The organism is Streptomyces sp. NPDC054783 (genome assembly GCF_053611725.1).
The window spans coordinates 19833-77503 of sequence record NZ_JBSHAY010000018.1; the positions used below are offsets into that span (position 1 = coordinate 19833).

Below are 57671 nucleotides of genomic sequence, written 5' to 3' on the forward strand. Positions count from 1 at the left end.
GCGTGGGGCGATACTTACCCACCCCCGCCCTCGCCCCGCCGGGCCCGGCCCCGCCGGCACGCACCCCATGTCGCGCGGGCCGCCGGGGGTGTTGGGGGGGGGGGCGCCCGACTCGTGGAGCAGGGGTCATGGGGTCATGGGGTCATGGGGTCATGGGATCACCAGAACGTCACGACGAAGCCCTCGCACTTGGCGCACTGCCGCATCGTCTTGTTGCCGGTCTCCTGGTCCTGCTTGGACCAGGCGTAGGCCTTGGGGCAGTGCTTCTTGATGGCATCGCTGTAGGCGGAGGTGGCATCCCGGCTCGGGTTCACGCACAGCACGGTCTTCCCGGCGGAGTTGTGCTGCCGGTCGGCCTTCGGGCAGTAACGCAGCAGGTTCTTCCGGCAGCCCTGCTGCGAGCACGAGCCGTTCTTGGTGACCTTCTCGGCTCCCTTGGGCGCGATGGTGATGGGGAGTGAGAAGGCGTTGACGTAGCTGACGTCGTACCAGGGCGCCTTCGTGTCCTTCTTGTCGAAGTTGAACTCGGCGAGGCTGACCGGCTGTTCGCCCGTCTTGCAGCGCTGGGCGAATACTCCGCAGTCGCCGATGGCGCAGTGGAACGTGCTTCCCGACTTGCCCGAACATCCCTGGCGGGCGAAGAACTTGCCGCGCCAGTGGTGGGGGGCCTTGTCCTCCGGGATGGTCACGGTCGCCGACTGCCCGGGCTTGAGCACGGGCAGCGACTTCAGGTTCTTCGAATCTCCGTCGGGCTCGTCCTTGTTGACGGTGCTGCCGATCCACAGCTTCTTCCCGGACCGGTTGACGAACGTCACCGTGTGGGCGCCGGCGGCCGCACTCGCCTCGGGTGCGGCGACGGTGGTAGCGGCGGGCACGGTGCGGGATTCGTCGGCCACGGCGGCATGCGCGGCTCCGGCGGACGCGACGGCCGGCATGAGACACAGCACGGCCGCGAGAAGCAACTCACGTAATCTCTTCACCTGGTACTCCCTCGGTGGTCGCTTGCTGCACGCAAGAGCGGGTGTCTCAGAACGGGGTCAGCGTCAGGTGCATGTGCTGGGGGCTGGGGTCCTCGATGTAGGAGGCCCAGTCTGCGACGTCGTCGAAGGCGAAGCCGTAGGCCTTGCCGTTGCTGGTCGCGGCGTGGATGGCCTTGGCGTAGTGGTTGGTGACGGCGGTGTCGTAGAAGGTGGCCGCGCGGGTGGTGGGCTGCTTGCTGTGGCTCAGCAGCGTCGAGCGGTTGAACGCGGCGCCCAGGGCGGCGGCGACGGGGCCGGTGATCCCGTCGTTGGGGGCGGCGAGCGCCCCGTCGCAGAAGAGCACGTCACGGGTGGAGGGCTTGGCGAAGGAGACCTGCGCGGGGCCGCTGAAGGTGAGCTGCTGGTTCCTGACCCGGCCGGTGAATGTGCCCGCGTTCGTCCTGACGACGAGGTTCTTGTTCTGGTAGGTGTGCCAGACCTTGTCGATGTAGTCGTCGAAGTAGCGCTGGGGGAACCGGCCGGCGTCGAGGCCGTGGCTCGGGGCGATGACGCGCCGGTCGGCTATGACGAGGTGCTTGAAGTCCGGGTGGTTCCTCAGGGCGTTGAAGACCTTCACGCGGCCGCCGGCGGGCAGCCGGCCGGTGCTGTGGTTCTTCGCTCCGTTCAGCCCGATCATCATCGGAACGCTGAACATGTCCACCATGGTGGTGTTGCAGTGCATGCCGGACGCGTCGTGGGTGAACTCCACGAAGTCGTGCAGCACGGAGAAGTTGGGGTCGGACTCCACCCAGCCGGCCGGCTGCTGAAGACCGATCTTGCCGTCGGCGCCCCTGACGGCCTTGAACTTCAGCTTGTGGCCGAGGGCCACGTAGATGCGTCCGGACATCTGCGGCAGTCGCAGCTCGGTCGCGCCGTGGGCGGTCAGCGGGATGGAGTAGTCGGCGAAGCCGCCCGCGTGGTTGTCGGAGAGCTTGACGGGGGCCAGGGTGCCCCGCCGGGTGAGCCGTACCTGCCGGTCTCCCTTGCTGCCCACGACGTACAGGTGGACCTTGCCGTTGGCGAACTTGCCGCTGCTGTTGACGACCGTGAGCGGCAGCCCCCCTCGCGCGGCCTCGGCGGCCGGGTCGGCGCCGTCGGAGTCGGCGAAGGCGCGCGGGGCGGCGGAGACGATCGCCGATCCGGCTAGGGCACCCGCCATCGAGGCGAGCGCTCTGCGGCGGGTGGGCGGGTGGGCGTCGGACGAGAACATGCGGAAATTCCTCTCTCCAGTGCTGTGTGTGACGGAACACGCTGGGGAAACGGGCGCGCGCGGACGCCCGCCCACGCGGTGCCCTGGCCGCGGCGGGCGGCCAGGGCACCCATGGGAAGCCCTGCTACGGGTGTCCGGCGCTCCAGCAGCCGTCGCCGTGGCAGTTCTTCAGCCCGGTCAGCGCGTCGTGCAGCTTCGCCAGGCGGGCCTGGCTCAGCTGTCCGGCGGTGTTGTGCAGCTCGTCGGGGTCGGTGCTCAGGTCGTAGTACTCCTTCGCGCCGCTGTCGTACTCGACGTAGGTGTAGGAGTTGGTGCGCATGGCGTGGTAGTTCGGCGGGCTGACGCTCTCGGTGCCGTCGTTGTCCGGGTCGTCATGAGCCGGCTTGGCGTGGCGGTGCTCGATCAGGTTGGCCGTGCGCCAGCCCGCGTCCGAGCCGCCGTCCAGGAGGGGGAGCATGCTGTGCCCGTCCACCTTGGACGACACCGCGGCGCCGCCGATCTTCTCGAAGGTGGGCGCGAAGTCGATGTTCGACACCTGGGCGTGGCTCGTCCGTCCGGCCGCGACACCGGGTCCTGCGATCACCAGCGGCACGCGGACGTCGGTGTCGAAGGCCGTCTGCTTGCCCGCCTTGAGCCGGTACTCACCGAGGTGGAAGCCGTTGTCGGAGCTGAAGACGACGTAGGTGTTGTCGGCGACGTGGGCGCTGGTCAGGCTCTGGCGCAGCTTGCCGAGCATCTTGTCGACCGCCTGGAGCGACTGTGCGCGCTTGCGGAACTTCTTGTCGATCGCGGTCTTCTCGCTCTGGGTCAACGGGTTCTGCCGGGCCAGCCACGGCGGCGCGTTGGTCGGGAGCTTGTCGAAGGCGGGGCCCTGCGGCGCCTTCAGGCCAGGGAAGTCCTTCTTGTCCCGGCGGGCCGGCGTGGACGGACCGTGCGGTGTGAAGAGGGCGACCTCCAGCATGAACGGCTTGTTCGCCGCCGCGGACTTCTTGATGAACGACTGGCCCTTCTCGCTCAGGACGTCGGTCAGATAGTCCTTGTTCTTGTCGCCGTGGGGTTCCATCTTGTGGTTGTGGGCGAGCTTGTAGTTGTACTCCGGGTAGCCGTTGCCGACGACGTCCCACTGGCTCCACCCCTGCGGCACGTACGGCTGCTGGCCGTCGACCGTGGACTTGGGGTCGTAACCGTTGAGGTACTTGCCCATCATCGCGGTGCGGTAGCCCTTGGCCTTCAGGGCGGCGGCGAAGGTGTCCTTCTCCAGGCCGTTGTCGTGGAAGGCCTTGAAGCCGCCGTTGGACCCTGCCGTGTTGCTGAGGACGTCGGTGTTGTGCGGGTACTCACCGGTGAAGATGGACGAACGGGACGGGCAGCACAGCGAGTTGCTGACCACGAAGTCGCTGAACGACGTGCCCTGTGACTGGAGCTTCTGCACCTCGGGCATGTACTGGAGCAGGTTTGTGGACATGTCGTCGGTGAGTACGAAGACGATGTTCGGTTTGGCCGCTGCCGTGGCCGCGGCCGGCTTCACGGTGGGGGCGGTGGCGTGGGCTGTCGCCGCGCTCATTCCGCTCTGAGCGGCGAACACCATCGCCGCCAAGCCGGCTGTAAGTGTCAGCAATTGACGAGTGCGAATCATGCTGGGAGCGTGGCAGCAGGAATCCGCCCCGGTCAATATCAGATTGCCTCCCGCCGAATTATTCCGTGCTCAGGCCAATTAATCCGGACCAGTCGCCTTGCGGCAGCCTCTGATTCCCCTGCACTCTATACACGGCACCTGCATCGAGAGCCGTGGAACCGGACGAGAGGAAACCGGGCGTTGAAGGTAACCAGCGGGGTGGGGAGCAAAGCATGGAACTCCCTGCACGTGTGGAAGCAAACGTTCAAGAAGGGCGTCCACACGTTCCATCTGCCGTCGTCTTCAGGAATCAAACTGAATGCCCATCTGAGCGGGCTTCTGAAAATTCGCGAAGGTCACGGCACACGGACAGGGAAAGAGGCGTTCCCACTTCCCGACGACGTGTGCATCATTCCCCCGGGGCTGAGCCGGACGCTGGTCGTGGCACCGACCGGTGACGAGCCCGTGACGATCGCCACCCTCACCCTCCCGGTCGACACGCTGCGCCGGTTCATCACCGAGGAGGACCTGCGGTCACGCGTCCCGTATCTGTGGGATCCGCACCCGGTGACGCGGTTCGACCCGCTCCTCGCGGCCATGGTGAAGGCGGTGGCGGCCGCGAGCGAGGTCGGCGCTGACGACCTGTACGCGCAGTCGGCGGCGCAGTTCATCGCCGCCCACCTGCTCGCGCCGCACTCGTCCGGTTCGGGCAGGACAGCCGGCCTGCTGAGCTCAGGGCAGCTCGAGACGATTCTGTCCTATATGCGGGCCAACCTCGAACAACCGGTCTCGGTCGGCGACCTGGCGTCCCTGGTCTCCTTCAGCCGTTTCCACTTCGTACGCTGTTTCAAGGCCACCACCGGATTCACCCCGTACCGCTATCTCACCGAACTCCGGATCGACCTGGCCCGCAAGTATCTCGAGACCGGCGACGACACCATCGCCCGCATAGGACGGCGCTGCGGATTCTCCGGTTCCGAGCACTTCTCGCGGAGCTTCCGCCGCATCATGGGATGCACGCCGTCGCAGTACCGGACGAGGCGCTCCTGCGGTCTCGGGCAGAGCCTGCCCGTACTTTGATCGGTATCCTCCGGGCAAGCTCGTTCGACGCGGTGAAACCGAGGTGTGCATGGCAGGCAAGGCCGGGCGGGTGCTGGTGGTCGACGACGACGCGGCGATACGGCGGTCACTGGCACGGGGGCTGAGGCTGAGCGGATTCACGGTGACGGTCGCGGACGGCGGTCACACCGGTCTGGCGGAGGCCCGCGTCGGCCGCCCCGACATCGTCGTCCTGGACGTCAGCATGCCCGTTCTCAGCGGCATCGACGTGTGCCGGGCCCTGCGCGACGACGGCGACGACGTACCCGTGCTGATGCTCTCCGCGCTGGACGAGACGGCCGACCGGGTGGCGGGCCTACAGGCGGGCGGGGACGACTACCTGGTCAAGCCGTTCGCACTCCAGGAGTTGGTCCTGCGGCTGCACGCCCTGCTGCGCCGCCGCCCGCCGGCCGCCACCGGCCCCCTCCGCGTCGGCGGCCTCGTCCTCGACCCGGCCGCCCACCAGGCCGTTCTGGACGACCGGCCACTGCAACTGACCCGGCGCGAGTTCGCGCTGCTGGAGATCCTGGCCCGCAACGCGGGCATCGTGCTCACCCGCGAGCAACTGCTGGACTGGGTCTGGGGATACGACTTCCAGGTCCGCAGTGACGCCGTCGACACCTTCGTCAGCTATCTGCGGCGCAAGCTGGAGGCAGGCGGCCGGCCCCGGATGGTGCACACCGTGCGCGGGGTCGGTTTCGTCCTGCGCGCGGACCGCCAGACCCCGCACATCGAGGGCACGCCGTGAAACTGTCCACCCGTATCGCGCTCGCGGTCGGCGTGAGCGTGCCCGTGCTGGTCCTCGCTTCCGGCTGGCTGCTGCTGCACCTGGTCAGCAGCGACCTGCGCACGCACCAGAACGACCAACTACGCGCCCGCGCGACGGTCGTCGCCCGGAACGCCAAGGCGTATCTGGACGTGGCCGGGACCGACCACCCGCTCCTGAAGCAGGTCCGCCGACGCCGGCTGATCAACTCCGCCCGGGATGTGGGCGTCCGGCTGAAGGGGCCGCAGGACACGATCTCGGCCGGCCCGCAGCCCGAGCCGAACCCCACGCTGCCCCGCAACGCCCCGACGCCCGTCACCGTGACCTCCGGCGGCAAGGACTGGCTCGTCCTGTCACTGCGCGTCGGTGCCGCGGCGCGAGAGAGCAACACCCCGAATCTGTGGCTGCTGTCACCGGACACGGCCGAGGACGAACTGGCGCTGGTGCGCCAACGGGTACTGACCGGTGCGCTGGTGGCCGCCGCACTGGCCGGTGCCACCGCCTGGGCCATCGCCGCCCGGGCGGTTCTTCCGCTACGGCGGCTTCAGCGGCGTACCAGTGGACTGGACCCCAGGACCAGCACCGTACGCCTGGAGCACACGCCGACCCGGGTCACCGAGGTGGACGACCTGGCGTACACGGTGCAGACCGTGCTCGCCCGCTACGACGAGCAGGCCGCGCGCACCGGGGAAGCACTGGCCACCGCCCGCGCGTTCGCCGCGACCGCCTCCCACGAGCTGCGCACCCCGCTGATGAGCATGCGCACCAACCTCGACATCCTCACCGACCACCCCGGCCTCGACCCCGAGGACCGGGCGGAGGTGCTCGGGGACCTCGGGCGCGAACACACCCGGCTGCTCGGTCTGCTGGTGATGCTGAAGGCGCTCGCACAGGGCGACCTGATCGAGGCGGACGCGTTCTCGCCACTGGACCTCGGGGAGCTCGTGGAGGCGTCGGTCTGCGACCTGCGGCGCACCCGCCCCGACGCCGAAGTGTCCGTACGCACCACCGCGGGGGTGCGTGTCGACGGCTGGGAGCAGGGTCTGCGCTCGGCGGTGGACAACCTGCTGACCAACGCCTGGACCCACGGCCGCGCCGAAGACGGCGTCGCCCGCATCGAGGTGACCCTGCGCCCGCCGCTCGGTGGGCGTGCGGCGACCGCGGTGCTCGTGGTGGACGACCACGGCCGCGGCATCCCTCCCGAAAGCCGCGAGGAGATCTTCCAGCGTTTCCACCGCGGCCCCGACAGCCCCGGCTCCGGCCTGGGCCTCACCCTGGTCGCCCAGCAAGCCGCCCTCCACGGCGGCCACATCACCGTGTCGGACCGCCCTGACGGCCGGCCCGGCACACGCTTCGAGCTCCACCTGCCGGCCACGGGCGTCCAGGACACGGAGTACACCCTGCCGCTGCTGCACCGCGACTGGCTGACCCGAACCCCCGAACAGGCCCCGCCGGGCCTGTTCACCAAGCACACCTAGGTTTACGTTCCGCTAGGGTCGATATCCGCTTTCCTCCCTGTCGAATTATTCCCCGCCAGTGCCAATTAATCCGGCGGCGGTCGCCTTGCGGCTGTCGCCGGTACGCCCGCATTCTGACCTGGCGTCCCGGTGTCCTTCCGAACTCTGCAGCGGTCTCGCATGCAATTAACTCTCAGCGATGCGGATGCAAAGGATCTGGCATGAGTACTGAATTGCGAGAAACTCCCGCGGCCGCCTGCGACGAGGAGTTGATGGAGCGGGCCCGCACCGCGGCACGGACGTTGGCGGCGAACGCCGCACGGCCGGAGCATGATCTGCGTCCGGCCGCGGATTCCCTGGCGGTGGTACGGCGGGCCGGACTGTTCGCGATGGGCGTCCCGCGCGATGCCGGCGGGGCCGGAGCCGGTCTGCGGACCCAGGTGCGGGTGATCGCCGAACTGGGGCAGGGGTGTCCGTCGACGGCGTGGATCACCGCACTGTCCACAGCCTTGAAGACCGTGGGCTCGTCGGTGTTCCCCGAGGCCACCCGCGAGGTTCTGTTCGCCGACCCCGACGCGATCATGTGCGGTTCCACCACACCGCTGAGCGCCCTGGGCGAGCGGACCAGTTACGGTTTCAGCGTCTCGGGGCGGTGGCAGGCCGTCGCCGGCTGCGAGGACTCGGCGTGGGCGGTCCTCGCGGTACCCGTGCACGCGGAGGGCCAACCCAACCTGTATTGCCCGGCATTGATCTCGACCAGGGACCTCTCCGTCGAACGCGACCGGCCCGTCACCGGCATGGCCGGAACGGGCAGTCACACGCTCGTGGCCCAGGACGTGGCGGTACCCCCGGCCTACGTGGTGTTCCCCACCGCCGAAGCGGACCGGGCCCCCGGCTTCCCCGCCGCTTCGACGGCACTGCTCGGCATCGCCGTCGTCATGCTCGCCCCGCTGCTCGGAGCCGCACGCGGCGCCCAGCACGCGATGGAGAAGGTGTCGGCGGGCGTCGACGCCCTCACGTCGGCCGTCCATCACCCACCGTCCCGGCCGTGGCTCACCACCGCCTGCCGGCTCCTCGACTCGGCGACAAGCCGCGTTCTGCGCGTAGCGGATGCCCTCGACGACCGGCTCCATCAGCTCCATGCTCCCGCGAACTCCGTGTTCCGCCCCGCGCGGGAACACCCGTGCATGCGGGCGGAGATGGCGTCCGCCGCGCAGGAATGCCGGGAGGCCGTGGACTGGCTGCTGGACCCGCACAGCCTGGGCGGCTTCGCCCCGGGCGCCTCGCTGCGGCGCATCTGGCGCGACCTGGCGGTCATCATGCGCCACCCGCAGTTCGGCTCCCACACCGTCGCGGAGGACTACGGCCGGGTTCTGTTCGGTCCGGGGACAGCGGCCGTACCGATGCCCTGACGGTTTCGGCCGCGCGGCTTCACGACGGGCCACCGCGGCCGGCACGGCATGACACACCCGTTGACGCCCACCCTACTTAATTTCTACTGTGTAGCAACCAAGGGGGTGCCGATGGGCCGCACGCTGGAACTGCTGGAGTCGCACGTCAGCGACCGGACGCAGTGGCAATTCGTGGTTCTCAAGGACGTCGGTCGCCTCGCGCTCGGCGAGTGCTCCGACTCCGGACAGCCTGCGAAACTGGTGGCCGAACTGGAGTTTCTGGCCGGGCAGCTGCGTGGCCGGGATCTGTCGGCCGACCGGGCCGGCATCGTCGACGCGCTCGCGCGGCGGGTCGGCGAGCAGACGCGGCCGGACGCGTTCGTCACGGCGACGCTCATGGGCGGTCTGGAGCAGTTGCTCACCGATCACGCGGCACAAGCGGCGGGCGAGCCGGTCTGGAAATGGCTCGGCGGTTCAGCTCCCGCACCGGTGCGTCTGTACGCGAACATCAATCGGGTGCCCGGAGGGCGTGCGCCGGGCGATGTGGCGGCGGCGGCGACGAAGGCGGTGGCGGCCGGCTTCTCCGCGGTGAAGTGCGCGCCGTTCGACGTCGCGGACGGAGACCGACCGCTTGCCGCCACCGGTCTGCGCCGACTTCGTGCGATCCGCGAGGCCGTCGGCGACGACATCGAGTTGAGGGTGGACTGCCACGAGCGGCTTCCGGCCGAGGAGATCCACCGCCTTCTGCCGGCCCTCGAAGACCTCGGCATCGGCTGGCTGGAGGACGCGGTCGCCATGGAGCAGACAGAGAGCCTTCGCGCGTTGCGGGCCGCCACGACGATCCCGCTGGCGGGCGGCGAGTTCATGTTCCATGCCGCGGAGGCCGACACGGCGGTGTCCGAGGGCCTGCTCGACGTCCTGATGCCCGATGTGAAACACGCGGGCGGCATTCAGCGTGTGCTGTCCATCGCGCGAGGCGCACCGGAGACAGCCGTCTCGCCGCACAACCCGTCGGGTCCGGTGGCCACTGCGGCCGCCGCCCACCTGTTCGCCGTCTGTCCCAACGCCACGGAACTGGAGTACCAGTTCGGCGAAGCACCCTGGCGGTCCGACCTCGTCGGAGGTCTGGAACGCACAACGGAGGGTCGCCTTCACCTCGATGACCGTCCAGGTCTCGGCCTGACCCTCGACACACGGCATCCGAGTCTTCGAGTCCTGTGGTCCACCACCCTTTAAAGGGGAGCGCCATGTCCATACCCCAGCACCCTTTCCAGCGCGTTCTCACGCGACGCGGCGCGCTCATCGTGACGGCAGGCGTGACCTGTCTGGCCCTCGCCGCCTCGGGGTGCAAGTCGGCCGTCGACGATGAGGGCTCGTCCGGGCGCAAGCAGGGCGGCACCCTGAACATCGTCCAGAGCGCCGACATCGCACCGAACACCTTCCTGTCCCAGAACAACCCGAACTTCTCGGTCATCAGGACCGTGTTCAACACCCTGACCGAGTACGACCGCACCACCCTGAAACCCCAGCCGCAGCTCGCGACGAGCTGGAAGATGTCCCCGGACCACAAGTCGATCACGTTGCGGTTGCGGGACGGCGTGACCTTCCACTCCGGGCGTCCCTTCACCGCCGACGACGTCATCTTCTCCATCAAGGCGATCACACGGCAGGACGTGCCCTCGCAGTTCAAGCATGTGGCACAGGCGATCACCGGCATGAAGGCCGACGGCGACCACGCGCTCACTCTGCGCATGGACAAGCCGTTGTCGAACCTGTTCGACCTGTTCGAGGTCATGCCCATCGTGGACAAGGCCACCTTCGACGACCTCCTGGCGGGCAAGAAGTTCGTCGGAACGGGGCCGTTCAAGGTCGTCAAGTACACCCCTGGTTCCGGACTCCAGCTGAAGAGGTACGGCCACTACTGGAAATCGGGGCACCCGTACCTGGACCGGGTCAACATCGACGTCCAGAGCCAGTCGCAGTCGATGAAGTCCTCCCTCAGGTCCGGCCAGAGCCAGCTGGCCCTCGATCTCGCACCCCTCGACACGGTGTCCCTCAAGGGCGACCCGAACTTCAAGGTCATCGCCTCCGGTGCCGCCGACGCCGCGTACTACATCGGGTCCAACGTGACGGTCCCGCCGCTGAACAAGCCGCAGTTCCGGCAGGCCATCGCCTGGGCCGTCGACCGCGACCGCATCCTCAAGCAGGTGCTCGCCGGCATCGGGCAGACCAGCTCACTGCCCTGGTCGCCCTCTTCGTCGGCGTTCGACAAGGCCAAGGCCAACACGTACCACCGCGACATCGGCAAGGCCAAACAGCTGATCGCCAAGGCCGGCGCCACCGGCGCGGCGGTGAACATCGTCTTCAACTCCGGTCTGCCCACGAACCAGGCCATCGCCGAGATCGTGCAGTTCGACCTCAAGCAGGCCGGGTTGAAAGCGAAGCTCGTGCCCCTTCAGGCGGCCGACTTCTTCGGCAAGCTCTCCGGCGGCGGCCTGCCCGGCCTGTTCGTCAACGTCCACGGGTTCGGCCAGCTGAACCCGGCGACCCTGGTCAAGGGCGCGTTCCCGTTCAACGCCGACAAGAACGCCTCCAACTTCGACTCCGGCACCTACCGCACCCTCGCCCAGCAGCTGTGGACGACCACCGGCGGCCAGAAGGCCGATGCCGCCTACGCCAGGATGAACGACTTCCTGCTGAAGCAGCAGTTCGTCGACGACCTCGTCGTCAGCTCCCACACGTTCACGATCTCCACCAAGCTCAAGGACCTGAAGTACAACATGTACGACTACCTCGATCTCGACGACGCGTACCTGACGAAGTGAGTACGCGGCCATGTTGCGATACGCCCTCAAGCGACTGCCCTCGGCAGCTCTCGTGCTCGCTGTGGCCTCGGTGCTGGTCTTCTGCGTTCCCCGGCTCGCGGAGGGCGACGCGGCGAACGTCCTGGCCGGCCCGGACGCCACCCCGGCCACGGTCGCGGCGGTACGTCACGAACTCGGCCTGGACCAGAACGTCGTCGCCCAGTACCTGGAGTGGATCCGCGGGATCCTCACGGGTGACCTCGGCACCTCCTACGTCCGCCGGCAGTCCGCGAGCGCGGCCATCGGTGACGCGCTCGGCCAGACCGTCTCCCTGACGCTCGCCGCCCTCTTCGTCGCGGTCCTCCTCGGCGGCATCGCCGGCGTGGTCCTCGGCGTCAGCCGGAGCCGGGTGCTGACCAAGGTGACCGGAGCACTGGTCTCGCTCGCCTTCGCGATCCCGCCGTACGTCAGCGGCGTACTCCTGGTCCTGCTCTTCGCCGTGACGGTCAGGCTGCTGCCCTCGGGCGGCTACATCCCCCTCTCCCAGGACCCGGAGATCGCCGTCCAGTACCTGCTGATGCCGGCCGTGTGCCTCGGACTGCCCACCGCCGCGATCCTCGCGCGGTTCCTGTCCGCGTCGATCCGCCAGGTGCAGGACGAGGAGTTCGTCCGCACCGGCCTGGCGAAGGGGCTGCGCACCCGCCGCCTGGTCCAGGCCCACATCATTCCCAACGCGCTCCCCCCGGTCCTGACGGTGCTGGGCATCCAGGTCGGCCAGCTCCTCGGTGGCGCCATCGTGGTCGAGGCGATCTTCGGCTGGCACGGCATCGGGGACCTGCTGGTGGCCTCCGTCCTCAACCGCGACTACGTCCTCGTCCAGGACCTGCTGCTGTTCACCGTCGCCGTGTTCGTCGTCGTCCAGACCCTGACCGATCTCGCCGATGCCGCCGTCGACCCGCGCGTGCGCCTGGAGGCGTGATGACCGCCGTAACCGCACCCTCGACCGTCACCGTCCCGATGAAAGCGCAGCGCTCCCGCTGGACCCGGGCCCTGCGCCGTCCCGAGACGGTCGCCGGCATCACCATCGTCGCGGTGCTCTTCCTCCTCGGCGTCCTCGCCCCCTGGACAGCGCCGTACGGCGTCGACGCCCAGGGCAGTGACAGCTTCGCCGGGATCAGCTCGGCGCACCTGCTGGGCACCGACGAGTTCGGACGCGACGTCTTCAGCCGTGTGCTCTACGGCATCCGCCAGGACGTCCTGGTCGCCGGCGTCGCGGTGCCCCTCGGCGCCGTCGTGGGCACCATGCTCGGCCTGGCGTGCGGGCTGCACCGCGTCGTGGACGCCGTCATCCAGCGGATCTTCGACGTCATGCTGGCCTTCACCGCCCTGGTCCTGGGAGTCGCCGTGGCCGCGACCGCCGTCGGCCCCGGCATCACGGCGATCATGGTCACGGTGATCCTCGTCAACGTCCCGCTGTTCGGACGGCTGACCCGCTCGGCGCTGCAGTCCCAGCGCAGCCGCGACTACGTTGTTGCCGCCGAGGTCATCGGCGCCGGCCGGGCACGCGTGATCGTGCGGCACATCCTGCCCAACGCCCTCGACGCGCTGATCGTGCAGGCAGCTCTCAGCCTGTCCATGGCGGTGTTCATCGAAGGTGCCATGAGCTTCGTCGGCATCGGCATCCGCCCACCGGCACCCTCGCTCGGCGCGCTGCTGCGCACCAGCGTCAACTTCCTCAACCAGAACCAGTGGTACGCGCTGGGCCCGATCGTCGTGGTCACCGCACTGGTGCTGGGCTTCAACCTGATCGCCGACGGCCTGAACCGGGGACTGCTGCGCCGATGAACGCCCATACGAACCCGCCGAGCACCGCGGCCACGACGGCCGGCCCGACCGCCATCAGCCCCGCCGGTGCCCTGCTTGGCGAGAGTCCGCTCTGGGACGAGGCGAACGGAGTCCTGCTCTGGGTGGACCTGTGGGGTGGCCGGCTCCACGCGACGGATCCCAGGGCCGAAGCCACCTCGACCGTCGAACTGGCACCGCCCCTCTCGGCCGTCGCCCTGACGGAGCACGGGGCACTCGTCCTGACGTCGGCCTTGTGCGTCTACGAGAGGACCGAGGACGGCACACGCCACCTCGCCGACGTACCGGACAGCCGCTGCCTGCGCATCAACGACACCGCGGTCGACCCGGCCGGCCGCCTCTGGCTCGGCACGATGCCGCTGCCCCACCGGCCCGGCCTGGCCGGAGCGTTGTGGCGCCTGGACCCGGGCAAGGACACCCCCGTCCGCATGCTCGAGGACGTGGCCCTGGCGAACGGAATCGCCTGGTCCCCCGCCGCGGACAGGATGTACTTCGTCGACTCGCTCCGGCAGACCATCACCACGTTCGCGTACGACGTCGGCGACGGCTCTCTCGGCCCGGGTGAAGCCTTCGTGCAGGTCCCCTCCGAGGAGGGCATGCCCGACGGGATCACCGTAGATGCCGACGGCGCCGTGTGGGTCGCGCTCGCCGACGGTGGCGCCGTGGCCCGCTACTCCGCCGCCGGCGAACTGCAGGAACGCATCACGCTCCCGGTCCGGTACCCCACCAGCTGCGCCTTCGGCGGAGACGGCCTGGGCGACCTGTTCGTAACCTCCGGCTGCCGCCCCGTGGACCCCGACCGGCGCACCGCGGAGATCGCCCGGGGAGGCGGCTCGCTGTTCCGGCTCGCCACCGCCACCCGCGGTCTGCCCACCAACAGGATGGTGATCTGACCATGGCCACGCTGGACGGCATCACCAGCATCGTCACCGGCGCCGCGCGCGGAATCGGCCGTGCCGTCGCCACCCGCCTCCATGAGCTCGGCAGCCAGGTCGTCGCCGTCGACATCGACGACACGGTCACCACCGACGCGCCGTGGCACTCGGTCGTCGGCAACATCACCGACGCCAAGACCCACGACGAGTGCCTGAACGTCGCTTCAACTCTGCCCGGTGCACTCGGAGTTCTGGTCAACTGCGCGTTCGCCGAGGAACGCGCGGCTCTGCTCGACAGCACCGACGAGGGCTGGAATCACACGCTGGCCGTCTCCCTTCGCGCACCGGTCGCGCTCAGCCGCCGCTTCGTCGCCGCCCTGGACTCCCGCCCCGGCTCCATCGTCAACGTCACGTCCGTCCACGCGCACGGGGGCCTGACCGGATTCGGCGCGTACGCCACGGCCAAGGCGGGACTCACGGCATTCACCCGCAACGCGGCCGTCGAGTGGGGCCCCCTGGGAGTACGGGTCAACGCCGTCGCCCCGGGTTTCGTCGCGGTGGAACGCAACGCCCGCGTCTGGCGCGACCCCCAGCAGCTGGACGACGTGGTGGCGCGCTACCCGCTGCGCCGCGCCGGCCGACCGGCGGAGGTCGCGCGCTGCGTCGCCTTCCTCGCCGGCCCCGATGCCTCGTTCGTCACCGGAGCGGTCCTGCCCGTGGACGGCGGACTGCTCGCCCGGCTTCCGGAGGAGGAGCGCTCATGACCGATCCGGTCCTGCAAGTACGAGACCTCACCACCCACTTCACCACCGAGCGCGGTGTCGTCAGGGCGGTAGGTGGCGTGAGCTTCGACGTTCAGGCCGGTGAGACGCTCGCTCTGGTCGGCGAGTCCGGCTCGGGCAAGTCCGTGACCGCCATGTCCCTGATGCGCATCGTCAGGTCACCGGGACGCATCGTGTCCGGCGAGGTGATCTACCACGGGCGCAATCTGCTCAAGCTCTCCGACAGTGACATGCGTGAGGTGCGCGGCGCCGGCATCAGCATGATCTTCCAGGATCCGATGTCCTCGCTGAATCCGGTGATGCGGGTGCGCGACCAGCTCGTCGAGGCGATGCTCGCGCACGGCAAGTTCACCGGCGCGCAGGCCCGCTCCCGCGCCCTGGACCTCATGGAACGGGTGGGCATCCCCGATCCCGATACGCGGCTGGCGGACTACCCCCACGCCCTCTCCGGCGGCATGCGCCAGCGTGTGATGATCGCGATGGCGCTGGCCAACGAGCCGGACGTCATCATCGCCGACGAGCCGACGACGGCGCTGGACGTCACCATTCAGGCGCAGATCCTCGAACTGCTCGCCGAGCTCAACCGCGACCTGGGCACGGCCATCGTGCTCATCACCCACAACCTCGGTGTGGTGGCGCGCTCCTGCCAGCGGGTGGCGGTGATGTACGGCGGGCGGATCGTCGAACAGGCCCCGGTGGACGAGCTGTTCGCCCGGCCCGGCCATCCCTACACCAGGGCTCTGCTCGCCGCGACACCGCACCTCGCCACATCGAGGCAGCTGCCGCTGACGCCCATCGAAGGCCGGCCGCCGAACCTCATCGCTCCCATTCCGGGCTGCGCGTACGCACCGCGCTGTGACGCCGCGGTGGAACGCTGCCACAGTGAGCAGCCCCCCTTCTTCACGCAGGAGGACGGCCGCCGGGAGTGGGCCTGCTGGGTCTCCGGTGCGGACCGCGTGCTGCCGCCGGCGCCCCCGGCGGCACCGGCCGAGGACCCCGTCGCCGAACACGAAGGCCAGGAGCCGCTGTTGAGCGTGCGGAGTCTGGTGAAGACGTTCCCGGTGAAGAGGCGGACCGGATCACTGCGGCGCAGGACCGTCCAGGTCAGCGCGGTCGACGGCATTGACTTCTCGATCGCGCCCGGCGAGACGCTCGGCCTGGTGGGCGAGTCGGGGTGCGGGAAGTCGACACTCGCCAAAGCTCTGTTGGGCATCCATCCGGCCACGTCGGGGACCATCCGCTTCGACGGCCGGGATGTCGGTCTGCTGCGCGGCGGCGATCTGCGGTGGTACCGCGGCCAGACGCAGTTGGTCTTCCAGGACCCGATGTCGTCGCTCAACCCGCGTCTGACCGTCGCGGACGCCGTGGGCGAACCTCTGCTGGTGCATGGGCTCGCCCGGGGCAGCGAGGTCAGGCGCCGCGTGGCGGAACTTCTGGAACTGGTGGGCCTGGACCCGCAGGTGGCGTCGCGTTACCCCCATGAGTTCTCCGGCGGGCAGCGGCAGCGCATCGTCATCGCCCGCGCTCTCGCGGTCGGCCCGCGGCTGCTGGTGTGCGACGAGGCCGTGGCAGCCCTCGACGTGTCGCTGCAGGCGCAGATCGTGAACCTGCTCCAGGACCTGCAGCGGCGGCTGGGGCTCGCCTATCTCTTCATCGGCCACGACCTCGCCACCGTCCGGCACATCTCGCACCGGATCATGGTGATGTACCTCGGCCACATCGTTGAGTCGGGGCCCTCCGAGGAGATCACGTCCAGGCCCCAACACCCCTACACCGCAAGCCTGTTGTCCGCGGTGCCCGAGCCCGACCCGGTGCGCGAGCGGGCCCGCGAGCGCATCGTGCTGACCGGCGACGTACCGAGTCCGATCAGCCCGCCGCCCGCCTGCCGCTTCCACACCCGCTGCCCCATCGGCCCCAAGGCCAACCCGGAACGGACCATCTGTGCCACCGAGGGCCCGCCGCTCACCGAGGTCGCCCCGGGGCGGTACGCCGCCTGTCACTTCCCCGGCGAGCTGAGCGGCAGCGGCCTCGGTCCGACGCAGACGTCCGTGCTCGCTCCATCGGGAGAGACGTCATGAAGGCGGCCACTCCCGAGCAGGCGATCCGGAACACCCGCCTCGTGGCGATCCTGCGGGGCTCCAGCTCCGACCACCTGGTGGCCGCGGCGCAGGTACTCGTCGAGGAAGGCGTCCAGGTGCTGGAGTTCCCCCTGACCAGCCCCGGCGCACTGGACGCCCTGCGGCAGGCGGTCGAAGTCCTCGACGGGCGTGCGACGGTCGGCGCGGGCACCGTGCGCACGGTCGACGACGCGCGGCGGGCCCTGGAGGCGGGCGGGCGCTTTCTGGTGTCCCCCAGCCTGTCGGTGCCGGTGATCGAGTACGCGCGTGCCCATGACGCCGCGGTGCTGCCGGGAACGTTCACTCCGACCGAGATCGCCATGGCGCTGGAGGCGGGTGCCGAACTCGTGAAGCTGTTTCCGGCGGCCTCGCACCGACCGGAGTTCCTGCGCCAGCTGCGCGTACCCCTGCCCGCGGCCGGTGTCGTGCCCACGGGCGGTGTCGGACTCTCCGACGCGGCCGCCTGGCTGGCCGCAGGCGCGGTCGCCCTGGGAGTCGGCTCGCCGCTGACCGGCGATACCCTGGAGACCGGGGATCTCACCCAGTTGCGGGTGCGGGCCCGCGCGTGGAAGGCCGCGGTCGCATGACCGTCGACGTGATCACATACGGCGAGACGATGGGGCTCTTCGACAGCGAGCGGATCGGGCCGTTGCGGATGGGGGGTCCGATGCGTCTGTCCATGGCAGGTGCCGAGACCACCGTCGCCATCGGGGTCAGCAGGCTGGGCGGCAGCGCCGCCTGGGTGGGCGTCGTCGGCGACGACGAGATCGGCCGGCTCATCCTCAGAACCCTCCATGCCGAGCAGGTGCATACCGAAGGCGTCGTCATCGACCCCGAGACCCCCACTGGTCTGCTGCTCAAGGAGCGGCGCAGCGCCGACGTCTCCCGTGTGTCCTACTACCGCCGCCACAGCGCCGGCGCACGGCTCGCTCCGGAGCACGTCCTGCCCGAGCATGTGGCTCAGGCACGGATCCTGCATCTGTCGGGCATCACACCGGCCCTGTCCGCAACCGCCCGTGCAGCGGTGTTCCGTGCACTGGAGTTGGCGGCACAGGCCGGACGAACCACATGTGTCGACCTCAACTACCGCTCGGCGCTTTGGACTGCCATGGAGGCCCGACCGATACTCATGGAAGTGATCAAGCAGGCCGACATCGTGCTCGCCACCCGGAAAGAGGCCACCATCCTGACGAAGCACCCGATGGCCGACCCTTTCGAGGCGGCCGCAGCACTCGGTCGCATGGGACCCAGGCTTGCCGTCGTCAAGTGCGGCGCCGAGGGAGCCGTGGCCTGGCACGACGGACGTCTGCACGAGGTCCCGGCACGTCCCGTGCAGTCCTTCGACCCGGTGGGCGCGGGCGATTCCTTCGCCGCGGGCCTGCTGGCCGACCTGGCTCACGGCCGTACCCCCCAAGAGGCGCTCGAGACCGCCGCGACGGTCGCCGCCGTCAACGTCGCCTGCCCCGGCGACTGGGAAGGGCTGCCGTCCCGTGCCGAGGTGGACATACTGCGGGGTGACGATGTACTCCGCTGACACCGACGACCACGAGGCCGCGCCGCGCCGCTACGGCGGCCCCCTGCCCAGCACGGCACAGCCGCACGGCAGCGGTCTGGAGAGCCTGCGGCGCCGCAACACGGCGCTCGTCGCCAGGACCCTTCTGCACCGCGGGCCGTCGGCACGCTCCGAGATCGTCCAGGCCACCGGGCTCAGTGCAACGAGCATGACCAAGATCACCGCGCAGATGGCGCGTGCCCGCATGTTGGTCGAACTCACCGCGGTGGCCGGGGGCAACATGGGGCGCCCGCGCGTGCCCGTGGCCCTGGACACCTCGTACTACCGGTTCGCCGGCATCCACATCGGACTGCGCCGAACCACCGGAGGACTGCTCGACCTGGCCGGGGACGTCGTGACGGAACACGCGCTCACGCACCGTGGCCGAACGCAGAAGGCGATCCTCAACGAGGCCCGGGAGCTGCGCGACCAGCTCGTCACGCAGGCCGGAGGGCCCGAGCGGGTACTGGGTACCGGCGTGGCCACCGGTGGCCGGGTCGATCCCCATACGGGTGTCGTCGTCGACCACCCCTTGCTCGGCTGGCGGAACGTGCGTCTCGCAGAGGAACTGGACACGGGTGAGGGTCCTGTCTTCATCGACAGCAGCGTCCGCGCGATGGCACTGGCCGAGACCTACCTCGGTGCTGCGCGGCACGCCGACTCCTCGATCTTCCTGTTCATCGGCAACATCGTCGGCGCCGGCCTGATGGTCGACGGACGCCTCCGGCTCGGTCACGACTCCGCGGCAGGAACGCTCGACCATCTTCCGCTCGGACATGCCACTCAGGGCACGCCGTGCCGCTGCGGACGCACGGACTGTCTGGCGGCGCTTGCCAGCGACGTCGCCGTGCTGGAGCGCGCCCGCCAGGCCGGCGTCGTACCGTCCCACGCTTCCTTCGAGTCACTCGTCACCAAATCCCGCTCCGGCAGCACACAGGCCGCGGCACTGCTCAAGGAACGGGCCGAGTACGTCGGCACGGCCGCCGGCATCCTGCTGGACCTCATGGACCCCGACCTGCTCGTCCTCGGCGGCGGCCTGCTGCAGACCCCGGAGCATCTCGACGCACTGCGCGCCACGGCCGCCGCCCGGCTCAGCCGCCCCACGGCAGCCGAACGCATCGTGCCCACCGGCCTGGGAGAAGGATCCCTCGTCCGAGGATCGGGCAGCATGCCCCTGCACGCCTTCTTCTCCGATCCTGTGCCGATGCTACGGACGCCTATCGAGGGTTGACCCGTGTAGTTGACCTGAGTGGAGGGAGGTCAGCGGCTTCTCTTAACGGCACATCACCCGGTCGTGCAGCGCCACTACTTCCCGTATCGCCTGCTCGGTGGTGCAGCCGCGTTCGTGCTGGAACATGCTGCCGAAGTTGTGCCGAATGCGGTGCGCACGGTGGCAAGACCGTTTGCCCGCGAAGCAGCTCCGCGCTTGGATGAGCCGACCGCCCTTGCCGAAGTACCGGGACCGAGCCGGGTGCGGCCGAGCAGAGACCGCCGCCGGGCGCCAGGGACGGAACGGACACCGGAATCACGAATTCTTCCTGTCTGCTCACTCGTCCCTGCCCGTCGTTCTACGTGCGCGGTCGGGACGCCGTGCGGCAGCTCGTCCCCTTGCAGTTCCGTAGCGCGGTGAGCGTGCGCTGCAGTGACGCGCGTTGTGCGTCGGAGAGTGACGCTGCCCGGTTGTTCAACTCGTCGGGGTCCGAGGCCGTCGAGTAGAACTCGCGCTCTCCGTCGGCGTATTCGACATAGAGGGCGTCCGTGGTCCGAAGCGCCTCGTAGTCCGGTGGGTCGCCGCTGTTGTCGGGTGCCGCGTCGGGATCTCCGTTCTTGGACGCCGCCTGATGGTGCTCGATGAGCAGGGCCTGGCGCCAGTCGTCCTCGGTGTGGCCGTGCATGAGGCTGGCAAGACTGCGCCCGTCGACGGTCGAAGGGGGCTTGACGCCCGCGAGTTCCTGGAAGGTCGGGTTCATGTCGATGTTCTCGGCAAGCCGCGAGACGCGCTGACCGGCCGGCACACCCGGTCCTGTGACCATCATCGGCACCTTGATGTCGGTGTCGTACGCGGTCTGCTTCCCCGGCCTGAGCCGGTGTTCACCCATGTGGAAGCCGTTGTCCGACCCGAAGACGAAGTAGGTGCTGTCCGCCAGGCCCTGCTCCTCGAGCGTGCTCTGCAAGCTGCCGATCATCGCGTCGACGGCCTGCACGGACCGCACCCGCTTGGCGAACTTCTCGTTGATGTCCTGATGTTCCTTCGCCGTCAGAGGTGCCAGGCTGTGCTGCCACTTCGGAGCATGGAGCGTCGCCTTGTCGTAGGAGTTCGTGCGCGGGGCGGTGAGCCCGGGGTATGTGTTCGCGTCACGTGGAGCGGGTGTGGAGGGGCCGTGCGGTGCGAATGTCGCCACCTCCAGCATGAACGGCTTGCCCGCCTTCGCCGAGGACCCCACGAAGGACGTCGCCTTCTTCGACAGCACGTCCGTCAGATAGTCCTTGGGCTTATGCCCGTAGGACACGACCGCACCGTTCTCGTTCAAGTCGTAGCCGTATTCGGGATATCCGTCACCGGCGACGTCCCACTCGTCCCAGCCGGGCGGAACGTAGGGCTTGGACGTACCATTGCGATCGGCCGGCTGATATCCGTTCAGGTACTTCCCCATGAAGCCGGTTCGGTAGCCGGCGCGTTGCAACGCGGGTCCGAAGCTCTTCTGTTCGTCGTCGTTCTTCAGGAAGGCGCCGTAGCCGCCGTCCTTCCCGTTGTTGGTGAAGACTCCCGTGTTGTGCGGGTACTGGCCGGTGAAGATGGACGAACGCGACGGACAGCACAGCGAGTCGGTGACGAAGAAGTTCGTGAAGGTCGTTCCGTTCTTCTCCATCCGACGTACGTGGGGCATGTACTTCACGAGGTTCCACGACAGGTCGTCGGTGAGGACGTACACCACGTTGGGCCTGCTCTCGGAAGTCGAGGCACTGGCCGTGGGAGAGGGGTCGCCCCCGGCCGTGTTCTCCCCTCTCGTGCAGGAGGCCAGCAATACCGCGGCCAGAACCGCGCACAGGGCGCTCAGGACCTTTCGTGGGTGACGACTGTCGAGCATGCGACAGAACCTCCGTGCTTTGCGTTCATCATTTGGGGCGCTCCGCCGGATCAGAAGTCGGCCGGCACTCCCGGCGTCGGCATTGGACCCCGCGCTGCGGGGGATGGCAGGCGGGGTCCAGTGCCTGGGGGGCGCGTCGCCACCTGTGGCGGCATGCAGCAACCCCCGCGCCGGCGTATCCATGGCATCGGGCCAGCAGGCCAAGATACTCACCGGCGGGTACCGGTTGTGGAACTTCCACGTCGTTAGCGTAGTGGCCGACTGGGGGGCTTGGCCGGTTTACGAACTGATCCGAGCACCGACGCATTTAATCCGGCCCTACGACTGTGAGTCCCTACGGGGAATACTCTCCGCGTCGGCGGTCGGCCAGGAAGCACCAGAGAGGCAGCGGAACTGCAATGCAGAGCGACAGCAGCAGGTACCAGCCTCCGCCAGCGATAGTGACGGCCCAGGCGAGGACGACCGTGAAGAGAACCAGGGCCGAGGCCAAGGCCCACAACAGCACACGAGCTAACCATGCACCCACGGCCCGTCTCTCCTGCAACTCGGTTTCGGCTAAAACCGGAGTGGGCTCACCACATCCGGTGTCGGGGCGGTGGAGCGTGCCGTCGGCCATTGCGTACCTACTTTACCTCACCGTGGAAGTTGCCCGCAGCTTGCGAGGGAGGATATTTCCCCGACCTCCGCAACAATGGCTTCAAGGAAGGGAATCCGCAAGGGCATCGGTTCGGATTAAATCAGCCGCCCCGGAAAAAATCGGGCCCCCATAATTCCCTGTCCGCAAACTTGTGTCCTGACCAGCTGGCTGCAGCGGCCCCTTTGCGAAAAGACACTGCCTTTCGGGCGGCTAGTCAGTTGAGGAGGATCTGCCCCAGCAGCCGGGGGAGGCGTTCGGTGAGCTGGTCGGACGGCATAGAGCCAGGGTCACCCTGCGGCGCTACAGCCCAAAAGCCCGCACCGCAGCCTGACCCTCTACCACGTTCTCGAGGCCCTGCTGGACCTGCCGCTGCCGTGGCCTATGCGGCTTGGCTACACGCGCAGCCTCGTCAATCCGGCGTACCACCGTTGCCCGGTGCGTCTCCCGCAGCCACGTCACGCCTTGGTCAGAGTGCTGCTGGAGCAGGGCGATGGCCCCGAGCGCGGCGCCGGAATGGCCGAGTCCGGCCGGAATCAATCTCGGTACCCCGTGGACGCTGCGCATGGCATGCGCGTTGAGCATCCGTTCGATGGGCTTCAGCAAGGCTGCACCGGTCTCGACCAGCTCACCACCCAAGACGATCACATCAGGCCCGACCGCATGGCTCACATCAGCTAGTACTTTACCGACGCGAGCGCCGACCCGCGAAAGAACCTCATGCGCGGTCCGATCCCCTAACCGCAGTGCGCTCACCAACTCCGACAGGTCTGCTGCCGCACCGCCCGCGGTTCCGAGGGCCGCCAGTACCGCGTCGATCGAGGCGACTGTCTCCAGACACCCCCTCGCTCCGCACTCACAGCGTGCCCCGTCAGCCTCCACAGTGATGTGGCCGAATTCGCCGGATCGGCCCTGAGAACCGTGGTGCAGCATGCCGGCCATCACGAGTCCGCCTCCGACGCCATGCGACAACCGCAGGTACAACACGTTGCGTTCTCCTCGGGCGGCGCCCCAAATCGTCTCGGCCAACGCTGCCAGCCGCGTGTTGCTATCGATCAGTACCTGTGCGCCGAAACGCTGGTGCACCAGTGCCGAAACCGTACTACGCCGACGCCCCCCCAAGGAGCCGCTGGCCGGTAAGCCGACCGGTCCGACCACTCCTACGCCGATGGCGCTCAAGGCGCCCGGTCGCAATGTCCCGTCGGCCAGCTCGTTCGCAAGCCGCCAGGCAACTTCAATGCGGGTTTGCCACGGCGTGTCGGGGCCGTGCGCCTCACCTACGGATCCGACGATCTCGCCGACCGCGTCCATCGCAGCCACCCGAACTGCCCGTCGTGCAAATTCGATGCCGAGCAACTGGCCAGACGCACGGTTGAGCGTCAGCACTTCTGCCGGGCGGCCCCGTCTGCGATGGGTGACCTCCGGTACTGAGGCAAGGACGGTGCCGCCGTCCAATAGCGCTCCGACCACGTCGTAGAGGGTGGTGCGCGATAGACCGCACAGGGTCCCTAGGTCAGCTCGCGTCAGCGGACCGTGCTCACGCAGCAAGCGCAACACCAGGGCTTCGTGTTCTCGGCGTGATCGGGGCACGGAGCCACTCTGGCGCTGCATGCCGCCCGAAGCGGATATCCGCTTTATCTCCGTCACCATTGAGAAAGGTGTATCCCATCTGTGAGCCCAGCTACTACACGCTGGAACGGAACCGAGTTCGTCGCTCATGGCGCCGAAAAGTTAGACGGCGTTCTTGTGGGAATTTTGTGGACTCTCGACGTCAGGGGGCTATCGGGTGTGACGCAAGCGCTTGCCAGAGGACTGCCCCCACGCAGGCCTCTGCTAAAGGGTGTTGCACAGGGCGGAGCCCAGGCAGGTCGAAGCGGTAAGCGGGCTTGTCCGCTCATGATGCGAGGGCGAGGTTGTGCATGTGAGCGACACAACAGCCTGGATTGCGCGATGGACGCCGTCGCCACGCTGGCGGCAGTCGCAACGAATCTTGTAGTTCTTCATCCGGCCGATGACATATTCCACCCACGCACGCACCTTCGGTGCTCGGCGTTGTCGTCCTCCTCGCCCTTCAGCAGGGCCGCCACCGCGGCGTTGGGCCTTGGCGCGACGACCAACTACGCGCCCGCGCAACCATCGTCGCCAAGGCATACCTGGACGTCGCCGGGAAGACGAGCGCTCACTGGTACGAAGGCGGGTGCCGACCGGAGCGCTGCTGGCCGCGACACTCGCCGGGGCTGCTACCTGGGCCATCTCCGCCCGCGCGGTCCATCCGCTACGGCGACTGCAGCGCGGTACCAGCGGACTCGGCCCCAGGACCAACACCGCGCGCCCAGAGCACTCACCAACCCGGATCGCCGAAGTGGACGACACTGGTCGCCAAATGCCGCTCCGGCAGCACACACGCCGCGGCACTGCTCAAGAAACGGCGGAGTACGTCGGCACCGCCGCCGGCATCCTGATGGACCTCATGGACCCCCACCTGCTCGTCTTCCTCGGCGGCGGGCTTCTGCAGACCCCGGAACATGTCTGCCCACTCCGTGCCACGGCCGCCGCCCGGCTCCCCCGCCCCACGGCAGCTGAACGCATCGTGCCCACCGGCATGGGAGAAGGATCCCTCGTCCGAGGATCAGGAAGCCTGCCCCTGCACGCCTTCCTCTCCGACCCTGCAGCCCGTACTGCCAGTTGACATAGGTGGAGGGAAGCCAGCGGCTTCCCTCCACCGTTCACAGTGGGCACGCCGGAACCTTTTGCTGCGAAGGTGGGACAATGCCCGTTTCTGCGGGATGCCGCCCCGAGCTCGCTGGATGACAGTTTCGAACCCGGGACGACGCCTTTGATGACAAGCCCGCTCATCGCGTGGCAGCGCCATCTGGAGACACCGCGCACTTTCAGCGAGCACTGATCGGGGACGAAGCCGGCGCCCGCAGCTCACAAGGCTCCCCTGCCGCTATGGAAGGTGTCGGGCGCGCCAACTCATAGGCGAATACGTTGTTGAGGCGCCGTCATGCCACCTGCTTGGACCCCGGTCCGAGTGGAGACAAACCCGTGAGACGATCAGCGCGGCAAACTACTCTCGCGCTGGCCTCTCGGGTGGAGCGGTGGGACTGCGGCGACACTTGTCCCTGCATAAATCGCAGTCGGCACGGCATCTTTGTGGCGAGGAAACCCACGCTACAGCGACCGCGGCTACTTGTCTTCGACCCGTCCGAGTGGGTTGAGGCTTGCCGACAGTACGTTCCGCGCCTCGGCCCACGCAGGATCACCAGGAAAGAGGGCGGTGCGGAGGTAGGCGCAGGTGAGGTGCTGGACTGCTGCGAGTCGCTCAGGGCTCTCGTCCGTTGTTTCGGCGGCGTGTTCGTCAAGCTGCGGTCATCAGGGTCGCTGAAGTATCAGGCTGCTGGTGACGCGTGATCATGTCGGCGCGGATCAGGCAGTACACCTCGCGGGCTGTGTAGCGTTTCAGACAGCGCATGACCTCGCGTTTTCCCTTTCCTTCGGCGGTGCGTCGCTCCAGGTAGAGGCGGGTGCGCTCGTCTTGTCGCATACGGGTGACCACGATGCGGTGCAGCGCGGCATTGGCCTGCCTGTCTCCGCCGCGGTTGAGCCGACGGCGCTGGCTCTTGCCTGAGGACTTCTCCACAGGACTGACACCGCACAGGGCGGCGAAGGAAGCCTCGCTGCCCAGCCGTTCTGGGTTGTCGCCTGCGGTGATCAGCAGGGCTGCCGCGCTATCCGGTCCGATCCCGAGCTGCTCCAGCAGGCTGGGCGCGGTAGCCCGGACCGCTATGGTCATCCGCCTTCCGAGCTCGGTGGCTTCTTGCCGAAGCTGCACAACGCGCTGCGCCAGCAGCCGCAGCGTGAAGACCGCCGTGTCGTCTGCCGGGTTACCCTCGCGGGAGTCGGCCAGTTCCGAGCACCGGCGGACCAAGAGCGAAGTCGAGAGCGGCTCCAGTTCCTCGCGAAGGGCGGACGGAGCGTTGACCAGCACGGCCTTGAGCTGGTTGAGCGCCTGGGTGCGGGCTTTGACCGCGGAGTTCTTCGCCAACCGGAGCATACGTAGCGCTTCCACGTGCCCATCGCCGCTCTTCGGTAGTGCCCGTGCGATGCCGGACAGCGCCGCCCGGGCGGCAGACTCGGCGTCAACGGCGTCGGTCTTGCCACGGCGGCGCCGGGTGGACCGGTCCGGCTGGTTGACCTCCACCACCGGAACCTGCTGGGCCGCGAGGTAGCGGGCCAGGCCCGCACCGTAGGAGCCAGTGCACTCCACTCCCGCCCGCAGCACCGTCCCGCACTGGCGTGCCCAGTCGAGAAGGTGGCGGTAGCCAGCCGCGGTTGCCGGGAACTCCCCTGTGTTCAGCAGGCGACCAAGGTGGTCAAGGAGGGCGGCGACGTGCACGTCCTTGTGGGTGTCGACGCCCAGCACCACCACGCGCGGCTCGGCCGCAGCCTCGACAGTGTGGACAGCAGGAAGGACAGCCGGCATGCCTAAGGTGGTCACGGTGCTCCTGTTCGACGACGTACCGATTGTCAGCGCCGGGTAGTGGAGCGGTCAGAACTGTGACGGTGCCTTCGAGGCCAAGGCCCCCATCGAGACACGCTCCGCCGGCCCGGTGCCGGTACGTGCCGCTCCGGCCGGGCCGACAGATCAAACACAATGCACAAGCGGCCAGTGAGAGTACGAGTCAAGCCGTGGCCAGAACGACACGGCCACCATCCTCACAGTGGGAGTAGTCGGCCCGGCCGTCGCCGACCCGGTCGCACTCGGCGAGGGTGCCGTCGAGCAGGACGAAGTCGGGATCGTGCTCGCGCAGCGTCTTCAGCAGACCCGGTGCACGTTCGGCGAGCAGGTCGACGACCGCGCGGGTGTAGGCGTGGGCGGTGGACTCGCTGGTTGCCGCTATCTGAGCTTCCAGGTCGTCCGGACCTTTTGCGGGTGCGCTGAGCCAGCGCCTCGGCTGCGATGACAAGTCGGTCAGTCATGTCCCGGTGGCAGGCCGTCAATGAGGGCGTGGACCTGGTCAGCGCGCCGAAGCGCCTGATGACGGCAACTGCCTGATCGGGGTCGTCCTGCGCGGCGATCCACGCGGTCATGGCTCGCAACTCATCGGAAAGGATGGGCAACGCCGCATCGACCGGAGAGTGGTCTTTGTCGGCCAGGCCGGCGCGCAGGGCGCCCATCGCGGTCTCGCCCCGGTCCAGGATGAGCGATTCTTTGGCGGGGAAGCAGTTTGAAAACCGTCTTCTCCGAGACTCCGCACGCCTGGTCGGTCTGCGAAACGCGGACGGTATCGAAAACGCGCTCCAGGAACATCTCCGTCGCGGTGTCGGACAGGCGTTGCCGCCCAGTGAATGCCGGATTTGCCCCAACGGGGCCGATCCGGACCCTTGGCGCCCATCCCGCCGCCTCGCGTGTCCCACCGACCATGATCACGCGTGGTGCGGGCGAGGCGTAGGCATGTGCTGTGGCAGGTGTACGCGTGTGCTGCGACAGATCCGGAACGAGTTAACGGGTGGCGATCGAACGGACGGCCGTGCCAGAGAACGGGGGCGCAATGCCCGTTGCGCGCGCCCAAATCGTGCCACTGTCCGCCCCACCGCCGCCGTACGCCATGGCGGTAGAGAGGCACCTCATCGGCGCGAACATCGCGAGGTCCTCCGCACGGATCTACCAGTTCTCGCTCGCACCTGGGGATGGTTGCTGCACGGCGAGCCGGCGCCGACCGGACCGGCCCACCGCGGCGTGAAGCCCGACCCCTTCGACCTGGCCGCGATCGACGACCGGGCCTGCCGCCGCGGCTCGCCGAGCCCGCAGCGGCGCGGGCGGACGCGATGGACGCGGACATCGCCACCGGGGAGCTGTCGGCCGCACGCAAGGCGATCGGCTGGTGGCAGGCCAGGAGGATCGCTGCCGATCCCACGCTCGGGATCGCGCGCCGCCCGGCAGCGCCGGACCCACGAAGGCGCCGCCCAAGGCCCATCATGAGCAATACCGATCACCGGGGAAACCGCTGACACGCTTGGACAATGGCCCGCCATCCCAGAGACTGAGATGCTCACGTCCATCTTATGAACACCCTCTTGGGGAGGGTGTCACCTTCTGCCACGATCCCTAGCAGCCAGGTAGGAAAACTAGGGATCAGGGGGTGGCCGTGGGAGCGCTCAGCTGCGCAGACCGGGTGTTGCCCGTGCTGACCTCGCGTCGTCACATCGACTTCGGCCGTAAGTCCAGTGCCATCTGTCGGCCGGTCTGAGGCCTCAGCACCCCATGCGACACCCCTCCTTGATCACCGCTCCTTCCCTGAGAGGACACCTCCGTGTCTGCCGAAAGACCGCTCACCACCCTGCGCACCCTCGCCGTCATAGCCGCCCTCCCCCTCCTGCTCACCGCATGCGGCTATGGCTCCAAGTCCGCTGACGACGGCAAGCAGACCACGGTCGCGGCCGGCGCCAAGAAGCTCTCCGCCGACGAAGTGAAGATCGGCTACTTCCCCAACCTCACCCACGCCACGGCTCTCGTGGGCGTCCAGGACGGGCTGTTCCAGAAGGAGCTCGGCGGCACCACGATCAAGGCCTCGACCTTCAACGCCGGCCCCTCCGAGATCGAGGCGCTGAACGCGGGGTCCATCGACATCGGCTGGATCGGCCCCTCCCCCGCCATCAACGGCTACACCAAGTCGAACGGCAAGAACCTGCGCATCATCGGTGGTTCCGCCTCCGGCGGCGTGAAGCTCGTCGTCAACCCGAAGAAGGTCAAGTCCCTCAAGGACGTCAAGGGCAAGACGATCGCCACGCCGCAACTCGGCAACACGCAGGACGTGGCGTTCCTCAACTGGATCGCCGGCCAGGGCTGGAAGGTCGACGCGCAGAGCGGCAAGGGCGACGTGTCCGTCGTCCGCACCGACAACAAGATCACCCCGGACGCCTACAAGTCCGGCTCCATCGACGGCGCCTGGGTGCCCGAACCGACCGCGTCCAAGCTGGTCGCCGAGGGCGGCAAGGTGCTGCTCGACGAGTCGACGCTGTGGCCCGGCAAGAAGTTCGTGATCACAAACATCATCGTCCGCCAGGACTTCCTCAAGCAGCACCCGGACGTCGTCGAGGCCGTGCTGCGCGGCTCGGTGAAGACCAACGCGTGGATCAACGCCAACCCGGACAAGGCGAAGGCATCCGCCAACGCGGCGCTGAAGGAACTGTCGGGCAAGGCGTTGCCCGCCGACGTCATCGACCCGGCCTGGAAGTCCATCACCTTCCTCGACGACCCGCTGGCCTCCACCCTCAACACCGAGGCGGAGCACGCGGTCAAGGCCGGCCTGCTGGACAACCCGGACCTGAAGGGCATCTACGACCTCACGCTCCTCAACAAGGTCCTCAAGGCCGAGGGCAAGAGCGAGGTCGACGACGCCGGCCTGGGCGCCCGGTAACGACGAGAGGACCGATGAGTTCCCAGGAGGTGACGACCATGGCCACCACGATCACCAAGGATGCCGAGGACGCCACGGCGGTGACACACGCCGCCCGCATCGAGCACGTCTCGAAGTCCTTCCCCGCACCGGGCACCCCCGGCGGACGGCAGCTCGTGCTGGACGACATCACGCTCGACGTCGCACCGGGCGAGTTCGTCACTCTTCTGGGAGCCTCTGGCTGCGGCAAGTCCACCCTGCTCAACCTGGTCGCGGGACTGGACCGGCCGTCCGCCGGCTCGATCGCAACGGACGGCCGGCCCGCCCTGATGTTCCAGGAGCACGCCCTGTTCCCGTGGCTGACGGCGGGCAAGAACATCGAACTCGCGCTGAAGCTGCGTGGCGTCGCCAAGGCGGAGCGCCGGCCGGAGGCGGAACGGCTGCTGGAACTCGTACGGCTGCAGGGCGCGCACCGCAAGCGGGTGCATGAGCTGTCGGGCGGTATGCGGCAGCGCGTCGCGCTGGCCCGTGCGCTGGCCCAGGACAGCCGACTGCTGCTGATGGACGAGCCGTTCGCCGCGCTGGACGCCATCACCCGCGACGTCCTGCACGACGAGCTGACCCGCATCTGGAGTGAGACGGGGCTGTCGGTGCTGTTCGTGACGCACAACGTACGTGAGGCGGTGCGGCTCGCCCAGCGGGTGGTGCTGCTGTCCTCACGACCGGGCCGCATCGCCCGGGAGTGGACCGTCGGCATTCCGCAGCCGCGCCGCATCGAGGACAGCGCGGTCGCCGAGCTGTCCGTCGAGATCACCGAAGAACTGCGGGGGGAGATCCGCCGTCATGGCCAGCACTGACGTCGGCGCCGACATCGACAAGGACGGCATCCGGGCAGCCGAGGAGTCGCAGGACGCTCACGGTCTCGCGGGACTGGAGCCGGCGTCGACGCCCTGGACTCGGTGCAGACCGGCCGTACACCTCTGCGCGAGACCCTGACACGCAAGGTCTTGCCCCCTGCCACCGCAGTGGCGCTGGTGATGTTCGTCTGGCAACTGCTGGTGTGGGCCGAAGTCGCCCCCGACTACAAGCTGCCGGCGCCGTCCACCGTGTGGAGCGAGGTCCACGATGCCTGGCTCCAGGGCACCTTGCTCGACTACATCTGGACCAGCGTCTCGCGCGGTCTGCTCGGCTTCCTGCTGGCGCTCGCCATCGGTACGCCGCTCGGCCTGCTGGTCGCCCGGGTGGGATTCGTCCGGGCGGCCATCGGCCCCATCCTCTCCGGTCTGCAGTCGCTGCCGTCGGTGGCCTGGGTGCCGCCCGCGGTGATCTGGCTGGGCCTGAACGACTCGATGATGTACGCCGTGATCCTGCTCGGCGCGGTCCCCTCCATCGCCAACGGCCTGGCCGCGGGCATCGACCAGATCCCGCCGCTGTTCCTGCGGGCCGGCCGGACAATGGGTGCGACCGGCCTGCGCGGGGCCTGGCACATCGCGATGCCGGGGGCGCTACCCGGCTATCTGGCGGGACTCAAGCAGGGGTGGGCGTTCTCCTGGCGGTCCCTGATGGCCGCCGAGATCATCGCCTCCTCGCTCGATCTGGGCGTCGGCCTCGGCCAGTTGCTGGAGAACGGGCGCAACAACTCCAGCATGTCGCAGGTGTTCCTCGCGATCTTCCTGATCCTGCTCGTCGGTATCGCCATCGATCTGCTGATCTTCAGCCCGCTGGAGCGGTGGGTGCTGCGCAACCGCGGCCTGCTGGTCACCCGCTGAGCGAACGGACCCCGCTCGACACGGGTTGCGCGCCCGATCCCGTCAGCCACCGGCGCACCCGTACACGGCACCGGCCCGCAGAGGCGTCATCGCGTCACAGCGGAGCCGGTGCTGTCGTGTGCGGAGGAGGTGGGCCGTGCCCGCGGTGGGGCGCGTCGGGGTGAATCAGCTTTCCGGAAATCTCGCGCTGAGCGCCTCGTAGGGTCTCGTAGGCCGTAGCCCCAGCTCTGGCAGATCTTCCCTTCCGTCCGACGAAACCCCAGGTCGGATGGACACCTGGTCATGTGTCAGGTGGCGCAACACTCCAGTAACACCGCTTTCCCTACCGGATAGGTATGGTCCGAAACATGTCACCCACCGACCGTATCCGAGACCACGCCGGCCAGGGCGCGACCACCGTCGCCGCCCACCGTGCGCGGCGGCGGCTGCGTGCGGACCGGGCACGTCAGCTCGCCGACCTGCTCCGCCATCAGCTCCTGGCCGGGGGGTTCCCGGACGGCGCGCTTCCTCACGAGTCGACCCTCGCCGCCGACTACCGCGCGTCGCGCAACACCGTCCGCCAGGCACTGGACCTGCTTCGGGCCGAGGGCCTCGTGGAACGTCTCCCCGGCGTCGGCACGGTCGTCGTGGCCCAGAAGTACCCCCACGGACTCGACCGCCTGATGGGCCTCGCGGAAACGCTGCGCGAACACGGCCATGTCACCAACGAGGTCCGCACCGTGTGCCCCGTCCCCGCCCCGGCCCCGGTGGCCGACCGCCTCCACCTCCCGCCCGGTGCCGACGTCCTGTACATCGAACGCCTGCGCCGGCTGAACGGCCTGCCCCTGTCCCTCGACCTCACGTACATCCCCCTCGACCTCGGCACCGCCCTGCTCGGCGAGGACCTGGAGAACACCGACATCTTCCGGCTCCTGGAGACGCTCACCGGCCGGCGTCTGGGCCATGCCGAGATCAGCCTGGAGGCGGTGAACGCCGACGCCCACTCCGCAGCCGTCCTCGAAGCCCCGCAGGGCGCCGCCGTCCTGATGCTGGAACGCCTCACCCACCTCTCCGACGGCCGCCCGGTCGATCTCGAGTTCATCCGCTTCCGCGGCGACCGCATCACGATGAGCGGCCTGCTGCACCGCTCCCTCTGACACGACCACCCTCCTTGCTCGACCTCCCTGGAGACAGCCATGCCCTTGGCACCCCAGCGGGCCGACGTGCCCGTGACCATCGACGAGTCCAAGTGCATCGACGGCTGCACGCTCTGCGTGGACATGTGCCCGCTGGACTCCCTCGCCATCGACGACAGCACCGGCAAGGCGTACATGCACGTCGACGAGTGCTGGTACTGCGGCCCGTGCGCGGCCCGCTGTCCCACCGGAGCCGTGACGGTCAACATGCCCTACCTGCTCCGGTGAAAGGTCACACCTCCCATGAAACGCACAGCACTTGCCGCAGCCGCCGCCCTGCTCCTCGCGCCGCTCACCGCCTGCGGGGGCAACGCCGCGGCAGGCGGTGACGGCTCCACCGTCACCGTCACCGTCGGCTACCAGTCCAGGACCATCAACACCGTCACCGCGGGGACGCTCCTCCGTTCGCTCGGCTACTTCGAGAAGCAGCTGAACTCCCTCCACGACGGCAAGACATACAAGGTCGACTGGCAGGACTACGCCACCGGCGCCCCCATCACCGCCCAGATGACCGCCGGGAAGATCGACATCGGCTCGATGGGCGACTTCCCCCTGCTCATCAACGCCGCCCGCGGCAAGCAGCTCGGCAAGCCCACCCACCTGGTCTCCGTCACCGGCTACAACCTCCGCGGCGGCCTCAACACCATCGTCACCGCCCCCGACTCCAAGCTCACCTCCCTGTCGGACCTCAAGGGCAAGAAGGTCTCCACGAGCGTCGGCTCCGCCGCCGACGGCACCCTCGTACGGGCCCTGCAGCGCGCCGGCATCGACCCGAACGACGGCATCGAGAAGCTCAACCAGCAGCCCGCCGTCGGCGCGTCCGCCCTCTCCGCGGGCAGCGCCGACGCGCTCTCGCAGTTCGTCGCCTGGCCGGGCCTGCTCGCCTACCAGGGCAAGGCGAAGGCCCTGTACGACGGCGCCCAGCTGAACCTGCCCACCTTCCACGGCGTGACCGCCCGCGAGGACTTCGCGAAGCAGCGCCCGGCCGTGCTGGAGGCCTTCCTGAAGGCCCAGGCACAGGCGACCGACTACCTCAACGCCCATCCCGTGGCCGCCGCCGAGTCGGTCGCCAAGGCCACCGGCCTGCCTGCCGAGGTCGTCTACCTCTACAACGGCGCGCACGGCATCTCGACCTTCGACCCGGCGGTCAAGCCGCAGCTCGTCTCGGCGCTGAAGAAGGACGTGTCGGTCCTGAAGTCGGCCAAGCTGACCGGCGGCATCGACGTGGACTCCTTCGTCGATGACCAGTACGTCAAGAAGGCCCTCGGCGCCGACTACACCAAGCGGCTCGCCGCGACGCCTCCGACGGCTGCGAGCGAGGTGTGGCCGAAGGGTGCCGAGAAGACGATCGCCTTCAAGTCACCTGTGGCACTGCTGAGTTACGCAGGCAGGCACAAGGACGGCGTCCGCGCCGCCTACGTGCCCGACGCCACCACCGGCACCCTTTGGTTCGCCGACAAGGCGGTGTGGGTGGCCGACGGCGAGAAGCTCCTGCCGTTCGTCGCCCCGGCGACCGCGCAGGCGTACGTCTCCGCGCACGGCGGCGCCCGCGTCATCGCCTACGCCGACGCCCTGGAGCGTGCCGCATGAGCCGGCCCGCGCCGCGAACGGGCCGTAACCAGCGACCCCTCCCGCCGATCGGCCGGTATGCGCTGAGGGTGGCCGCCCTCGCGGCAGCCCTCGGCCTCTGGCAGCTCCTGACCGGCCTGGACGTCGACCTGTGGCTGCGCTTCTCGCAGTTCCCCACGGTCACCGACGTTGCCCACGCCTTCGCCGACCGCCTCTCCGGGCCGGACTACTGGACGGACCTCACCGACAGCCTGACCCGCATCGTCACCGGCTTCCTGCTGGCCGCGGTGCTGGGCGTGGCGGTGGGCGTGCTCGTGGCCCGCTCCCGTCTCACCGAGGACCTGCTCGGCCCCATCCTGGAAGTGGTCCGCCCGATCCCGGCGATCGCCCTGGTCCCCGTCGCGATCCTCCTGTTCCCCTCCAACGAACAGGGCATCGTCTTCATCACCTTCACCGCCGCCTTCTTCCCGGTCCTGGTCTCCACCCGGCACGCCGTCCGTGCGCTGACCCCCGTGTGGGAGGAGGCGGTGCTCACGATGGGCGGCGGCCGGTGGCGCATCCTGGGCTCGGTCGTCCTGCCGGGCGCGCTGCCCGGCATCTTCGGCGGCCTGTCGGTCGGCATCGGCGTCTCGTGGATCTGTGTGATCTCCGCCGAGATGATCTCCGGCCAGTACGGGGTCGGCTACCGCACCTGGCAGGACTACACGATCGTCAACTATCCCGGTGTCTTCGTCGGCATGGTCACGATCGGCGTGCTCGGCTGGCTCACCTCCACCGCGGTGGAACTCCTGGGCCGGCGCCTGACCCGGTGGCTGCCGCGTACGTCGTACGTCCCCGGTGCCCGGCCGGCGGCACCGCGCGCGCTCACGCCCGCCCGGCCGGCCCCCACCGCCGCACACACCGACCAGCCCTCCGACACCGAGGAGGCACACGATGAGCACCTCGTCTGACACCAAGCCCGACCTCCGTACGGTGGACCAGGCGCCGTCCCCCGTACGCGGCACCCGGCTCACTCTCCACGCCGCCACGCTCGGCCGCCCCGACGCCCCCGTCCTGGCCGGCGTCGACCTGGACGTCACGCCGGGCGAGATCCTCACCGTCGTCGGTCCGTCCGGCTGTGGCAAGTCGACCCTCCTGCGCACCCTGGCGGGCCTGCTGCCCCCGCTCTCCGGAGAGATCAGCCAGGACGGGCAGTCCCTGACCGGCCCGTCCGCCGAACGCGCCCTGGTCTTCCAGGAGGACGCCCTGCTCCCCTGGCGCACCCTGCGGACCAACGTGGAACTCCCGCTGGCCATCCGCGGGGTGCCGCGCGCGCAACGCCGCACGCAGGCGGAGGCGTGGCTGGCCCGGGTCGGACTCACCGAGCAGGCCCGGCAGTTGCCGCACCGCGTTTCCGGCGGGCAGCGTCAGCGCGCCCAGCTGGCCCGCGCCCTCGCGGGAACGCCCCACGCGGTCCTCATGGACGAGCCGTTCGGTGCGCTCGATGCCCAGACCCGTTCCGGCATGCAGGACCTGCTGGTGGAGGTGTTGCGCGGCACGGGCGCGACCGTCGTCTTCGTCACGCATGACGTGGACGAGGCCGTGTTCCTCGGCGACCGCATGGCCCTGCTCGGCAACGGCCGCCTCATCGCCGTACGAGACGTGCCGCGCCCGCGCGACCGTAGGGCGCACGACGCTCCGGCGCGCATCGCACTGCGCCGCGAAGTCCTCACGTCACTCGGTTCTTGAAAGGCTCCCTGGTGGACACCCCCCTGCAGATCCCGGCCCTCGCCGACGCCGAGGAGCTCAGCTGCGACGTCCTCGTCATCGGCGGTGGCACCGCCGGCACGATGGCGGCGCTCACCGCCGCCGAGCGTGGCGCGAACGTCCTGCTGCTGGAGAAGGCGCACGTCCGTCATTCCGGCGCGCTTGCCATGGGCATGGACGGCGTCAACAACGCGGTCATCCCCGGCCGCGCCGAACCCGACGACTACGTCGCCGAGATCACCCGCGCCAACGACGGCATCGTCGACCAGTCCACCGTCCGCCAGACCGCCACCCGTGGCTTCGCGATGGTCCAGCGTCTGGAGTCGTACGGCGTCAAGTTCGAGAAGGACGAGCACGGAGAGTACGCGGTGCGCCAGGTCCACCGCTCCGGCTCGTACGTACTGCCGATGCCAGAGGGCAAGGACGTCAAAAAGGTCCTGTACCGGCAACTGCGGCGGCGCGAGATGCGGGAGCGCATCCGGATCGAGAACCGGGTGATGCCCGTCCGGGTCCTGACCGCCGCAGGGCGGGCCGTGGGCGCCGCCGGCCTCAACACCCGCACCGGCGCCTTCGTCACCATCCGCGCGGGCGCCGTCATCCTCGCCACCGGCGCCTGCGGCCGGCTCGGCCTGCCCGCCTCCGGCTACCTCTACGGCACCTACGAGAACCCCACAAACGCCGGTGACGGGTACGCCATGGCCTACCACGCCGGCGCCGAACTGACCGGCATCGAGTGCTTCCAGATCAACCCTCTGATCAAGGACTACAACGGACCGGCCTGCGCGTACGTCGCCAACCCCTTCGGCGGCTACCAGGTCAACCGGCACGGCGAGCGGTTCGTCGACTCCGACTACTGGTCGGGGCAGATGATGGCCGAGTTCGCCGCCGAGGTCGCCAGCGACCGCGGACCGGTCTACCTCAAACTCAGCCACCTCCCCGAGGAGTCGGTCTCCGCCCTGGAGTCGATCCTGCACTCCACCGAACGGCCCACCCGAGGCACCTTCCACGCCGGCCGCGGTCACGACTACCGCACCCACGACGTCGAGATGCACATCTCCGAGATCGGCCTGTGCGGCGGCCACTCCGCCTCCGGCGTCCGCGTCGACGACCACGCCCGCACGACCGTCCCCCGCCTGTACGCCGCCGGCGACCTCGCCTGCGTCCCGCACAACTACATGATCGGCGCCTTCGTCTTCGGCGACCTCGCGGGTACGGACGCCGCCCGGTACACCGCGTACGAGGGTGAACTTCCCGCGGACCAGGTGCGTGAGGCGCACGAGTTGATCTACCGCCCGCTGCGCAACCCCGACGGCCCGCCGCAGACCCAGGTCGAGTACAAGCTGCGCCGCTTCGTGAACGATTACGTGGCACCGCCCAAGTCCGGCGCACGGCTCTCGCTCGCCCTGGAGGCCTTCGAGCGGATGCGCGCCGACATCGCCACCATGGGGGCCCGTACCCCGCACGAGCTGATGCGCTGCGCCGAAGTCAGCTTCATCCGTGACTGCGCCGAGATGGCCGCCCGCGCCTCTCTCGCCCGCACCGAGTCCCGCTGGGGCCTCTACCACGACCGCCTCGACCACCCCGGCCGCGACGACGTCTCCTGGTTCCACCATCTCGATCTGCACAAGTCCCCCTCCGGCGCGATGGAGTTCACCGCCCGTCCCGTGGCTCCGTATCTGGTCCCGGTCGAGGAGTTCAGCCCGACCGGCGGCCCCTCCCGGCACCTCGGCGAGGTCCACCCAGAACAGGTGGCGACGACGGGGGCCCGGCAAGCGGCTCCGGTGGCGTTGCAGCAGGAATCCACCGTGGCCGACGCAGCCACCCACCGCCGTGGCGACGCGGACGCGCCGGCCACACCTCGCCTGCTCGAACTCCTCTCTCTCGCAGAGGACGAGCCTGATCTCTCCGTGCTCGCCGCCTACTTGACGGACCCCGAGCCCGGGGTGCGGCGGACGGCCGTCACGGTCCTGACGGAGACCGTGCCGCCGGGCACCGGGCCGGCACTGGCCGCGGCGCTCACCGACCCTGACCCAGGCGTCCGCGCCTCTGCAGCAGCGTCCCTGCGCGAACTGGTCGAGACGCTGCCCCCCGAACCCGCCCTGCGCGACGGTCTCGCCGCCGCCCTGTCCGAGGCCGACCCCGCCGTCCGTGCCGCCGCACTGGACGTGCTGCGTGCCCTGCGGATCGGTGACGCCGAGTTGTTCGCGCACTCCCTGTCGGACTCCGACATCGCCGTACGCATCGCGGCCGTGCGCGCGCTCGTGTCTGTCGACGCCGCCGCAGAGGTGGCCCGCGCGGCGGCCATCGATCCCTCCCGCGAGGTCCGCGTCACGATCGCCAAGGCCCTGGCCACCCTGGGCACAGGCTCGGACACGGCCCGCTCGGCACTCGCCGCGCTCGTCGACGATCCCGACCCTCTCGTGCGTGGGGCCGCCTACGAGGCTCTGGGCACGACGGGCTGCCCGGCGGCCCTGGCCACACGCGCCGAGGCGGCTGTGTCCGACCTGGCCTGGCAGGTACGGGCCGGCGCCGCCACCGCTCTGTCCGCCGCAGACTCCGACCTGGCCGTGCCGGCCCTCGCCAAGGCTCTCACCGACCTGAACGCCGACGTCCGCAAGGCCGCCGTACTGGCCCTGACCCGGCATCGTGCCCTCAAGGACGCCCGAGCCGCCCTGGCCACCGCGACGACGGACCGGGACGCGGACGTCAGGGCCTATGCGGCGCGGGCGTTGTGACCGCGTCGGCCGACCGCATACCGCGTCGAGGGTCTCCTTGTACGTCGCGTCGAGTTGCTCCGCGCTGCCCAGGGTGTGACTTGGCAGCAGCGCCGGTCACGGACCAGGGCCGGCGGTGGGGAACTCCGCACCGAGTCTCGGAGATCTGCTCGTCCACCGGACGTCGGTCAGGGATTCGTCCAGGCCTCGGGGTCCTCCGCGAGGCTCAGGACCTCGTCGGGCAGCTTGGCCGCGGCCACGTGGGCCAGGGTGACCTCGCCGAGGATCTTGCGGACGTTGGCGCGTACGGCGATCCACAGCGGCAGCAGCGACTCCGCGGGACCACAGTAGGACAGCTCGGGTGGGCGCACTCCGCGCACCGAGACCAGAGGGCCGTCCGCCACGCGGATCACGTCCGCGATGGCGATCGAGTCAGCGGGGCGGGCGAGCCGGTAGCCACCCTTACCGCCCCGCTGGCTGACCACGAGACCGCCCCGGCGCAGGTCGCCGAGGATGCCCTCCAGGAATTTGTGCGGGATGCCCTGCGCCGCGGCGATCGCCTCGGCCTTGAGCGAGGCCTCGTCCCCTGCCGCGGCCAGCTCCAGTGCCGCCCGCACCGCATAGTCCGCCCGCGCCGAGATCCGCATGCCCCGATTATCCATCACTGCCGTGTCCGCCCGTCACCGGCTGCGCCGTCAGGCGGGAAGGGTGAAGGGCGGGTGTGCGCCGTTGAGGAAGTAGTCCCCGATCTCGCGCAGCCGGTGGGCGGCCGGCTCACGCAGGGTGTGCGTCCGGGCGTTGCGCCAGAAGCGGTCGAGTCCGTGCCGCACGGAGGCGGCGTCGGCGCCGATGACGTCCAAGGCACGGGTGGTGATCTCCTGCGCGGCCCGGGAGGCCGCGGCCTCCGCCACGCTCGCGAGGACGGCGATCTCCGCACACTCCTCGTCGTCTAGATCCTCGCGTTGCGCGAGGCCGCGCAACAGGGCCTCCACCGCCTGATCGGCAAGGGCGGACGCGGCACGGGCGACGACAGAGAGCTCGCCGTACACGGTCAGCGCGTACGGATCCTGCGGGGGGCTGTCCGGCCAGGGCTCTGGCGAGAAGGGCTGCCAGGGGGACCGCACGGCCCTTCCGTGCTCGTGGACCTCGGCCAGCAGTCCCTCGGCGATGCCGAGACAGAACTGGGCAGAGACCAGACGCGCGGTCGGCGCGGCCAGCGAGGCGAAGGGTGACAGGACACCCTCGTCCGGCGAGAGGGAGCCGAGCACAGCGTCGGCCCCGACCGGCACGGAGTCGAACTCCACGCCGCCCTCGGCCGCCAGCCGCTGGCCGAAGGTGTCTCCGCCGCTGCCGCGCACGACACCCGGGCGGGTGGGGTCGACGAGGACGGCCAGCGGCTCCCCGGTGCCGTAGCTGGCGGCCCGGACGACCAGCCGGTCGGCGATGCCGGCTCCGGCGGCATACCTCTGGTAGCCGTCCAGCAGATAGCCGTCCCCCGTGGGGGTCAGGATGAGCGGCGGTTCGTGTGAGGCGATACCGCCTCCCCAGCACCACAGCGCCGCCGTCGACTCCCGCTCGATGCGGGCGGTACGGGTGGGGTCGGCGAAGAACCGGGCGCTGAAGGACAGGAAGTAGTGGTTGCCCAGCAGGTGGCCGATGGCCCCGTCGGCCGCAGCGACGGTCCGGACGACCGCGTAGGCCGTGCGCCAGTCCGCGCCCCCTCCCCCGTGCTCGGCCGGTGCCAACAGCGTCAGCAGCCCCGACTCGCGCAGCCGCGCGACCTCATCGAGCGGTGCTTTGCCGGCCTGTTCGCGCTCGACCGCGTCCGTGGCCAGGTCGTCCGCCATCTCACGGGCTATGTGCAGCCAGTCGGCCTGCCCGGCTCCCGCGCCGGTCACCTCGTCCGCCGTCACCGTCATATCCGCACTCGCTCCCCGCGACTGCGGGTGTCGCTGCAGCTGAGTGCTGTGGTCATGGTGTCTTCCTTCAGGGGACCGAGGACGACGCGGTGCCCGGCGAGACGGCGTGGGAGTGGAGCGGTGCGCGGGGTGACGCGTCGGCTTCATCATCCTCACTCTCCTCTTCGACCACCGTCAACACTTCCCTAGTAATTCGATAGGAATACTAGGGAATCTTGGTCCGCTCTGGCTGATTCACGCTTCCGGATGGCGAGTTCGCGACAACGAGAGCGGGGCGCCGCCGGACGGGGCCGGGAGCATTCCGCGGCTGCGCAGTTCCGGGACGACCAGGTCGACGAAGGTACGCATACCGCGCCTGCCTTCAGGCCGAGCGCGGGTTCGTCCCACAGGGCCTGGCGCGGGTCCGGGGCCTTCGGCACGGGCAGCCAGGGCAGGGGGTCGCCCGCGAGACCGGTGCGGAGGACCAGGTAGGAGTCGGGCGAGTTCTTGTGGAACGCCGCCGAGTTGAGGGTGCTGGTGCGGATCGGGTCACCGCGCGCGTCGGGCTGGGCGAGCACGGGGAGGTCCTGCTGCGCAGCGGCGGCCCACATGACGAAGGCGGCTGCGGCCTCTGGGCCGCCGAAAGCAGCCGGACGACCTCGCCGAGGGTGCACACGCTGACCTCCCCCCTTCACGGGAGCCGGACACGGTGATGCCGAGCAGCCCGCAGTCCGACAGTTCGTCCACGTGGGTCATCGCGGGCTCCCGGCGCCCGCGAAGGGCACCTGGGCCGAGGGAGCGGCCTGCTGTCCGTACGGGTGCCGCCACAGGCCCTGCGCCTGAAGCTTCGGCAGGACGCCCTCGCCGAACCAGTAGGCCTCCTCCAAGTGCGGGTAGCCGGAGAGCACGAACTCCTCGATGCCCAGGCCGGCGTACTCCTTGATCCGCTCGGCGACCTCGGTGTGACTGCCGACCAGCGCCGTGCCCGCGCCGCCGCGTACCAGGCCGATGCCCGCCCACAGGTTGGGGTGGATCTCCAGGCCGTCGCGGTTGCCACCGCCGTGCAGGGCGAGCATCCGCTGCTGGCCCTCCGACTCGCTGCGGGCCAGTCCGGCCTGGACCGACTTCACTGTCTCCGGGTCGAAGCCGTCCAGGAGCCGGTTCGCCTCGGCCCACGCCTGCTCGGAGGTGTCGCGGGTGATGACGTGCAGCCGGATGCCGAAGCGGACGCTACGGCCCTCCTTCTCGGCCAAAGCCCGGATCCAGGAGATCTTCTCGGCGACCTGCGCGGGCGGCTCCCCCCAGGTGAGATAGACGTCGACATGTTTGGCGGCGACTTCTCCCGCGATCGGCGAGGAGCCCCCGAAGTACACCTCGGGGAGCGGATCGGGCACCCGGGCGAGCTTCGCGTCCTCGACCTGGAGGTGCTCGCCGCGCAGGTCGACGGTCTTGCCCTCCCACAGCCCTCGTACGATCTCCAGGAACTCGCCGGTTCGGCGGTAGCGGGCGTCCTTGTCGAGGAAGTCTCCGTAGGCGCGCTGTTCGTGGCTCTCGCCCCCGGTGACCACGTTCAGCAGCAGCCGTCCGCCGGTCTGCCGCTGGAAGGTCGACGCCATCTGGGCGGCGAGTGTCGGCGAGACGGAGCCGGGCCGGAAGGCGACGAGGAACTTCAGGCGTTCGGTGTGCTGGCTGACCATCGCGGTGGTCAGCCACGCGTCCTCGCACCAGGCCCCCGTCGGCGTGAGCGCGCCGACGAAGCCGAGGTCCTCGGCGGCGCGGGCGATCTGGCTCAGGTAGGCGACCGTGGGCGGCCGGTCGCGCCCGGACTCCGTGGCGGGGGTGCCGTGGCCGCCGCCGACGACATGGCGGCTGTCTCCGTTGGTCGGCAGGAACCAGTGGAAGGTGAGGGACACGTGGAGTCTCCGATCCGGAGTGCGATCAAGGTTGTTCGTCAGAGGAGGCCGTGCCGGGGCGGCCTGGTGCCGTTCAGGACGTAGCGGCCGATGTGCTGGACCTTCCAGCGGGCCGGGTCGTGCAGGGTGTGGGTGCGCGCGTCGCGCCAGTGGCGGTGCAGGCCCAGAGAGTCGAGCGCGGAGCGGGTGCCGGAGACCTCGAAGAGGGCGCTGCCTACCTCCACAGCGGCCTCCGCCGCCGTCACCTTGGCCGCGGCCACCGCGATCGAGGCCGCGGCTGCCGTGTCGTCGGTCAGGTCGGCGCGGGCGTCATCGACCGCGCGGGCGGCCTCGCGGAGCAACGCTTCGGCAGCCCGCACTCTGATTCCCAGTTCGCCGAACCGCTGGATCAGCAGCGGATCTTCCGCAGCGGTCGCGTGCCCCTCGTCGACGCTCTCGAACCAGGGGCGGCTCTTCGTACGGACGAACTCCACCGCCTCGGCCAGCGCCCCGGCGGCGATCCCGGCGTCGATGGCAGCGTGCAGCAACTGAGCCACCGCTCCGTGGAGTTGGGGCCCCTGGAAGGTCAGGTGGTGCGGCACGACCCGGTCGGCGGGGACGGGCACCGACTCCAGACGGACGGTTCCTCTGGCGGTGGTCCGCTGTCCCATGCCGTCCCAGTCGTCGACGACCGTGAGGCCGGGCGCGTCGCGCGGCACGTACGCCACGTGCAGGGTGTCGTCTTCGGTGCGGGCCAGGACGGGGATCCAGTGGGCGAACAGCGCGCCGGTGGAGTAGTGCTTGACGCCGTCGAGGACGTACGACCCGTCCGGAAGCCGCGCGAGCCGAGTGCGGATGTCCTGGATGTGCCGGGTGCCCGCCTCGGACTGGGCGTTGCCGAAGCGCTTGCCCCGCAGGACCTCGCCGAAGAAGAATTCCTGCTGCCGCTTGTGCCGGGGGTTGTCGAGGACCTCGGAGGGCGGGCCCTGCTCGACGATCCTGCCGCCGTCGATGAAGACGACCCGGTCGGCGATCTCCCGGGCGAACCCGATCTCGTGGGTGACGATGACCAGGGTGGTGCCGCCGGTCGCCAGGTCCCTGATGACGGCGAGGACTTCGCCGACCAGTTCGGGGTCGAGCGCGGAGGTGGGCTCGTCGAAGAGGACGACGCCGGGGCGCAGGGCGAGGGCGCGGGCGATGGCGACGCGCTGCTGCCGGCCACCGGAGAGCTGGCGCGGGTAGGCGCCGGTCTTGTCGGCGAGGCCGACCCGGCCGAGGAGTTCGCGGGCGAGTTCCTGGGCCTCGGGCTTGCCGAGCCGGCCGGTGGCGACCGGGGCGGCGGCCACGTTGTCCACGACCGTCAGGTGCGGGAACAGGTTGAAGTTCTGGAAGACGAAGCCGATCCGACCGCGTTGGGTGAGGATGGCCCGCTCGCTCAGCTCCTTCAGCCTCCCCCAGCCTTCGGCCGGGGGGACCCCCATCTCCCTACGGTCGCCCTGCCTCTTCACGCCGATCGGCTCGCCGTTGATGCTGACGTAGCCGATCTCGGGCTTCTCCAGATGGTTGATGACCCGCAGCAGGGTGGACTTGCCGGAGCCGGAGGGGCCGAGGATGACGGTGACCTCGCCGGGGCGGACGGTCAGGTCGATGCCGTCCAGTACCCGGTGGGTGCCGTACCACTTGTGCACGTCGTGGACCTCGACGGTGGCGGCTTCGACGTCCGCCAGGGCTTCGAGCGTCTTGGCGGTCATACGACGGCCTCCCGGCGGATGTGGGCCCGCAGGCCGGTGAGACCGGTGCGGAGCTTCTGCAGCGGCGTCGGCGGCAGGCTGCGGGTGGCACCGCGGGCGTAGTACCGCTCGACGTAGAACTGGATGACGGAGACGACGCTGGTCAGGATCAGGTACCAGACGGTGACGACCAGCAGCAGCGGCACGATGTCGCCGGGATAGGTGGAGCCCATGGTCTGTGCGGAGCCGAACAGGTCGAGCAGGGAGACGTAGAAGACCAGCGAGGTGCCCTTGATCAGGCCGATGAGCTGGTTGACGTAGTTCGGGATGATCGAGCGCAGCGCCTGCGGAAAGACGATCTTCCGGAACCGGTAGCCCTTGGGCAGGCCGAGCGCCGCGGCCGCCTCGTGCTGGCCCTGGTCGACGGAGAGGATGCCGCCGCGGACGACCTCGGCCGCGTAGGCGGCCTCGTTGAGGCTGAGGCCGATGACGGCGACGACCATGTCGGTGGCGAGCTTCGACTCGTCGAAGGAGAAGACGGCCGGGCCGAAGGGGACGCCGACGCTCAACGTCTTGTACAGGGCACTGAAGTTGTAGAGGAAGATCAGGACAACGATGAGCGGGATGGAGCGCAGCGCCCAGATGTAGGTCCAGCTGACCGCGCGCAGCACCGGGCTCTTCGACAGCCGGGCCAGGGCGAGCAGGATGCCGCCGAGCAGGCCCAGCACCGCGCTGTAGGCGGTGACTTCGAGAGTGATGAGGAGCCCGTCGAGGATGTTCGGCCGCAGGAACCAGTAGCCGAAGCGGTCCCACTGGTAGAAGGGGTTGGAGACCAGTCCGTGCACGAACTGGGCGACCAGGACCAGGACGACCGCGGTGGCGACCCAGCGTCCTGGCCGCCGCAGCGGCAAAACTCGCTGGGCAGTGAGGGCTTTCTGCGGTTCGTCGGCGGTCGGCGCCTCGGGGAGGGTGGCGGTGGCGCCAGGGGGTTCACTCATGGTGGGCTCCGGCTGGGTGGAAACACCCCGGACAGCGCGCCAGGCATGCGGCGGCGGATGCTACGGCGAGGTACCGGGGGCGTGGCGGACGACGGCACACCGCGAGGGCGGTGGTGGTCAGGGGACGGGGCTGCGGGGAGGTGTCAGCCCCGGCAGCGGGCGCGGCCCGGTGCGGTACACAGTGCGCTGTTCACGCGGAGCAGATCGACGGCGCGATCGGCGACGAGGAGGTTCGGGTACGGCCGTACGCAGCCGTGCGGGCGGCGTGTCGCCGTCCTCGGAGCTGCGTACATGGCGTCACCGTCACTGTTCCGGCCCTTAGGGCCTCGCGCTTACCGATACGTCATCGGTCCGGTCGTCACCTGGGGCACCCCACCGCGGTGCGAGGGTTGCCGGTCAGCAAGCCAGGGCTTGTCGCTGACGCTCATGACCGTTCTGGGCCGTAGTCAGGACAATGACCCGAACGAATGTCAACGCCGGTCCACCAGGTGGAACGGCTAAGGGGCTGTGTGTGCCGCCCAGTCCAGGATCCGCACGGCTGCTCCGGCGGCCTCCAGGCCCTGACGGCGGGCGTGGTGACGGCGGTGGATGCCGCCGAGGTCGAGGTGGGCGCCGAAGGCCGGGTGGGTGGCCAGGCGGCGGGCGTAGGCCCACAGGGTCGGGTGCTCGGCGATGCGCTGGACGGCGGCGGCGTCCAGGTGGTTGCGGTGCACGGTGTCGAGTTGGACCAGGGCGACCCACAACTCGACGTCTGCGGCGGTGACTTCGTCGCGGATGAGGTACGTGCGTCCGGCCAGCCGGTGCTCCAGCGCGCCCAGCGTCTCCAGCAGAGTCCCGAGCGCCGCGTCGCGCTCGACCTGCCCGCCACCGGCCGAACCGGCGCGCTGGGCGGCCTCGTCCATGCTCCGCGCGCAGATCCGCTCGACGGCCTCGATCTCCGACTCGGCGCCGCAGGGGTGGAGCGAGACGCCGCCGGTGCCGAACCTCCGGGCGAGGTCGCGCATGATGTCCGGGGCATGGGTGCTGACGATCCGCCCGGACCAGTCGTCGCTGAGCACCGGAGCGGCGGCCGGACCGGTGTACCGGTGGACGCTCGCCTCGTACAGCGGGCGCAGAGCCGAGTGACCGCCGTCGGGACAGTCGGGCACGGCGGGCAGGAAAGTCGCCGGACAGGCGGTGTCCAGGCCGAGCAGGCTGTGGGTGACGGCGATGCGCAGGCCGTCGGGAGCGGCCGTCGACAGATGGAGGCGGTAGCGGCCCGGAACGGCGTAGTGGCCACTGCGCGCGTCCCGGCCGATCCGGCCCCGGAAGGCCGGTGCGGACCGGTCGGACGCGTGGGCGGCCAGCGGTGTGACGGTCATGACCCTCCCCGGGAGCTGGCGCGGACGTACGCGCGGCGGAAGCGACGCCTGACGAGGGAGCAGGGCCCACCTGTGCGCACCGGACAGGACGGCACCTCAAGGTGGAGAGGAGGCGCCGCCGGCGCGGGATGGGCGCGGCTCAGCCCTGGGGCCTGATCGCGCTGCAGACGCGCTGCAGGTCGATGTGGCGGCGGGAGGTGAGAAGGAGAGGCGACGGCTCACTCGGACGGTGCCCGGACCAAAGCGCCTCATGTTTCCCTACCTATTCACTAGGATTCCCCCAGTGAGTGTCGATCCGACCGACATCGGCGTCAAGAGGGCCGTCTCGCATCGCGGACGCCCCGATGGACGGCTGTCCCCTTCGACACAGTCACCACACGTTTCGCACTGCAACCGCCGGGACGCGGCGACGGTCTCTGCGTGGGACGCAAAGCAGCACGGGCGGGCTCCCGCCGGCCGGGAAGTGGATGCGGCGGGAGTCGCGATCAGGTCCGCCACGGGAAGCGGGTCAGGCCCGGGAAGCGGGTCAGGCCCGGGAAGCGGGTCAGACATGGAACTGGTTCGCGGGGACCGCAAGCCCGTAGTGCTCGCGGAGTGTCGTGCCCTGGTACTCCTCGCGGAACAGCCCCTTGCTGCGGAGGATCGGCAGCACGTGGTCGATGAAGGCCGCGAGGCCCGACGGCAGGGCGGGGGCCATGATGTTGAACCCGTCTGCCGCACCGCCCTCGAACCAGGTGATGATCGTGTCCGCGACCTGCTCGGGCGTGCCGACGAACTCGAAGTGACCGCGCCCGCCGCCGAGCCGGGAGATGATCTGGCGGACCGTCAGCTGTTCGCGTGCCGCGAGGTCGATGATCAGGTCGGAGCGGCTCTGGGAGCCTTCCAGCTTCGGCCTGGCGAGAATGAAGTCCGGTAGGCGCTCGTCGAGTTGGAAGACCGTCGGCTCGGTCTCGAAGACTGCCGCCAGCTGGCGCAGCCCGTACTCCGGGACGCGCAGGTCGTCGAACTGTCGCGCAAGCGCCCGGGCCTCTTCTTCGGTCGACCCGATGTACGGGACGATGCCCGGCAGGACGATCACCCCGTCCGGGTCGCGCCCAGCGGCCCTCGTCCGTGCCTTGATGTCGGCGTAGAAGACGGCTGCGCGCTCGTACGTCGTGTGGGCGGTGAAGATCGCCTCGGCGTGCCGTGCCGCGAAGTCCTTGCCGTCCTCCGAGGAGCCGGCCTGAACGAGCAGCGGGTAGCCCTGCGGAGGGCGCTGGACGTTGAGCGGGCCGGCCACCTTGAAGTGCCTGCCCTGGTGGCCGATCCGGTGCAGGCGGGCAGGGTCGGCGTAGCGTCCGGTGGCCTTGTCCGCTACGACGGCCTCGGACTCCCAGCTGTCCCACAAGGCCTTGGCGACCTTCAGGAACTCGTCGGCGCGGGCGTAGCGTTCGGCGTGGTCGGGGCGGGTGTCGAGGCCGAAGTTGGCGGCCTCGTCGGCCCCGGCCGAGGTGACGATGTTCCAGCCGGCGCGGCCGCCGCTGACATGGTCGACGGACGCGAGCCGGCGGGCGAGGTTGTACGGCTCGTTGTACGTCGACGACACGGTGGCGATGAGGCCGATCCTGCTGGTCGCCTGGGACAGCGCGGTCAGCAGCGTCAGCGGCTCCAGCTGGCCCGGCGGCCGGAACTCGCCGGTGCCGATGAGGGCCGGGCCGTCCGCGAGGAACAGTGAGTCGAACGTGGCGCTCTCGGCCAGCTGCGCCAGCTCGATCCAGTGCTGGAGATCGAAGTCGGCCCGGGGATTGCTGTGCGGGAGCCGCCAGGCGGCCTCGTGGTGGCCCGCTTCCATGAGGAAGGCGTTGAGGTGGAGCTGCCGTCGTCTCGCGCTCATGAGGTGACCTTCAGTTTGGCGCTGTCGTAACCGGCGGGAAGGAGGTTGTCGGTGATCGACTTGACGTCGACCTTCTTGGTGATCTGGCCCGCCTCCAGGAAGGCGTCGGCGAGCTTCTGCTCCAGCTCGATGTCCGACTGCTCGATCGGGGTCACCCGGTTCGAGTAGGCGGCCAGGGACGCCTTGGCATCCGCCGGCGGGATGCCCTGCTCCTGCGAGAGGGCCTGTGCGTACTTGTCGGGGTTTTTGACCGCCCAGGCGAACTCGCGCGAGAGCCGCTTCAGGACGTCCGTGAGAGCGGCCCGCTTTGTCCTGTCGTTCAGCGACTTGTCGGTTGCCACGTAGTAGCTGCTGGTCTGGTCGATCGGCGGGAGGCCTTTCACCAGGACCCGTGCGCCGTTCTTGACCGCGATCGCCGACTGGGGGTTCCAGATCGACCAGGCGTCCACCTTTCCGGTGTTGAACGCCGTGGCCCCGGCCGCCGGGTCGAGGAAGACCAGCTTCACGTCCTTGGGGGTGAGGCCGACGCTTTTCAGCGCGTTCAGGGCCAGGCCGTGGGCCGAACTGCCCTGCGGCACAGCGATCCTCTTGCCCTTGAGGTCGGCGGCCGTCTTCAGCTTCGAGCCCTTGGGGACGATGATGTTCTCCGCGGCCTGGTCGGGCGTGAGCGAGCGGTTGACGGCGACGACCTTGAAGCCGTACTCCTTCGCGGCGCCGGTGATCGGCGGTACGTCGCCGACGCTGCCGAGGTCGATGTCGCCCGAGGCGGCGGCCTGCACGAGCGGTGGGCCGTAGGTGAAGCGGGCGAACTTGACCTTGTAGGGGGCGTTGTCGAACACGCCGGTCAGCTTCGCCAGGGCCTGGCTGCCGTCGCCGCCGTTGTCGCCGATGGTGAAGGTGTACTTGCTCCACTCGGGGTGCTTGGCGTCGCTCGCGTCGACGGCGTTGCTCGGCGGCGCGGTGGTGTTCGACGAGGATCCGCAGGCCGCGAGGGTGCTCGCCAGGGCGAGCGAGCCGACGGCTCCGATGAGTCCGGCTGTTCTCTTTCGCATGGGCTTTCGTGCTTTCTGTGCTGGGTGAGGGTGTTCGGGAGGTCAGTGCTGGCCGGCGAGGCCGAGGTCTGCCAGAAGCCGGGCGCGGAGTTCCTCGCGGGCGACGCTCGCCTCGCGGTCGGTGGCGGAGAGGTGCACCTCGTGCGAGGTGCCGATGCGGCCGTTGCTCATGACGACGATGCGGTCCGCCAGGGCGATCGCCTCGTCGACGTCATGGGTGACGAGCAGCATGGCGGCGTGGTGCTTGCTGCGCAGCGCGCGTACCAGGTCGTGCATGCGCAGCCGTGTGATGGCGTCGAGGGCCGCGAACGGCTCGTCCAGCAGCACGAGTTCGGGCTCCGAGACCAGTGCCCGGGCGAGCGACACGCGCTGGGCCTCACCGCCGGAGAGCTCCTTGGGCCAGGCCTTCTCACGGCCCGCGAGTCCGACCTCGGCGAGCACGGCACGGGCTCGCTGATCGCCGTCGGGTCCGTGCAGGCCGAGCGTGACGTTGCGCAGGACCCGCTGCCACGGCAGCAGCCGGTCGGCCTGGAAGACGATCGCACGCCGTGCCGGGACCTCCACGCGCCCACCGTCGGGCCGGTCCAGTCCGGCGAGCAGCCGCAGCAGGGTGCTCTTGCCGCAGCCCGAGGGTCCGAGCAGGATCACCAGTTCCTCGTCGGCGATGGTGAGGTCGAGGTGGTCGAGCACCACCCGGTCACCGAAGCGACGAACCACCTGCTCGACGACGACCCCGGTCTGCCGACGGGGCTCCGTCGCAATCGCGTTGCTCATGACGCCTCATAACTGGGTCGCCACCGCAGCAGCACCCGCTCGAGAGCCCGGACGAACTGGTCGGCGAGCAGACCGAGGAGCGAGTAGATCACCAGCCCCACGAAGACCTGGTTGGTCTGCAGGTAGGTCTGCCCCTGAGTGATGAGGAAGCCGAGTCCCTTGTCGGCGTTGACCGTTTCGGCGGCGACGAGGCCCAGGACGCTGTAGGCGAGGGAGAACCGCAGGCCGACCAGAAACCCTGGCAGGGCTCCCGGCACCAGCACTCGCGTCACCAGACGCCAGGTGCCCGCGCCCGTCGTGCGCGCCATCTCGATCAGCCGCTGGTCGACCCCGCGGATCGCCGCGAACAGATTGAGATACATCGGGACGCCGGCGCCGAAGGAGATCAGCAGCACCTTCGTCAGCTCGTCGATGCCGAACCACACGATCATCAGCGGCAGCACCGCCAGCAGTGGGATCGTGTTGAGCACCTGCACGACGCCGTTGAACAGGTACTCACCGCTGCGCAGCAGCCCGCCGAGCACCCCGGTGACGATGCCCACCGTCAGGCCGATCACGAGACCGATGCCGGCCCGCTGCAGCGAAATGGTCAAGTCAGGTCCCAGCACGCCCTGTTGCCACAGGTCGGCGGCGGACTGCACGATCGACGTCGGCGCCGGGGCGTACGTCTTCGACACCACTCCAGCCCGGGCGAGAACCTCCCAGGCGAGGAGGATCGCGACCGGGGTCGTGTAGATGCCCAGCGGCCACCGCAGGCGCTCGCGGAGCGTGCTGAGCGGTGTCCGGCGGCGGGCGTCGCGCGGCAGGAACACCTCGCGTTCCCGCGCGCTCTTCGTCCCGGTGTCCGGCCCCTTGGCGACGGCCGGCGCCGGGATACGGACCTCGGTCATGCGGCCACCGCCAACACGTTGCTGTAGTGCGAGGCGTCGCCGACGAGCTGCTCGCTGCGGCGGCCGTCGACGCCGGTCGGTACCTCTCCCGCTACCGTCACCCGGTTGAGGCGGCGCGGGTGGTCGTCGTAGTTGTCCACCCCGTAGTGCTGGGTGATCCGGTTGTCGAAGATCAGCAGCTGGTTCGGGGACCAGGTCCAGCGCAGGATGTTCTCCGGACGGGTCACGTACGACTGCAGGATGCGCAGGAGGTCGGCCGAGTCGCTGCCCGGCAGGCCGACGATCCGCTTGGCGAACCCGCCGATGAACAGCCCCCGTTCCCCGGTCAGCGGGTGCACCCGCACGACCGGGTGCTCGGCCTCGTACGGCGTCGAGACGAAGACGCGGTCGTACTCCTGCCGCTGCGCGGTCGTGGCCGCGGGGCGCGCGTAGTCGTACTGGTTGGTGTGCACGACGCGCAGCGTGTCGGCGAGGGCGCGCAGCGGTTCGGGCAGGTCGCGGTAGGCCGCGGCGGCGTTGGCGATGAGCGTCTCGCCGCCGTACGGCGGGATCACGACGGACCGGAGCGTGGTGAGCTGGGGCGGGTTGACCACGAAGGTGACGTCCGTGTGCCATTCGCTGGCCTTGGACGTCTCACTGTCGACGGCGAGCACGTTCGCCGTGCCGTCGGCGGCCGGCACGTTCGGATGGGCGGTCGTCAGTTCGCCGAACCACCGGGCCACCCGCTCCTGGCCGGCGTTGTCGAGCCGCACGTCGTCGAACACGATCGCCTTGTGCTCGCCCAGGGCGTCTCGCAGCGCCGTGACCGTCGAGGGGTCGGGCGTCGCCGTGAGTTCGACGCCCTCGACTATCGCGCCGATGCGGCCGGTGAGCTTACGGATGGAGACAGACATGAGGGGGCCCTCCCGGGCAGATGCGCGCACCAAGGGGTGCCGGGGATCGGGGAGCTGCGTGAAGTGGCTGGTACCGCGCAGGTCTGATCGACCACACGCGGAACTCCAGGTCGGCCGGGCCGGAGAGAAAAATGCGTGGTCGCTGAGCCGCTACAGCCGCGTTGTCAGCGACCGCGTCGGCGTGCGCGAACAGGCTCCCGGCTCATACGAGAAGGAGAGGAGACGGAGAGCCCTCAGGAGGTGAGTACGACGGTCCCGCGGAGAGACATCGCAGGGCGGGCGGCTTCACACCGCCCGAGTCCGGCGCGCGCCGACCGCGCACACCGGCTGCTGCCGGGGACCACTTGCCGGGTCAGCGACAACAAAACGCGCTGGAGACGTGCGCCAGATCGATGTGGCGCCGCCGGGTCAGGTCCACGCGCGGGTTCATGGGACGGGAGTTCAGCAGACGTCCACCATGTTGGTCAATGCCTTCCCCCACAGGTCTTGCGATGCGGACACGGAGACCATCTCCGCTCTTCGGAACGCGGCCATGCGGCGGGCGGCGGGAACCGCCACGCACTCCCCCGGCCGGCAATGAAAGCGAGGGCACGCGCACGCCACCACACCCATCAGGTCGGCCCAGCGCCCTGCCCACGGCTCCGTGCTCGTGACCGGCGCCACCAGAAAGCAAGGCGGAGTGACCGCACGACGGCTGCCGGCGGCCGACCCGCCCGGCCCGCGCACCCGTGCGGGACACGACCGCACCCGCCACCACCGTGCTCGCGGACGCGGACGTCGAACTCGTTCTCGGAGACCTCGGTGACCCGTAGAGCCTGCCGCCGCTGCTGGACGATACGGCGCTGGTCGTCGTGGAGCAGGTAACCTTCGGATCGGCCGGCAGCGACCCCGCGCCCGAGTTCGTCCGGGGCCGTGCCCTGGCCGATCGCCGCGATCGCCGCGGGCATCAACCATGTGGTCTTGCCCGGCGTACCCCGACCGCCGACAAGGTTCCCGGCCGCTGGCGGAAGCGACGCCTCAAGGGCTGCCTGCACGCACGGTTCCGATGCGTGAAGGCGCTGCGCCCCGGCACTCCATGACAACTACCTCGGTCTGTCGGGTACCGGTGTCGACGCGATCGTGGAGGACGCCCACCGGCACATCGTCCCGCCCGACGAACCCGTCCAGATGATCGCGCCGGAGGACATCGCCGAGTTCGCGGCCCTCGCCTTCGACCAGCCGGGGCGCTTCGCCGGACGGACCCTGGAACTGGCCGACGCCGATCCGGCGTGAGCAGGGTGAGCAGCCGGCGGCGGGTGAACCCTTCCGTTCTGGCCCGCGGCGAGCCACTGGCGCAGCCCGCGGCGGTGGCGTCGAAGTTCCTACGGTGAAGCCGTTCCACTTCCGGAACAACTCCCCCACTCCCCGGAGGACTTCAGTGAAGTCACGTCTGAAACTGCTCGGTCTGGTCGCCGCACCGGCCCTGGTCACCGCGGCCGTCCCCGCCGCCTATGCGGCGAACGCCCCACAGCCCCACGCAACCCGTGCCGCCATCGCCGGAGACGTCCTGCCGGGCCTGAAGCAGAACGCGGCCCGCACCGGAAGCGTCGCGGCCGACAAGCGGATATCAGTGGCGATCAGCCTGACACCCAGAGGTGGCAGCGCCCTTGACACCTTCGTCGCCAAGGTCAGTGACCCGCACTCGAGCTCCTACGGCCACTACCTGACGAAGCACCAGTTCACGGCACACTTCGGCCGGACCGACGCGGAGATCAAGCGGCTCAAGGACTACCTGCACGCGCAGGGCCTCACCGTCGGCAAGGTCCACTCGGGCAACCTGCTGGTCGACGCCAGCGGCACCGCCGCCCAGCTGGAGAAGGCCTTCGGCACCAAGCTGTCGACCTGGAAGGACGCCCGGACAGGGCGTTCCTTCTACGCCAACGACAGCGCGCCCACGCTGCCGACGGCCATCGCCTCGCTCATCAGCGACGTGGCGGGCCTCAACAACCGCCTCCAGCTGCACCACCAGGCGACCCCGCACACCGTCTCCCCCCACAACGGGCCGGGCGGCGGCTACACCCCGTCCCAGCTCAAGGGCGGCTACAACGTCTCCGGTACATACACCGGCAGCGGCCAGAAGATCGCCCTGCTGGAGTTCGACGGCTTCCAGCAGTCCAACATCACCACGTACGACAACCACTACGGCCTGGGTTCGCCCACCCCGACCGTGCAGAAGGTGGACGGCGGCTCCGGCGCGCTCGGCGACGGCCAGGTCGAGGTCGAGCTGGACATCGAGGTACTGCACGCCATCGCTCCCAAGGCGAACGTCACCGTCTTCGAGGGCCCCAACTCCGACGCCGGCGAGGTCGACACGTACCAGGCCATCGTCGACAGCGGCATCCCGACCACCTCGATCAGCTGGGGTGCCGCCGAGAGCGCCCGCACCACCTCCGGCATCAACGCGGTCGACGCCGTCTTCAAGGCCGGCGCCGCCCAGGGCCTCGGCTTCTACGCGGCCTCCGGCGACAGCGGCTCCGACGACGCGGGCGACGGCGGCACCTCCGTCGACTACCCGGCCAGCGACCCGTACGTCACCGGCGTCGGCGGCACCAGGCTGACCGTCACCTCGTCCAACACCTGGAGCAAGGAGGTCGCCTGGTCCGGAGGCGGTGGCGGCAAGTCATCCGTCTTCAAGATCCCCAGCTGGCAGACGGCGGTGCAGAAGAACGCCGGCGGCGGCTACCGCCAGGTCCCGGACGTCTCGACCCACGCCAACCCCAGCCCCGGCGTCTCCATCTACTCGCAGGGCTCCTGGTCCTCGGTGGGCGGCACCAGCGCCGCCGCCCCGGAGTGGGCGGCCTTCGCGGCCCTCTACAACCAGCAGGCCGCGGCGGCCGGCAAGGCCCGCCTCGGCTTCGCCAACCCCGCCCTGTACTCGGCGAGCGGCACCGGTTTCCACGACATCACCAGCGGTAGCAACGGCGCCTACTCGGCGGCCACCGGCTGGGACTTCACCACCGGCTGGGGCTCGTACAACGCCGCGACGCCGGCGAGCAAGCTGCTCGGCTGACGACCGGCGGCCGACCACCGACCGACAGCGCGCGGCCGGGAGCGATCCTCCCGGCCCGCGCTGCAACGGGACGTCGGGACCTTCAACTGCGCGCCCATGGAAACAGCGGTGATCCAAGCAGCATGTGATCCCCGGCCCTGATGGCCACCTCCGCAGGCCGCCGACGAGGAAAAGCACTGCGCACCGAGTGCAGCCCGGGGCGGCCTGCCAACGGCCGACGAACCCCTCCATCCCGGCACGCGGTCCGATCCGCCCGGACGCCGTGGCATTGCGCAGCCCTGGAGACCGGGGGGCGGCACGGCAACTGGACACATGACTGACAAGAAGCTGTCACACGCGGACCGGAATGCGGGGCCGGCCGGCGCCCGTTCTGACTGGCATGACTGTTGCAGCAGTAGCGCTCAACGCGTCCGACGCCCCGAATCAGGTCGACGCCACCGTGCGGCTGGCCCAGGAGGCCGCGGCCGCCGGTCTGCGGTCGGCCTGGTTCGGCCAGACCTTCGGCGCGGACTCACCCCAGCTCGCCGCGATCGTCGGGCGCGCGGTGCCCGGACTGCAGGTGGGCACCTCCGCGATCCCCGTCTTCGGCCGGCACCCACTGCTCGTCTCCAGCCAGGCCCAGACCGCCCAGGCCGCGACGCACGGCCGTTACCACCTCGGTCTGGCCCTCGGCACCAAACTGCTGACGGAGGCCGGCTTCGGCCTGCCCTTCGAGCCCGGCAAGGACGATCCGCCCGTCGGCGGCGCGCGGTAGCGGCGTGGAGGCAAGCAGCCTGCGTAGGCGGCGCGGTTCCAGCCAGCCGTGGTTGAACGCGTCGTACATCGCCCCGTGCCCGCGCCGGTGCTCGGCCGTGAGCGTCAACTCGGCCAACGACGTCACCGGGCCGTCCGAGCACAGCACCGCGTCGGTGAGCTCGAAGAGCGCATCCGCCCGGGTGTAGAGGCAGTCGTAGAACTCGACACGAAAGTGGGACAGGACGCCCGACGCGGCGTCAGTGGACTGTTCAGCGGCGAGACTCTTCACCAGCGGCCGTTCCTTCACGCGACGTTGCTCGACACCTCGAAGCGTGAAGAACGGCCGTCCTGCTGTCCCGAGAACGAACCAAGATCAGCGGGTCAGGTGAACGGCCGAGGTTAAACGCCAAGCTAAGTCGTGCAGTCAGGTGTCACGCGCGAATCACAGACCCCGTGGACACCCTCCCCGCACAGGATCGCGAAACTGAACATACGTGCCCGCATGGGACTGGATGGACGACCCTGGACGGCTTCTACGACATGTGCCATGTGGTACCCAGTGAGGGACCCAAGATCAGGACCGGAGCGTCTTCTGGCCCGTCAAAGCGGTATTGCAGGGTGTTCGGTGGTGTCTCACTCACGCCCCAGACCCTCTCACGTCTCACGGACGCCCCTATAACGCGGGTGTGCGGGCAACCGGTCTGACCAGGTTGAACACCTCGCGGGCGGCATATCGCTTGAGGCATCGGATGATCTCGCGTCGGGTCTTGCCCTCCTGGGTGCGGCGTTCGTAGTACGCCCGGGTGCGCGGGTCGTGGCGCAGGCGGGTGAAGACGATGCGGTGCAGGGCCGCGTTCGCCTGGCGGTCGCCGCCGTAGTGGAGCCGGCGCGTGCTCCGACGGCCCGACGAATACTCGACGGGGCTGACTCCGCAAAGGGCAGCAAAGGATGCCTCCGTGTTCAGCCGCTCGGGGTTGTCTCCCATGGTGATCAGGAGCGTGACGGCGCTGTCCGGACCGATGCCCACCGGTTCGAGTAACTGTGGGACGTGGCGTTCGACGAGCCGGGTCAGGCGTTGGTTCAGCTCGTCGATCTGCCCGGTGAGCTGCTCGATGCGCTCGGCGAGCATCTGCAACGTCAGGTGGGTGGCCTGGGTCACCGCGTCCTCGTCTCCCTCACCGTCGTGCGGGGCGAGGCGCGCGCAGGTTCGATACAGCTCGGCATTGCCCAGGCTGGACAGCTGTTCTCGCAGGGCGGGGTCAGCGATGACCAGGACGGCCTTGAGCTGGTTGATCGCCTGGGTGCGGGCCTTGACCGCGGAGTCCTTGGCGAGCTTGAACAATCGGGTACTGTGCACCGGACCGTCGCCGGACTTGGCCCGGGCCCGGGCGCGGCCACTGAGCACGGCCCGCGCGGCGGCCTGCGCGTCGAGCGGGTCCGACTTCCCCAGCAGCCGGCGGGCCGACCGGTCGGGCCGGTTCACTTCGAACACCTGGATCTGCTGCGCCAGCAGGTAGCGGGACAGCCCCGCGCCGAAGGTGCCGGTGCCCTCCACACCGGCCCGACGCACCGTACCCCGCTTACGGGCCCACACCAGCAGCTGCCGGTAGCCGGCCGCCGTCGCCGGAAAAGACTCGGTCCCCAAGGTCTTCCCGAGCAGGGAGATCACGGCGGCGACATGCACCTCGCCGTGCGTGTCCACGCCCAGAACGACCTCACCCCGAACGGGAGGATCCGTGCTGGAGGAGGTGCTGTGCTGTCTGGTCGTCATGATGGTTGGCCTCCCGCGTGGTGACGTGCTGGGCGGACGGCACCGGCCTGCCCGGGCGGTCTGAACCGTGATGGCGCCGGAAACTCGGCAAGGCCCCTATTGAGACA

The 57671-nt window shown here is 69.5% G+C and carries 42 protein-coding genes, 8 pseudogenes and 1 riboswitch; of the genes and pseudogenes, 26 read left to right on the top strand and 24 right to left on the bottom strand.

Translation table 11 applies throughout. The features are described from left to right. Positions 1 to 158 precede the first annotated feature (158 nt). The 3 genes from ACWGJ5_RS27995 to ACWGJ5_RS28005 all read right to left on the bottom strand — a co-directional run bounded on the left by ACWGJ5_RS27995 (position 159) and on the right by ACWGJ5_RS28005 (position 3865). Positions 159 to 980 (bottom strand): thaumatin family protein, encoded by an 822-nt coding sequence (locus tag ACWGJ5_RS27995; protein ID WP_453312427.1) that lies wholly within the window; start codon positions 978 to 980, stop codon positions 159 to 161. A 46-nt stretch (positions 981 to 1026) separates the two neighbouring features. Continuing rightward, on the bottom strand, positions 1027 to 2229 hold the full coding sequence (locus ACWGJ5_RS28000; RefSeq protein WP_453312428.1) for a beta-1,3-glucanase family protein: 1203 nt from the start codon (positions 2227 to 2229) through the stop codon (positions 1027 to 1029). 124 nt (positions 2230 to 2353) lie between these two features. Further along, a complete protein-coding gene (locus tag ACWGJ5_RS28005; RefSeq protein ID WP_453312429.1) occupies positions 2354 to 3865 on the bottom strand; it encodes a sulfatase family protein in 1512 nt (503 codons plus the stop codon). Between the two features lie 9 nt (positions 3866 to 3874). Between ACWGJ5_RS28005 and ACWGJ5_RS28010 the strand changes: the two genes are divergently transcribed. The 14 genes from ACWGJ5_RS28010 to ACWGJ5_RS28075 all read left to right on the top strand — a co-directional run bounded on the left by ACWGJ5_RS28010 (position 3875) and on the right by ACWGJ5_RS28075 (position 19780). Continuing rightward, positions 3875 to 4924 (top strand): helix-turn-helix domain-containing protein, encoded by a 1050-nt coding sequence (locus tag ACWGJ5_RS28010; protein WP_453312430.1) that lies wholly within the window; start codon positions 3875 to 3877, stop codon positions 4922 to 4924. Positions 4925 to 4973: 49 nt separating this feature from the next. Further along, positions 4974 to 5690: a response regulator transcription factor gene (locus ACWGJ5_RS28015; RefSeq protein WP_453312431.1), complete on the top strand. Its 717-nt coding sequence runs from the start codon at positions 4974 to 4976 to the stop codon at positions 5688 to 5690. Beyond that, on the top strand, positions 5687 to 7186 hold the full coding sequence (locus ACWGJ5_RS28020; RefSeq protein ID WP_453312432.1) for a sensor histidine kinase: 1500 nt from the start codon (positions 5687 to 5689) through the stop codon (positions 7184 to 7186). Before ACWGJ5_RS28015 ends, ACWGJ5_RS28020 begins: the two co-directional genes overlap by 4 nt. Before the next feature lie 200 nt (positions 7187 to 7386). Beyond that, positions 7387 to 8577, top strand: a complete 1191-nt coding sequence (locus tag ACWGJ5_RS28025; RefSeq protein WP_453312433.1) for an acyl-CoA dehydrogenase family protein — start codon at positions 7387 to 7389, stop codon at positions 8575 to 8577. A gap of 60 nt (positions 8578 to 8637) precedes the next feature. Next, positions 8638 to 9792 carry a mandelate racemase/muconate lactonizing enzyme family protein gene (locus ACWGJ5_RS28030; RefSeq protein ID WP_453312434.1) on the top strand — a complete coding sequence of 385 codons (1155 nt, stop codon included), beginning with the start codon at positions 8638 to 8640 and terminating at the stop codon, positions 9790 to 9792. An 11-nt stretch (positions 9793 to 9803) separates the two neighbouring features. After that, positions 9804 to 11381, top strand: coding sequence for an ABC transporter substrate-binding protein (locus ACWGJ5_RS28035; RefSeq protein WP_453312435.1), 1578 nt, complete (start codon positions 9804 to 9806; stop codon positions 11379 to 11381). Positions 11382 to 11391: 10 nt separating this feature from the next. Continuing rightward, entirely contained in the window at positions 11392 to 12339 is a 948-nt protein-coding gene (locus ACWGJ5_RS28040; RefSeq protein ID WP_453312436.1) for an ABC transporter permease, read from the top strand. Further along, positions 12339 to 13205: an ABC transporter permease gene (locus tag ACWGJ5_RS28045; protein WP_453312437.1), complete on the top strand. Its 867-nt coding sequence runs from the start codon at positions 12339 to 12341 to the stop codon at positions 13203 to 13205. The genes ACWGJ5_RS28040 and ACWGJ5_RS28045 overlap by 1 nt, the downstream gene beginning before the upstream one ends. After that, positions 13202 to 14116, top strand: a complete 915-nt coding sequence (locus tag ACWGJ5_RS28050; protein ID WP_453312438.1) for an SMP-30/gluconolactonase/LRE family protein — start codon at positions 13202 to 13204, stop codon at positions 14114 to 14116. Before ACWGJ5_RS28045 ends, ACWGJ5_RS28050 begins: the two co-directional genes overlap by 4 nt. Before the next feature lie 2 nt (positions 14117 to 14118). Continuing rightward, positions 14119 to 14862, top strand: coding sequence for an SDR family NAD(P)-dependent oxidoreductase (locus tag ACWGJ5_RS28055; protein WP_453312439.1), 744 nt, complete (start codon positions 14119 to 14121; stop codon positions 14860 to 14862). Then, positions 14859 to 16958, top strand: coding sequence for an ABC transporter ATP-binding protein (locus tag ACWGJ5_RS28060; protein ID WP_453312440.1), 2100 nt, complete (start codon positions 14859 to 14861; stop codon positions 16956 to 16958). Before ACWGJ5_RS28055 ends, ACWGJ5_RS28060 begins: the two co-directional genes overlap by 4 nt. Further along, entirely contained in the window at positions 16955 to 17584 is a 630-nt protein-coding gene (locus ACWGJ5_RS28065) for a bifunctional 4-hydroxy-2-oxoglutarate aldolase/2-dehydro-3-deoxy-phosphogluconate aldolase (RefSeq protein WP_453312441.1), read from the top strand. The genes ACWGJ5_RS28060 and ACWGJ5_RS28065 overlap by 4 nt, the downstream gene beginning before the upstream one ends. Continuing rightward, the gene (locus tag ACWGJ5_RS28070; RefSeq protein WP_453312442.1) at positions 17581 to 18531 is read left to right on the top strand and encodes a sugar kinase; all 951 of its coding nucleotides are present in this window, start codon (positions 17581 to 17583) and stop codon (positions 18529 to 18531) included. Before ACWGJ5_RS28065 ends, ACWGJ5_RS28070 begins: the two co-directional genes overlap by 4 nt. Then, positions 18518 to 19780 carry an ROK family protein gene (locus tag ACWGJ5_RS28075; protein WP_453312443.1) on the top strand — a complete coding sequence of 421 codons (1263 nt, stop codon included), beginning with the start codon at positions 18518 to 18520 and terminating at the stop codon, positions 19778 to 19780. Before ACWGJ5_RS28070 ends, ACWGJ5_RS28075 begins: the two co-directional genes overlap by 14 nt. A 337-nt stretch (positions 19781 to 20117) precedes the next feature. On the opposite strand, the gene ACWGJ5_RS28080 is transcribed toward ACWGJ5_RS28075, so the two are convergent. The 6 genes and pseudogenes from ACWGJ5_RS28080 to ACWGJ5_RS28105 form a co-directional block, all read right to left on the bottom strand. Next, entirely contained in the window at positions 20118 to 21638 is a 1521-nt protein-coding gene (locus tag ACWGJ5_RS28080) for a sulfatase family protein (RefSeq protein ID WP_453312444.1), read from the bottom strand. A gap of 937 nt (positions 21639 to 22575) precedes the next feature. After that, on the bottom strand, positions 22576 to 23922 hold the full coding sequence (locus tag ACWGJ5_RS28085; protein WP_453312445.1) for an ROK family transcriptional regulator: 1347 nt from the start codon (positions 23920 to 23922) through the stop codon (positions 22576 to 22578). A 244-nt stretch (positions 23923 to 24166) separates the two neighbouring features. Then, positions 24167 to 24350 (bottom strand): annotated as a pseudogene (locus ACWGJ5_RS28090) (IS5/IS1182 family transposase); the annotation flags it as partial. Positions 24351 to 24613: 263 nt separating this feature from the next. Next, on the bottom strand, positions 24614 to 24799 hold the full coding sequence (locus ACWGJ5_RS28095; RefSeq protein ID WP_453312446.1) for a hypothetical protein: 186 nt from the start codon (positions 24797 to 24799) through the stop codon (positions 24614 to 24616). 834 nt (positions 24800 to 25633) lie between these two features. Next, the gene (locus ACWGJ5_RS28100; protein WP_453312530.1) at positions 25634 to 26758 is read right to left on the bottom strand and encodes an IS110 family transposase; all 1125 of its coding nucleotides are present in this window, start codon (positions 26756 to 26758) and stop codon (positions 25634 to 25636) included. Positions 26759 to 26996: 238 nt separating this feature from the next. Beyond that, a pseudogene (locus ACWGJ5_RS28105) lies at positions 26997 to 27182 on the bottom strand (IS5/IS1182 family transposase); the annotation flags it as partial. A gap of 1407 nt (positions 27183 to 28589) precedes the next feature. Here ACWGJ5_RS28105 and ACWGJ5_RS28110 point away from each other — a divergent pair. The 9 genes and pseudogenes from ACWGJ5_RS28110 (at position 28590) to ACWGJ5_RS28150 (ending at position 38669) form a co-directional block, all read left to right on the top strand. Continuing rightward, positions 28590 to 29696, top strand: coding sequence for an aliphatic sulfonate ABC transporter substrate-binding protein (locus tag ACWGJ5_RS28110; protein WP_453312447.1), 1107 nt, complete (start codon positions 28590 to 28592; stop codon positions 29694 to 29696). A 14-nt stretch (positions 29697 to 29710) separates the two neighbouring features. Beyond that, a complete protein-coding gene (locus ACWGJ5_RS28115) occupies positions 29711 to 30532 on the top strand; it encodes an ABC transporter ATP-binding protein (protein WP_453312448.1) in 822 nt (273 codons plus the stop codon). Continuing rightward, a pseudogene (locus ACWGJ5_RS28120) lies at positions 30519 to 31444 on the top strand (ABC transporter permease). Before ACWGJ5_RS28115 ends, ACWGJ5_RS28120 begins: the two are co-directional and overlap by 14 nt. Before the next feature lie 347 nt (positions 31445 to 31791). Then, a complete protein-coding gene (locus tag ACWGJ5_RS28125; RefSeq protein ID WP_453312449.1) occupies positions 31792 to 32580 on the top strand; it encodes a GntR family transcriptional regulator in 789 nt (262 codons plus the stop codon). Positions 32581 to 32619: 39 nt separating this feature from the next. After that, complete coding sequence (locus tag ACWGJ5_RS28130) at positions 32620 to 32847, top strand: 4Fe-4S dicluster domain-containing protein (RefSeq protein WP_030180763.1); 228 nt, start codon at positions 32620 to 32622, stop codon at positions 32845 to 32847. 15 nt (positions 32848 to 32862) lie between these two features. Next, positions 32863 to 34209, top strand: coding sequence for an ABC transporter substrate-binding protein (locus ACWGJ5_RS28135; RefSeq protein WP_453312450.1), 1347 nt, complete (start codon positions 32863 to 32865; stop codon positions 34207 to 34209). Next, entirely contained in the window at positions 34206 to 35138 is a 933-nt protein-coding gene (locus ACWGJ5_RS28140) for an ABC transporter permease (protein ID WP_453312451.1), read from the top strand. The genes ACWGJ5_RS28135 and ACWGJ5_RS28140 overlap by 4 nt, the downstream gene beginning before the upstream one ends. After that, the gene (locus tag ACWGJ5_RS28145) at positions 35122 to 35916 is read left to right on the top strand and encodes an ABC transporter ATP-binding protein (RefSeq protein ID WP_453312452.1); all 795 of its coding nucleotides are present in this window, start codon (positions 35122 to 35124) and stop codon (positions 35914 to 35916) included. The genes ACWGJ5_RS28140 and ACWGJ5_RS28145 overlap by 17 nt, the downstream gene beginning before the upstream one ends. An 11-nt stretch (positions 35917 to 35927) precedes the next feature. Further along, positions 35928 to 38669, top strand: a complete 2742-nt coding sequence (locus tag ACWGJ5_RS28150) for a fumarate reductase/succinate dehydrogenase flavoprotein subunit (protein ID WP_453312453.1) — start codon at positions 35928 to 35930, stop codon at positions 38667 to 38669. A 167-nt stretch (positions 38670 to 38836) separates the two neighbouring features. On the opposite strand, the gene ACWGJ5_RS28155 is transcribed toward ACWGJ5_RS28150, so the two are convergent. The 13 genes and pseudogenes from ACWGJ5_RS28155 to ACWGJ5_RS28215 form a co-directional block, all read right to left on the bottom strand. Beyond that, positions 38837 to 39295: an RrF2 family transcriptional regulator gene (locus ACWGJ5_RS28155; RefSeq protein ID WP_453312454.1), complete on the bottom strand. Its 459-nt coding sequence runs from the start codon at positions 39293 to 39295 to the stop codon at positions 38837 to 38839. Between the two features lie 48 nt (positions 39296 to 39343). After that, complete coding sequence (locus ACWGJ5_RS28160; RefSeq protein ID WP_453312455.1) at positions 39344 to 40567, bottom strand: acyl-CoA dehydrogenase family protein; 1224 nt, start codon at positions 40565 to 40567, stop codon at positions 39344 to 39346. A gap of 731 nt (positions 40568 to 41298) precedes the next feature. Beyond that, a complete protein-coding gene (locus tag ACWGJ5_RS28165; protein ID WP_453312456.1) occupies positions 41299 to 42459 on the bottom strand; it encodes an LLM class flavin-dependent oxidoreductase in 1161 nt (386 codons plus the stop codon). A gap of 38 nt (positions 42460 to 42497) precedes the next feature. Continuing rightward, positions 42498 to 43382: pseudogene (locus ACWGJ5_RS28170) on the bottom strand (acyl-CoA dehydrogenase family protein); the annotation flags it as partial. After that, a pseudogene (locus ACWGJ5_RS28175) lies at positions 43371 to 44189 on the bottom strand (amino acid ABC transporter ATP-binding protein); the annotation flags it as partial. The pseudogenes ACWGJ5_RS28170 and ACWGJ5_RS28175, both read right to left, overlap by 12 nt. After that, the gene (locus tag ACWGJ5_RS28180) at positions 44186 to 45166 is read right to left on the bottom strand and encodes an amino acid ABC transporter permease (protein ID WP_453312457.1); all 981 of its coding nucleotides are present in this window, start codon (positions 45164 to 45166) and stop codon (positions 44186 to 44188) included. The gene ACWGJ5_RS28180 and the pseudogene ACWGJ5_RS28175, both read right to left, overlap by 4 nt. Before the next feature lie 323 nt (positions 45167 to 45489). Next, positions 45490 to 45598: riboswitch (SAM riboswitch) on the bottom strand. Positions 45599 to 45663: 65 nt separating this feature from the next. Continuing rightward, on the bottom strand, positions 45664 to 46527 hold the full coding sequence (locus ACWGJ5_RS28185; RefSeq protein ID WP_453312458.1) for a glutathione S-transferase C-terminal domain-containing protein: 864 nt from the start codon (positions 46525 to 46527) through the stop codon (positions 45664 to 45666). 139 nt (positions 46528 to 46666) lie between these two features. Then, positions 46667 to 46735 (bottom strand): annotated as a pseudogene (locus tag ACWGJ5_RS28190) (putative leader peptide); the annotation flags it as partial. Between the two features lie 336 nt (positions 46736 to 47071). Further along, entirely contained in the window at positions 47072 to 48400 is a 1329-nt protein-coding gene (locus ACWGJ5_RS28195; protein ID WP_453312459.1) for an LLM class flavin-dependent oxidoreductase, read from the bottom strand. Further along, entirely contained in the window at positions 48397 to 49452 is a 1056-nt protein-coding gene (locus ACWGJ5_RS28200; RefSeq protein WP_453312460.1) for an aliphatic sulfonate ABC transporter substrate-binding protein, read from the bottom strand. Before ACWGJ5_RS28200 ends, ACWGJ5_RS28195 begins: the two co-directional genes overlap by 4 nt. Before the next feature lie 42 nt (positions 49453 to 49494). Continuing rightward, positions 49495 to 50226 carry an ABC transporter ATP-binding protein gene (locus tag ACWGJ5_RS28205; RefSeq protein ID WP_453312461.1) on the bottom strand — a complete coding sequence of 244 codons (732 nt, stop codon included), beginning with the start codon at positions 50224 to 50226 and terminating at the stop codon, positions 49495 to 49497. Next, complete coding sequence (locus ACWGJ5_RS28210) at positions 50223 to 51116, bottom strand: ABC transporter permease (protein ID WP_453312462.1); 894 nt, start codon at positions 51114 to 51116, stop codon at positions 50223 to 50225. The genes ACWGJ5_RS28205 and ACWGJ5_RS28210 overlap by 4 nt, the downstream gene beginning before the upstream one ends. Continuing rightward, complete coding sequence (locus tag ACWGJ5_RS28215; RefSeq protein ID WP_453312463.1) at positions 51113 to 52009, bottom strand: TauD/TfdA dioxygenase family protein; 897 nt, start codon at positions 52007 to 52009, stop codon at positions 51113 to 51115. The genes ACWGJ5_RS28210 and ACWGJ5_RS28215 overlap by 4 nt, the downstream gene beginning before the upstream one ends. 1119 nt (positions 52010 to 53128) lie before the next feature. Here ACWGJ5_RS28215 and ACWGJ5_RS28220 point away from each other — a divergent pair. The 3 genes and pseudogenes from ACWGJ5_RS28220 to ACWGJ5_RS28230 form a co-directional block, all read left to right on the top strand. Next, entirely contained in the window at positions 53129 to 53281 is a 153-nt protein-coding gene (locus tag ACWGJ5_RS28220; protein WP_453312464.1) for a hypothetical protein, read from the top strand. Positions 53282 to 53426: 145 nt separating this feature from the next. Then, positions 53427 to 55058 (top strand): S53 family peptidase, encoded by a 1632-nt coding sequence (locus ACWGJ5_RS28225; protein WP_453312465.1) that lies wholly within the window; start codon positions 53427 to 53429, stop codon positions 55056 to 55058. 379 nt (positions 55059 to 55437) lie between these two features. Then, positions 55438 to 55773: pseudogene (locus ACWGJ5_RS28230) on the top strand (LLM class flavin-dependent oxidoreductase); the annotation flags it as partial. A gap of 3 nt (positions 55774 to 55776) precedes the next feature. On the opposite strand, the pseudogene ACWGJ5_RS28235 reads toward ACWGJ5_RS28230, so the two are convergent. Together ACWGJ5_RS28235 and ACWGJ5_RS28240 are read right to left on the bottom strand one after the other, a co-directional pair. Continuing rightward, positions 55777 to 56082, bottom strand: a pseudogene (locus tag ACWGJ5_RS28235) (transposase); the annotation flags it as partial. A gap of 384 nt (positions 56083 to 56466) precedes the next feature. After that, positions 56467 to 57564 carry an IS110 family transposase gene (locus tag ACWGJ5_RS28240; RefSeq protein WP_453312466.1) on the bottom strand — a complete coding sequence of 366 codons (1098 nt, stop codon included), beginning with the start codon at positions 57562 to 57564 and terminating at the stop codon, positions 56467 to 56469. Between the last annotated feature and the right edge of the window lie 107 nt (positions 57565 to 57671).

Excerpts from the sequence above, each read along its gene's own strand:
- ACWGJ5_RS28160 (WP_453312455.1), bottom strand. The coding sequence starts at position 40,567 with ATGACGGTGACGGCGGACGAGGTGACCGGCGCGGGAGCCGGGCAGGCC.
- ACWGJ5_RS28005 (WP_453312429.1), bottom strand. The coding sequence starts at position 3,865 with ATGATTCGCACTCGTCAATTGCTGACACTTACAGCCGGCTTGGCGGCG.
- ACWGJ5_RS28060 (WP_453312440.1), top strand. The coding sequence starts at position 14,859 with ATGACCGATCCGGTCCTGCAAGTACGAGACCTCACCACCCACTTCACC.
- ACWGJ5_RS28125 (WP_453312449.1), top strand. The coding sequence starts at position 31,792 with ATGTCACCCACCGACCGTATCCGAGACCACGCCGGCCAGGGCGCGACC.
- ACWGJ5_RS28015 (WP_453312431.1), top strand. The coding sequence starts at position 4,974 with ATGGCAGGCAAGGCCGGGCGGGTGCTGGTGGTCGACGACGACGCGGCG.
- ACWGJ5_RS28095 (WP_453312446.1), bottom strand. The coding sequence starts at position 24,799 with ATGTTCCGGGGTCTGCAGAAGCCCGCCGCCGAGGAAGACGAGCAGGTG.
- ACWGJ5_RS28100 (WP_453312530.1), bottom strand. The coding sequence starts at position 26,758 with ATGCCGGCTGTCCTTCCTGCTGTCCACACTGTCGAGGCTGCGGCCGAG.
- ACWGJ5_RS28000 (WP_453312428.1), bottom strand. The coding sequence starts at position 2,229 with ATGTTCTCGTCCGACGCCCACCCGCCCACCCGCCGCAGAGCGCTCGCC.
- ACWGJ5_RS28200 (WP_453312460.1), bottom strand. The coding sequence starts at position 49,452 with ATGCGAAAGAGAACAGCCGGACTCATCGGAGCCGTCGGCTCGCTCGCC.
- ACWGJ5_RS28085 (WP_453312445.1), bottom strand. The coding sequence starts at position 23,922 with ATGGTGACGGAGATAAAGCGGATATCCGCTTCGGGCGGCATGCAGCGC.
- ACWGJ5_RS28075 (WP_453312443.1), top strand. The coding sequence starts at position 18,518 with ATGTACTCCGCTGACACCGACGACCACGAGGCCGCGCCGCGCCGCTAC.
- ACWGJ5_RS28055 (WP_453312439.1), top strand. The coding sequence starts at position 14,119 with ATGGCCACGCTGGACGGCATCACCAGCATCGTCACCGGCGCCGCGCGC.
- ACWGJ5_RS28035 (WP_453312435.1), top strand. The coding sequence starts at position 9,804 with ATGTCCATACCCCAGCACCCTTTCCAGCGCGTTCTCACGCGACGCGGC.
- ACWGJ5_RS28180 (WP_453312457.1), bottom strand. The coding sequence starts at position 45,166 with ATGAGTGAACCCCCTGGCGCCACCGCCACCCTCCCCGAGGCGCCGACC.
- ACWGJ5_RS28215 (WP_453312463.1), bottom strand. The coding sequence starts at position 52,009 with ATGTCTGTCTCCATCCGTAAGCTCACCGGCCGCATCGGCGCGATAGTC.
- ACWGJ5_RS28080 (WP_453312444.1), bottom strand. The coding sequence starts at position 21,638 with ATGCTCGACAGTCGTCACCCACGAAAGGTCCTGAGCGCCCTGTGCGCG.
- ACWGJ5_RS28050 (WP_453312438.1), top strand. The coding sequence starts at position 13,202 with ATGAACGCCCATACGAACCCGCCGAGCACCGCGGCCACGACGGCCGGC.
- ACWGJ5_RS28115 (WP_453312448.1), top strand. The coding sequence starts at position 29,711 with ATGAGTTCCCAGGAGGTGACGACCATGGCCACCACGATCACCAAGGAT.
- ACWGJ5_RS28195 (WP_453312459.1), bottom strand. The coding sequence starts at position 48,400 with ATGAGCGCGAGACGACGGCAGCTCCACCTCAACGCCTTCCTCATGGAA.
- ACWGJ5_RS28070 (WP_453312442.1), top strand. The coding sequence starts at position 17,581 with ATGACCGTCGACGTGATCACATACGGCGAGACGATGGGGCTCTTCGAC.
- ACWGJ5_RS28025 (WP_453312433.1), top strand. The coding sequence starts at position 7,387 with ATGAGTACTGAATTGCGAGAAACTCCCGCGGCCGCCTGCGACGAGGAG.
- ACWGJ5_RS28135 (WP_453312450.1), top strand. The coding sequence starts at position 32,863 with ATGAAACGCACAGCACTTGCCGCAGCCGCCGCCCTGCTCCTCGCGCCG.
- ACWGJ5_RS28240 (WP_453312466.1), bottom strand. The coding sequence starts at position 57,564 with ATGACGACCAGACAGCACAGCACCTCCTCCAGCACGGATCCTCCCGTT.
- ACWGJ5_RS28155 (WP_453312454.1), bottom strand. The coding sequence starts at position 39,295 with ATGCGGATCTCGGCGCGGGCGGACTATGCGGTGCGGGCGGCACTGGAG.
- ACWGJ5_RS28040 (WP_453312436.1), top strand. The coding sequence starts at position 11,392 with ATGTTGCGATACGCCCTCAAGCGACTGCCCTCGGCAGCTCTCGTGCTC.
- ACWGJ5_RS28210 (WP_453312462.1), bottom strand. The coding sequence starts at position 51,116 with ATGACCGAGGTCCGTATCCCGGCGCCGGCCGTCGCCAAGGGGCCGGAC.
- ACWGJ5_RS28145 (WP_453312452.1), top strand. The coding sequence starts at position 35,122 with ATGAGCACCTCGTCTGACACCAAGCCCGACCTCCGTACGGTGGACCAG.
- ACWGJ5_RS28045 (WP_453312437.1), top strand. The coding sequence starts at position 12,339 with ATGACCGCCGTAACCGCACCCTCGACCGTCACCGTCCCGATGAAAGCG.
- ACWGJ5_RS28065 (WP_453312441.1), top strand. The coding sequence starts at position 16,955 with ATGAAGGCGGCCACTCCCGAGCAGGCGATCCGGAACACCCGCCTCGTG.
- ACWGJ5_RS28185 (WP_453312458.1), bottom strand. The coding sequence starts at position 46,527 with ATGACCGTCACACCGCTGGCCGCCCACGCGTCCGACCGGTCCGCACCG.
- ACWGJ5_RS28205 (WP_453312461.1), bottom strand. The coding sequence starts at position 50,226 with ATGAGCAACGCGATTGCGACGGAGCCCCGTCGGCAGACCGGGGTCGTC.
- ACWGJ5_RS28140 (WP_453312451.1), top strand. The coding sequence starts at position 34,206 with ATGAGCCGGCCCGCGCCGCGAACGGGCCGTAACCAGCGACCCCTCCCG.
- ACWGJ5_RS28130 (WP_030180763.1), top strand. The coding sequence starts at position 32,620 with ATGCCCTTGGCACCCCAGCGGGCCGACGTGCCCGTGACCATCGACGAG.